At 56.6% G+C, this 56,561-nt stretch carries 56 protein-coding genes and 2 tRNA genes (2 of these 58 running past the window's edge); 27 read left to right on the top strand and 31 right to left on the bottom strand.

Going from position 1 to position 56,561, the window contains the following annotated elements:
• The 5 genes from rpsA to pyrF all read left to right on the top strand — a co-directional run.
• Positions 1-736 carry the 3' portion of a 30S ribosomal protein S1 gene (gene rpsA, locus ARC85_RS12745; RefSeq protein ID WP_011784537.1) on the top strand. It extends 956 nt beyond the left edge of the window, so only the last 736 of its 1,692 coding nucleotides appear in the window; its start codon lies off the left edge, out of view; it ends in the stop codon at positions 734-736.
• Positions 737-868: 132 nt separating this feature from the next.
• Positions 869-1,165 (top strand): integration host factor subunit beta, encoded by a 297-nt coding sequence (locus ARC85_RS12740; RefSeq protein WP_011784538.1) that lies wholly within the window; start codon positions 869-871, stop codon positions 1,163-1,165.
• A 71-nt stretch (positions 1,166-1,236) separates the two neighbouring features.
• Positions 1,237-1,539: a LapA family protein gene (locus tag ARC85_RS12735; RefSeq protein WP_011784539.1), complete on the top strand. Its 303-nt coding sequence runs from the start codon at positions 1,237-1,239 to the stop codon at positions 1,537-1,539.
• Positions 1,539-2,711 carry a lipopolysaccharide assembly protein LapB gene (lapB, locus tag ARC85_RS12730; protein ID WP_011784540.1) on the top strand — a complete coding sequence of 391 codons (1,173 nt, stop codon included), beginning with the start codon at positions 1,539-1,541 and terminating at the stop codon, positions 2,709-2,711. Before ARC85_RS12735 ends, lapB begins: the two co-directional genes overlap by 1 nt.
• A 47-nt stretch (positions 2,712-2,758) precedes the next feature.
• The gene (pyrF, locus tag ARC85_RS12725) at positions 2,759-3,469 is read left to right on the top strand and encodes an orotidine-5'-phosphate decarboxylase (RefSeq protein WP_011784541.1); all 711 of its coding nucleotides are present in this window, start codon (positions 2,759-2,761) and stop codon (positions 3,467-3,469) included.
• A 236-nt stretch (positions 3,470-3,705) separates the two neighbouring features.
• On the opposite strand, the gene ARC85_RS12720 is transcribed toward pyrF, so the two are convergent.
• Positions 3,706-3,781: transfer RNA gene (locus ARC85_RS12720), tRNA-Asn, on the bottom strand.
• 70 nt (positions 3,782-3,851) lie between these two features.
• A complete protein-coding gene (locus ARC85_RS12715; RefSeq protein ID WP_153741064.1) occupies positions 3,852-5,036 on the bottom strand; it encodes a pyridoxal phosphate-dependent aminotransferase in 1,185 nt (394 codons plus the stop codon).
• A gap of 193 nt (positions 5,037-5,229) precedes the next feature.
• On the opposite strand from ARC85_RS12715, the gene uvrB reads away from it, so the two are divergent.
• Complete coding sequence (gene uvrB / locus ARC85_RS12710) at positions 5,230-7,287, top strand: excinuclease ABC subunit UvrB (protein ID WP_286714961.1); 2,058 nt, start codon at positions 5,230-5,232, stop codon at positions 7,285-7,287.
• Here the strand turns inward: uvrB and rimI are convergent, their stop codons facing one another.
• Complete coding sequence (gene rimI, locus ARC85_RS12705; protein WP_222533618.1) at positions 7,288-8,403, bottom strand: ribosomal protein S18-alanine N-acetyltransferase; 1,116 nt, start codon at positions 8,401-8,403, stop codon at positions 7,288-7,290. It lies immediately after the preceding gene.
• A 202-nt stretch (positions 8,404-8,605) separates the two neighbouring features.
• Between rimI and ARC85_RS12700 the strand changes: the two genes are divergently transcribed.
• Positions 8,606-10,105 carry a RimK family ATP-grasp domain-containing protein gene (locus tag ARC85_RS12700; RefSeq protein WP_014421813.1) on the top strand — a complete coding sequence of 500 codons (1,500 nt, stop codon included), beginning with the start codon at positions 8,606-8,608 and terminating at the stop codon, positions 10,103-10,105.
• Between the two features lie 9 nt (positions 10,106-10,114).
• Here ARC85_RS12700 and ARC85_RS12695 read toward each other — a convergent pair whose 3' ends face one another.
• A complete protein-coding gene (locus ARC85_RS12695; protein ID WP_222562422.1) occupies positions 10,115-11,278 on the bottom strand; it encodes a cation diffusion facilitator family transporter in 1,164 nt (387 codons plus the stop codon).
• Positions 11,279-11,682: 404 nt separating this feature from the next.
• Here ARC85_RS12695 and ARC85_RS12690 point away from each other — a divergent pair, with 404 nt between their 5' ends.
• A complete protein-coding gene (locus tag ARC85_RS12690; RefSeq protein WP_286714960.1) occupies positions 11,683-12,705 on the top strand; it encodes a quinone-dependent dihydroorotate dehydrogenase in 1,023 nt (340 codons plus the stop codon).
• 174 nt (positions 12,706-12,879) lie between these two features.
• Here ARC85_RS12690 and rmf read toward each other — a convergent pair whose 3' ends face one another.
• A complete protein-coding gene (gene rmf / locus ARC85_RS12685; protein WP_011784548.1) occupies positions 12,880-13,092 on the bottom strand; it encodes a ribosome modulation factor in 213 nt (70 codons plus the stop codon).
• Positions 13,093-13,413: 321 nt separating this feature from the next.
• On the opposite strand from rmf, the gene rlmKL reads away from it, so the two are divergent.
• Positions 13,414-15,591 (top strand): bifunctional 23S rRNA (guanine(2069)-N(7))-methyltransferase RlmK/23S rRNA (guanine(2445)-N(2))-methyltransferase RlmL, encoded by a 2,178-nt coding sequence (rlmKL, locus tag ARC85_RS12680; protein ID WP_286714959.1) that lies wholly within the window; start codon positions 13,414-13,416, stop codon positions 15,589-15,591.
• On the opposite strand, the gene ARC85_RS12675 is transcribed toward rlmKL, so the two are convergent.
• Both ARC85_RS12675 and ARC85_RS12670 read right to left on the bottom strand, forming a co-directional pair.
• Positions 15,579-16,181: an outer membrane beta-barrel protein gene (locus ARC85_RS12675; protein ID WP_022992549.1), complete on the bottom strand. Its 603-nt coding sequence runs from the start codon at positions 16,179-16,181 to the stop codon at positions 15,579-15,581. The two genes, rlmKL and ARC85_RS12675, sit on opposite strands and share 13 nt — an antisense overlap.
• Positions 16,182-16,288: 107 nt before the next feature.
• Positions 16,289-16,771, bottom strand: a complete 483-nt coding sequence (locus tag ARC85_RS12670; protein WP_014421807.1) for a hypothetical protein — start codon at positions 16,769-16,771, stop codon at positions 16,289-16,291.
• 114 nt (positions 16,772-16,885) lie between these two features.
• Here ARC85_RS12670 and ARC85_RS12665 point away from each other — a divergent pair, with 114 nt between their 5' ends.
• Complete coding sequence (locus tag ARC85_RS12665; RefSeq protein WP_286714958.1) at positions 16,886-18,175, top strand: M18 family aminopeptidase; 1,290 nt, start codon at positions 16,886-16,888, stop codon at positions 18,173-18,175.
• A 51-nt stretch (positions 18,176-18,226) separates the two neighbouring features.
• Here the strand turns inward: ARC85_RS12665 and ARC85_RS12660 are convergent.
• Positions 18,227-18,302 (bottom strand) — tRNA-Asn (locus tag ARC85_RS12660).
• Positions 18,303-18,375: 73 nt separating this feature from the next.
• Here ARC85_RS12660 and ARC85_RS12655 point away from each other — a divergent pair.
• Positions 18,376-19,341, top strand: coding sequence for a YheT family hydrolase (locus ARC85_RS12655; RefSeq protein WP_286714957.1), 966 nt, complete (start codon positions 18,376-18,378; stop codon positions 19,339-19,341).
• 4 nt (positions 19,342-19,345) lie between these two features.
• On the opposite strand, the gene ARC85_RS12650 is transcribed toward ARC85_RS12655, so the two are convergent.
• Complete coding sequence (locus ARC85_RS12650; RefSeq protein ID WP_286714956.1) at positions 19,346-19,987, bottom strand: arylesterase; 642 nt, start codon at positions 19,985-19,987, stop codon at positions 19,346-19,348.
• Between the two features lie 61 nt (positions 19,988-20,048).
• Here ARC85_RS12650 and ARC85_RS12645 point away from each other — a divergent pair, with 61 nt between their 5' ends.
• Both ARC85_RS12645 and ARC85_RS12640 read left to right on the top strand, forming a co-directional pair.
• Positions 20,049-20,768, top strand: coding sequence for an ABC transporter ATP-binding protein (locus tag ARC85_RS12645; RefSeq protein WP_153741117.1), 720 nt, complete (start codon positions 20,049-20,051; stop codon positions 20,766-20,768).
• Entirely contained in the window at positions 20,768-23,254 is a 2,487-nt protein-coding gene (locus tag ARC85_RS12640; RefSeq protein WP_153741072.1) for an ABC transporter permease, read from the top strand. The genes ARC85_RS12645 and ARC85_RS12640 overlap by 1 nt, the downstream gene beginning before the upstream one ends.
• Positions 23,255-23,261: 7 nt before the next feature.
• Here ARC85_RS12640 and ARC85_RS12635 read toward each other — a convergent pair whose 3' ends face one another.
• The 4 genes from ARC85_RS12635 to ARC85_RS12620 form a co-directional block, all read right to left on the bottom strand.
• Positions 23,262-24,032, bottom strand: a complete 771-nt coding sequence (locus tag ARC85_RS12635) for a substrate-binding periplasmic protein (RefSeq protein ID WP_011784557.1) — start codon at positions 24,030-24,032, stop codon at positions 23,262-23,264.
• Positions 24,033-24,206: 174 nt separating this feature from the next.
• Positions 24,207-25,394: an iron-containing alcohol dehydrogenase gene (locus ARC85_RS12630; RefSeq protein WP_286714955.1), complete on the bottom strand. Its 1,188-nt coding sequence runs from the start codon at positions 25,392-25,394 to the stop codon at positions 24,207-24,209.
• Positions 25,394-25,939 (bottom strand): hypothetical protein, encoded by a 546-nt coding sequence (locus tag ARC85_RS12625; protein WP_031209808.1) that lies wholly within the window; start codon positions 25,937-25,939, stop codon positions 25,394-25,396. Before ARC85_RS12625 ends, ARC85_RS12630 begins: the two co-directional genes overlap by 1 nt.
• A gap of 159 nt (positions 25,940-26,098) precedes the next feature.
• Complete coding sequence (locus ARC85_RS12620) at positions 26,099-27,373, bottom strand: M48 family metalloprotease (protein ID WP_273031559.1); 1,275 nt, start codon at positions 27,371-27,373, stop codon at positions 26,099-26,101.
• A 168-nt stretch (positions 27,374-27,541) separates the two neighbouring features.
• Between ARC85_RS12620 and ARC85_RS12615 the strand changes: the two genes are divergently transcribed.
• From ARC85_RS12615 to ARC85_RS12580, 8 genes are all read left to right on the top strand, one after another.
• The gene (locus ARC85_RS12615) at positions 27,542-28,282 is read left to right on the top strand and encodes a DUF599 domain-containing protein (RefSeq protein WP_014421798.1); all 741 of its coding nucleotides are present in this window, start codon (positions 27,542-27,544) and stop codon (positions 28,280-28,282) included.
• 18 nt (positions 28,283-28,300) lie between these two features.
• Entirely contained in the window at positions 28,301-28,771 is a 471-nt protein-coding gene (locus ARC85_RS12610; RefSeq protein WP_011784562.1) for a PaaI family thioesterase, read from the top strand.
• Positions 28,768-29,202, top strand: coding sequence for a PaaI family thioesterase (locus tag ARC85_RS12605; RefSeq protein WP_286714954.1), 435 nt, complete (start codon positions 28,768-28,770; stop codon positions 29,200-29,202). The genes ARC85_RS12610 and ARC85_RS12605 overlap by 4 nt, the downstream gene beginning before the upstream one ends.
• Positions 29,203-29,303: 101 nt before the next feature.
• Positions 29,304-31,196 carry a molecular chaperone HtpG gene (gene htpG / locus ARC85_RS12600; protein ID WP_286714953.1) on the top strand — a complete coding sequence of 631 codons (1,893 nt, stop codon included), beginning with the start codon at positions 29,304-29,306 and terminating at the stop codon, positions 31,194-31,196.
• A 13-nt stretch (positions 31,197-31,209) separates the two neighbouring features.
• Positions 31,210-31,428 carry a DUF2835 domain-containing protein gene (locus ARC85_RS12595; RefSeq protein WP_011784565.1) on the top strand — a complete coding sequence of 73 codons (219 nt, stop codon included), beginning with the start codon at positions 31,210-31,212 and terminating at the stop codon, positions 31,426-31,428.
• 350 nt (positions 31,429-31,778) lie between these two features.
• A complete protein-coding gene (katG, locus tag ARC85_RS12590; RefSeq protein WP_273031551.1) occupies positions 31,779-33,950 on the top strand; it encodes a catalase/peroxidase HPI in 2,172 nt (723 codons plus the stop codon).
• Between the two features lie 150 nt (positions 33,951-34,100).
• Positions 34,101-35,078 (top strand): tRNA dihydrouridine synthase, encoded by a 978-nt coding sequence (locus ARC85_RS12585; RefSeq protein ID WP_273031549.1) that lies wholly within the window; start codon positions 34,101-34,103, stop codon positions 35,076-35,078.
• 93 nt (positions 35,079-35,171) lie between these two features.
• Positions 35,172-36,161: an MBL fold metallo-hydrolase gene (locus tag ARC85_RS12580; RefSeq protein WP_431607188.1), complete on the top strand. Its 990-nt coding sequence runs from the start codon at positions 35,172-35,174 to the stop codon at positions 36,159-36,161.
• A gap of 7 nt (positions 36,162-36,168) precedes the next feature.
• On the opposite strand, the gene ARC85_RS12575 is transcribed toward ARC85_RS12580, so the two are convergent.
• On the bottom strand, positions 36,169-37,188 hold the full coding sequence (locus ARC85_RS12575) for a class I fructose-bisphosphate aldolase (protein ID WP_286714952.1): 1,020 nt from the start codon (positions 37,186-37,188) through the stop codon (positions 36,169-36,171).
• 150 nt (positions 37,189-37,338) lie between these two features.
• On the opposite strand from ARC85_RS12575, the gene ARC85_RS12570 reads away from it, so the two are divergent.
• The gene (locus ARC85_RS12570) at positions 37,339-39,393 is read left to right on the top strand and encodes a DUF8754 domain-containing protein (RefSeq protein ID WP_286714950.1); all 2,055 of its coding nucleotides are present in this window, start codon (positions 37,339-37,341) and stop codon (positions 39,391-39,393) included.
• Positions 39,394-39,400: 7 nt separating this feature from the next.
• On the opposite strand, the gene ARC85_RS12565 is transcribed toward ARC85_RS12570, so the two are convergent.
• The 3 genes from ARC85_RS12565 to ARC85_RS12555 form a co-directional block, all read right to left on the bottom strand.
• Positions 39,401-39,886 (bottom strand): GNAT family N-acetyltransferase, encoded by a 486-nt coding sequence (locus ARC85_RS12565; RefSeq protein WP_014421789.1) that lies wholly within the window; start codon positions 39,884-39,886, stop codon positions 39,401-39,403.
• Between the two features lie 6 nt (positions 39,887-39,892).
• Positions 39,893-40,225 carry an SMR family transporter gene (locus ARC85_RS12560; protein WP_113879638.1) on the bottom strand — a complete coding sequence of 111 codons (333 nt, stop codon included), beginning with the start codon at positions 40,223-40,225 and terminating at the stop codon, positions 39,893-39,895.
• Positions 40,226-40,292: 67 nt separating this feature from the next.
• Positions 40,293-40,982, bottom strand: coding sequence for an aspartate/glutamate racemase family protein (locus tag ARC85_RS12555; protein ID WP_286714949.1), 690 nt, complete (start codon positions 40,980-40,982; stop codon positions 40,293-40,295).
• 251 nt (positions 40,983-41,233) lie between these two features.
• On the opposite strand from ARC85_RS12555, the gene ARC85_RS12550 reads away from it, so the two are divergent.
• The gene (locus ARC85_RS12550; RefSeq protein WP_222533636.1) at positions 41,234-41,395 is read left to right on the top strand and encodes a CCGSCS motif protein; all 162 of its coding nucleotides are present in this window, start codon (positions 41,234-41,236) and stop codon (positions 41,393-41,395) included.
• 38 nt (positions 41,396-41,433) lie between these two features.
• Here ARC85_RS12550 and ARC85_RS12545 read toward each other — a convergent pair whose 3' ends face one another.
• The 3 genes from ARC85_RS12545 to ARC85_RS12535 form a co-directional block, all read right to left on the bottom strand.
• Positions 41,434-41,841 carry a hypothetical protein gene (locus ARC85_RS12545; RefSeq protein WP_273031538.1) on the bottom strand — a complete coding sequence of 136 codons (408 nt, stop codon included), beginning with the start codon at positions 41,839-41,841 and terminating at the stop codon, positions 41,434-41,436.
• Between the two features lie 60 nt (positions 41,842-41,901).
• Entirely contained in the window at positions 41,902-42,396 is a 495-nt protein-coding gene (locus ARC85_RS12540; RefSeq protein WP_273031536.1) for a hypothetical protein, read from the bottom strand.
• Between the two features lie 113 nt (positions 42,397-42,509).
• A complete protein-coding gene (locus ARC85_RS12535; protein WP_011784575.1) occupies positions 42,510-43,424 on the bottom strand; it encodes an EamA family transporter in 915 nt (304 codons plus the stop codon).
• Between the two features lie 122 nt (positions 43,425-43,546).
• Here ARC85_RS12535 and ARC85_RS12530 point away from each other — a divergent pair, with 122 nt between their 5' ends.
• Together ARC85_RS12530 and ARC85_RS12525 are read left to right on the top strand one after the other, a co-directional pair.
• Complete coding sequence (locus tag ARC85_RS12530; RefSeq protein WP_011784576.1) at positions 43,547-44,443, top strand: LysR family transcriptional regulator; 897 nt, start codon at positions 43,547-43,549, stop codon at positions 44,441-44,443.
• A 140-nt stretch (positions 44,444-44,583) separates the two neighbouring features.
• Positions 44,584-45,210 carry an NAD(P)H-dependent oxidoreductase gene (locus ARC85_RS12525; RefSeq protein ID WP_011784577.1) on the top strand — a complete coding sequence of 209 codons (627 nt, stop codon included), beginning with the start codon at positions 44,584-44,586 and terminating at the stop codon, positions 45,208-45,210.
• 6 nt (positions 45,211-45,216) lie between these two features.
• Here the strand turns inward: ARC85_RS12525 and ARC85_RS12520 are convergent, their stop codons facing one another.
• From ARC85_RS12520 to ARC85_RS12475, 10 genes are all read right to left on the bottom strand, one after another.
• Positions 45,217-46,023 (bottom strand): tetratricopeptide repeat protein, encoded by an 807-nt coding sequence (locus ARC85_RS12520; protein WP_153741083.1) that lies wholly within the window; start codon positions 46,021-46,023, stop codon positions 45,217-45,219.
• A 116-nt stretch (positions 46,024-46,139) separates the two neighbouring features.
• Complete coding sequence (locus ARC85_RS12515) at positions 46,140-46,700, bottom strand: helix-turn-helix domain-containing protein (protein ID WP_273031578.1); 561 nt, start codon at positions 46,698-46,700, stop codon at positions 46,140-46,142.
• A gap of 202 nt (positions 46,701-46,902) precedes the next feature.
• Positions 46,903-47,364 (bottom strand): carboxymuconolactone decarboxylase family protein, encoded by a 462-nt coding sequence (locus ARC85_RS12510; RefSeq protein ID WP_011784580.1) that lies wholly within the window; start codon positions 47,362-47,364, stop codon positions 46,903-46,905.
• An 83-nt stretch (positions 47,365-47,447) separates the two neighbouring features.
• The gene (locus ARC85_RS12505) at positions 47,448-47,750 is read right to left on the bottom strand and encodes a hypothetical protein (protein WP_023008175.1); all 303 of its coding nucleotides are present in this window, start codon (positions 47,748-47,750) and stop codon (positions 47,448-47,450) included.
• Between the two features lie 192 nt (positions 47,751-47,942).
• Entirely contained in the window at positions 47,943-49,214 is a 1,272-nt protein-coding gene (locus ARC85_RS12500; RefSeq protein WP_153741085.1) for a hypothetical protein, read from the bottom strand.
• 349 nt (positions 49,215-49,563) lie between these two features.
• Positions 49,564-50,100, bottom strand: coding sequence for a TFIIB-type zinc ribbon-containing protein (locus ARC85_RS12495; RefSeq protein ID WP_153741086.1), 537 nt, complete (start codon positions 50,098-50,100; stop codon positions 49,564-49,566).
• Positions 50,101-50,145: 45 nt separating this feature from the next.
• A complete protein-coding gene (locus tag ARC85_RS12490; RefSeq protein WP_114434920.1) occupies positions 50,146-51,063 on the bottom strand; it encodes a glycosyltransferase in 918 nt (305 codons plus the stop codon).
• Positions 51,064-51,101: 38 nt separating this feature from the next.
• Positions 51,102-51,653 carry a hypothetical protein gene (locus tag ARC85_RS12485; RefSeq protein WP_153741087.1) on the bottom strand — a complete coding sequence of 184 codons (552 nt, stop codon included), beginning with the start codon at positions 51,651-51,653 and terminating at the stop codon, positions 51,102-51,104.
• A 389-nt stretch (positions 51,654-52,042) separates the two neighbouring features.
• Positions 52,043-52,741 (bottom strand): TSCPD domain-containing protein, encoded by a 699-nt coding sequence (locus ARC85_RS12480; RefSeq protein ID WP_023008181.1) that lies wholly within the window; start codon positions 52,739-52,741, stop codon positions 52,043-52,045.
• A gap of 30 nt (positions 52,742-52,771) precedes the next feature.
• Complete coding sequence (locus ARC85_RS12475) at positions 52,772-54,910, bottom strand: adenosylcobalamin-dependent ribonucleoside-diphosphate reductase (RefSeq protein WP_153741104.1); 2,139 nt, start codon at positions 54,908-54,910, stop codon at positions 52,772-52,774.
• 287 nt (positions 54,911-55,197) lie between these two features.
• Here ARC85_RS12475 and ARC85_RS12470 point away from each other — a divergent pair, with 287 nt between their 5' ends.
• Together ARC85_RS12470 and ARC85_RS12465 are read left to right on the top strand one after the other, a co-directional pair.
• Positions 55,198-55,404, top strand: coding sequence for a hypothetical protein (locus ARC85_RS12470; RefSeq protein ID WP_147232538.1), 207 nt, complete (start codon positions 55,198-55,200; stop codon positions 55,402-55,404).
• 64 nt (positions 55,405-55,468) lie between these two features.
• On the top strand, positions 55,469-56,287 hold the full coding sequence (locus tag ARC85_RS12465) for a DUF6160 family protein (RefSeq protein ID WP_121206340.1): 819 nt from the start codon (positions 55,469-55,471) through the stop codon (positions 56,285-56,287).
• 60 nt (positions 56,288-56,347) lie between these two features.
• On the opposite strand, the gene ARC85_RS12460 is transcribed toward ARC85_RS12465, so the two are convergent.
• Positions 56,348-56,561 carry the final stretch of an ABC transporter ATP-binding protein gene (locus tag ARC85_RS12460; protein ID WP_011784596.1) on the bottom strand. Its footprint extends 581 nt past the window's final position, so only the last 214 of its 795 coding nucleotides appear in the window; its start codon lies beyond the right edge, outside the window — the gene reads right to left on this strand; its stop codon occupies positions 56,348-56,350.

Genomic DNA, 56,561 nt, shown 5'->3' with positions numbered 1-56,561 from the left:
CAAGGTTGTTCAGGTAGGTGACGAAGTAGAAGTGATGATCCTGGATATCGACGAAGAGCGTCGTCGTATCTCTCTGGGCATCAAGCAGTGCGTTGCCAACCCGTGGGAAGATTTCTCCAGCAACTTCAACAAGGGCGACCGTATCTCCGGCAAGATCAAGTCCATCACGGACTTCGGTATCTTCATCGGCCTGGACGGTGGCATCGATGGTCTGGTTCACCTGTCTGACATCAGCTGGAACGAGACTGGCGAAGAAGCCGTTCGCGAATACAAGAAGGGCGACGAAGTTGAAACCGTTATCCTGTCTGTTGATCCAGAGCGTGAGCGCATCTCCCTGGGCATCAAACAGCTGGAAAGCGATCCGTTTGCCGAGTTCGTTCAGCTGAACGACAAGGGCTCCATCGTTAAGGGCACCGTATCTGCGGTTGACGCCAAAGGCGCCACCATTGCCCTGAACGAAGAAGTTGAAGCGGTACTGAAAGCCTCTGAAATCAGCCGTGACCGCGTAGAAGACGCGCGTAACGTTCTGAAGGAAGGCGAAGAAGTTGAAGCGAAGATCATCAGCATCGATCGCAAAAACCGCGTGATCAACCTGTCTGTCAAGTCCAAAGACGTTGAGGACGACAAGCAGGCCCTGGAAAACGTACGCAGTAAGGCTGCAGAATCCTCAGGTGCCACCACCATTGGTGACCTGATCAAGGAGCAGATGCAGCAACAGAACGCTAACAAGGACTAAGTTTCCGGTTGGTGTCAAAAAAACGGGCTCTAAGAGCCCGTTTTTTTTGTGTTTTTTTCTGGTTTGGCTAAACTAGAGGCATTGGAACCCGGTAATTTGCTGCGGAATAATAACGACAGAGGGAAAAGCCTCATGACGAAGTCCGAACTGGTTGAACTGATCGCTTCGAAGCAGACTCAGCTCTCCGTAAAGGATGTTGAGCTCGCGGTGAAAAGCATCATCGAGCATATGTCTCAGTCCCTTGCCGACGGCCAGCGAATTGAGATCCGTGGATTTGGCAGTTTTTCCCTGCATCATCGGGCTGCCCGCACCGGACGTAACCCGAAAACCGGAGACGCCGTGCAACTGCCAGCCAAGTTTGTGCCGCACTTCAAGCCCGGCAAAGAGCTGCGAGAGCAGGTCAACGACAGCATGAAAAAAGGTTTCTGAGGCCCCGAGAAGGCAATTAACACACGAAACCTCACATACCGGGCATCTGACCCGTTGGGAGCGCTTAAGACATGGCAGGACTGCGGAAGATCCTAATTACCTTGCTGGTTCTGGTTCTGATTCTTCTGGCGCTGGTGTTTTCCCTGAATAATCAGATGGCGGTCTCGCTCAACTTCCTGTTGTTCGAAACCCAGCCCCATGGCGTTGCTGTCTGGATCATCATGGCGTTTGTGATTGGTGCGCTGGTTGGGGTGCTTGTGACTACCATGGCTACCGTCCGGACGTCTGTATCGCGCCGTCATCTGCAGAAGCGTCTTGAGCGGACAGAGCACGCACTCGAAAAATCCAGGGCACAAAACGACCGGGCACTTTGATGGACATGCTGTTTCAGTGGCTGCTTCTGACGGCGGCCGTTGCCGCTGGCTGGGCTGTAGGTCGATACGGAAACCGCTCTGGCCGCGCCTCCCGAGCCATTATGGACGAGGATTCCGTTCGGGACCGTCTGCAGTTTCTCTTTACCAACTACTCTGATCAGGCCGTCGATAACTTCGTTCAATCCCTTGCCGTCAACAAAGACACCGTCAGCTTGCATCTCTCCATTGGCAGCCATTTCCGGAACAAGGGAGAGACAGACCGCGCCATTCTGATTCACCAGAATCTTCTTGCCAGGCCTGAGCTGCCGGCCCGTTATTCGCCCCAGGTTACCCAGGAACTGGCAATGGACTATCTGAATGCCGGATTGCTCGACCGGGCCGAAGCACTGTTTCACCAGCTGATGGGCGATCGTGAGTACGGGCGCCGCTCAGCCATTGCGTTGATCGAGCTCTATCAGCAGGAGAGAGAGTGGGAGAAAGCGGCCCAGGTCGCAAAAACCCTCACTCGTAGTGATGCGGATCCTGCTACCTTCAAGGCGCTGGCCTACATTACCTGCGAATTGTCTGATGGCGCCCTGAGCCGTAACGACGACCGCTGGACAGCGCAGAAGCTGGCGAAAGAAGCGCTGGATTACGACCGCTCCTGTGTGCGGGCAACCCTGCTGCTGATGAAGCTCCAGATTCGGCAGGGCAATTTTCGGGAGGCGGCAAACCAGTCCCTGAAAATTTTCGATCAGAATCCGGAGTTCGGTCCGGAAGCGATAGACCGATTGATGAAGCTGGAGCGTGAGCATGGTGATGTTTCACGCCTTTATAAAAAGCTTCGCAAGCTCTATGAGCAGTATCCCAGTACCAGCCTGCTGCTGGCCCTGGTGGAGTCAGTTGAGCGTTCCTCCGGCCGGCCGGCGGCCATTGATCTACTGCGCATGGAGCTGGAGACCAGGCCCTCCGTGCGAGGGCTTTTGCGGTTGGTGGAGATGGCGGGCTATGAAAAAGGCATGACCACTGATGAAGGGCGCCTTGTCAGCAGAATAGGGCACCTGATTCTCGCCAACCGCCCGGTCTATCGTTGCGTAAGCTGCGGATTCTCCGGCCAACAGTTACACTGGCTGTGCCCAAGCTGCAAACAGTGGGAAACCGTGCGTCCCATTCAGGGCGTAGAGGCGGAATAACCTCGCTTTGACCCATCCCGATTACCTTTCTACCCAGGAACCTGAACGTGCAAAACCTGAACGACCCGAAAATCATCGTCGCGCTCGACTTTCCTTCCCAGAATCCCGCCTTGGCCCTGGCAGATCAGCTTGATCCGGCAAAATGCCGCCTGAAAGTGGGCAAGGAACTGTTTACGCGCTCAGGCCCGGATCTGGTAAAAGCGCTCCAGAGTCGCGGGTTTGATATCTTCCTGGATCTGAAGTTTCACGATATTCCCAATACCACCTCGGCTGCTGTGGCTGCCGCTGCAGAGCTGGGCGTGTGGATGGTGAATGTGCATGCCTCAGGGGGCGAGAAGATGATGGTAGCCTGCCGAGAGCGCCTGGAATCGTTCGGCAATGATCGCCCGCTCCTGATCGCGGTTACCGTGTTGACCAGCATGTCTGACGAGGACCTTGCTGGTATCGGTATAGCAAGTTCGGCAGAAGCCCATGTTTCCCGTCTGGCAACCCTGACCAAAAACAGCGGCCTGGACGGCGTGGTTTGCTCGGCTCAGGAAGCCCCGCGTCTGAAAGCGGAGCAGGGCAGTGACTTCCAACTGATCACGCCGGGAATCCGGCCACTAACCGCCGACAAAGGCGACCAGCAACGCATTATGACCCCGACCGATGCCCTTAAGGCTGGATCTGACTACCTGGTGATTGGTCGCCCGATTACCCAGGCGCCGGATCCCTTGGCTGCATTGGAATCCATTCACGCTGAGGTCGTAGCGGTCTAAGTTTCTCCCCCGTTTCGGGTCCTGTCCCTAGCTTTCCGGTTTGGCGGGTAGGGCACGGACGGGTGTCGCTCCCGAAAACCGCTACAAGCACATCCATGTGCGCTTCTCTCCGGCCATCCATGGCCTCCGACATTTTCGGGAGCGACACCCGTCCGTGCCCGGCAGGCGATTATACGAATACGAGGTCTAACGAAAAAAGCCCGCTAATTCAGAGAACTAGCGGGCTTTCGAAATAGTGGCTCCCCGAGCTGGGCTCGAACCAGCGACAAACGGATTAACAGTCCGTTGCTCTACCAACTGAGCTATCGGGGAACGTCGTCGTGTGACGAGGCGCGTATATTATGTTGGCCATACCGCCCCGTCAACCCCTCAGCTTAAAATTTTAGCCAAGAGCCTTCTGCAAACGCTCGACCGCCTTCTGCAGGTTATCCATGCTGGTGGCAAAGCTCAGCCGCATGTGCCCCGGGCAGCCAAACGCAGAGCCCGGAACCAGAGCAACGCCGGCTTCGGTCAGCAGCTTCTCGGCGAATTCCACATCGGTGCTCACGCCGTCAGTGGCATCGATGGCACCCTGGAAGCTCGGGAAGACATAAAACGTGCCGTCACCGTTCAGGCAGTCCACACCAGGCAGTTTGTTCAGGGCCGCTACCAGCCAGTCGTGGCGTTCCCTGAAAGCCTTGACCATCTCGCCCACGCACGTCTGATCGCCGTCCAGAGCGGCTGTTGCGGCGGCCTGGGAGATAGAGCAGGGGTTGGAGGTGCTCTGAGACTGGATCTTCTTCATGGCACCGATGATTTTTGCCGGGCCAGCGGCATAGCCGATACGCCAGCCAGTCATGGAGTAGGCCTTGGAGACACCGTTCAGTACGAAGGTGCGGTCATACAGCTCCGGGCAAGCGTTCAGGATGTTGCAGAACGGCTTGCCAGTCCACAGGATCGGCTCGTACATATCGTCGGTGGCAATCATGATGTTCGGGTGCTTTTTAAGCACCTCACCGATGGCCTGCAGCTCTTCCATGGTGTAAGCCATGCCACTGGGGTTGGACGGGCTGTTGATCACGAACAGGCGGGTGCGCTCAGTAATGGCGTTTTCCAGCTGTTCCGGCGTGATCTTGAAGCGAGTCTCTGCGGTGGTTTCGATGATCACCGGTTTGCCTTCGGCCACCAGCACCATATCCGGGTAGGAAACCCAGTAGGGTGCGGGAATGATGGCCTCGTCGCCTTCATTCAGTGTCGCCAGGGCGAGGTTGAAAAAGCTCTGTTTGCCACCACTGCTTACCAGTATCTGGTTGGCTTCGTATTCCAGGCCGTTGTCCCGTTTGAACTTCGCAATAATCGCTTTCTTCAGCGCGGGCGTACCATCCACGGCGGTGTACTTGGTCTGGCCGTTGTTGATGGCGTCGATAGCCGCCTGTTTGATGTGATCGGGGGTGTCGAAGTCAGGCTCGCCAGCACCGAGGCCGATAATATCCTGGCCGGCCGCACGGAGTTCAGCGGCTTTATTGGTAACTGCGAGGGTGGGGGAAGGCTTGATCGCCTGTACTCGGCTGGAAAGTTGAAGGTCCAAACTTGAGCTCCTTAAAGCTGCGTCTTATTGGGCTGCGATCGGCCGGGCAACTGGAGCCAAAGTTACTGGCTGATTTTTCACCCAGCCGTCGATCGCACAGATGGTATCATGAAGCTGCCAGAACGCTAAATTTCTTGAGGATGCGACGCAAATATTCCGTCGTTTCCGGTGTCCGGAGGTTAAAACGCCAGATATGGCCAACAAAGCATCCAGTGCGAGGGAAGGGGCTTTTCGCGTCGATTCGCCCTACCAACCTGCAGGTGACCAGCCCAAAGCGATTGCGGGACTGGTTGACGGCATTGAATCCGGGCTTGCCCATCAAACCCTGCTCGGGGTAACCGGTTCTGGCAAGACTTTCACCATTGCCAATGTGGTTCAGCAGGTCCAGCGGCCAACCATCATCATGGCCCATAACAAGACCCTGGCGGCGCAGCTCTATGGCGAGTTCAAGGAGTTCTTCCCCGATAACGCGGTGGAGTACTTCGTCTCCTACTACGATTACTACCAGCCGGAGGCCTACGTACCGTCTTCCGATACCTTTATCGAAAAAGACGCCTCCATCAATGAGCACATTGAGCAGATGCGGCTGTCGGCCACCAAGGCTTTGCTGGAGCGGCCGGATGCCATCATTGTCGCGACGGTTTCTTCCATCTACGGTCTGGGTGATCCGCAATCCTATCTGAAAATGATGCTGCACCTGGACCGGGGTGACCAGATGGATCAACGGTATATCCTGCGGCGGCTGGCCGAACTGCAGTACACCCGCAATGACATCGAGTTCCATCGCGCCAATTATCGGGTGCGGGGCGATGTCATTGATGTCTTCCCGGCAGAATCCCAGAAGGAAGCCATTCGCATCGAACTGTTCGATGATGAAGTGGAGAACCTGAGCTATTTTGACCCGCTTACCGGAGAGGTGCTCAGGCGGGTGCCGCGCGTGACCATTTACCCGAAGTCCCACTATGTCACCCCCCGGCAGACCGTGCTGGATGCGGTCGAGGACATCAAGCAGGAGCTTGATGTTCGGCTGCAGCAGTTGAGGGATAACAACCGGCTGGTGGAAGCTCAGCGGCTGGAGGAGCGTACCCGCTACGACATCGAGATGATGCTGGAGCTCGGTTACTGCAATGGTATCGAGAACTACTCCCGCTATCTCTCCGGGCGTAACCCCGGTGAAGCGCCACCCACGCTGTATGACTACCTGCCACCCAACGCTTTGCTGGTAGTGGACGAGTCCCACGTGACCATTCCGCAGATTGGCGCCATGTACAAAGGGGACCGGTCCCGTAAGGAAACCCTGGTGGAGTACGGTTTCCGTCTGCCATCAGCACTGGATAACCGCCCCATGCGGTTTGAGGAGTGGGAGCGAATTGCGCCCCAGATGATCTTTGTCTCGGCCACCCCGGGGAATTATGAGGCCGAGCATGCTGGCCAGGTGGTGGAGCAGGTGGTACGACCGACCGGACTGCTGGACCCGGAGATTGAGGTTCGGCCCGCGTCTACCCAGGTGGATGATCTGCTGTCTGAGATTCACCAGCGCGTGGGGGTGAGTGAGCGGGTGCTGGTCACAACACTTACCAAGCGCATGGCCGAGGATCTGACCGACTTCCTGATGGAGCACGACATTCGCGTGCGTTATCTGCATTCAGATATCGATACCGTGGAGCGCGTTGAGATTATTCGGGATCTGCGGCGGGGCGAGTTTGACGTGCTGGTGGGCATCAACCTGCTCCGGGAGGGGCTGGATATGCCGGAAGTGTCACTGGTGGCAATACTGGATGCGGATAAAGAAGGCTTCCTGCGCTCAGAGCGTTCGCTCATACAGACCATTGGTCGGGCCGCCCGTAACGTGAACGGCAAGGCCATTCTGTATGGCGACAGGACCACCGGTTCCATGCAGCGGGCCATTGATGAGACCGAGCGTCGTCGTGCCAAGCAGATGGCACACAACGAGGAGCATGGTATTACCCCCACCGGTCTGAACAAGAAGATCGCGGATATTATGGAGGGTGCCGCGGGCGGCGGTGGTCGTGGCCGGCGCAAAGCGGAGCGTCCCGGGCAGAAGGCTGCTGAAGAAGCCGAGGATTATCGCGTAAAGGTAGGCAATCGCTCGCCGGAAGATGTCCTCAAGGAAGTGGCGAAACTGGAAGACGAGATGTACAAAGCCGCCGCGGGTCTGGACTTCGAGACCGCGGCACGACTGCGGGATCAGATTTCGGAACTGAAGGAAGCGGCCCTGCGGACCGGCTGATCACTGTCGTTTGGGGCCGACAATCACTGCCGCCTGCAGGGGCTGGTTGCGGCCATAGCGCGACATCTTGTCGAATACCCGTCGGTCGATGGGCAGGTATTGCTTGTCGGCCACGGTTTCCCCTTCCTCGGTATCGATTTCCGGGTCATGCAGGTACACGAAATCCTCGTCGATGGCACACACGGTTACCCAGTGCGGCACCCGGCTCCGGTTCAGTTGCCAGGTGCTGATCAGGATGACAGGGATGCGCCCGTCATGCAGGGCCTTCTCCATTGCCTCCAGGGTTAGCGGGTCGTGATGCAGCTGGATTTCTGTCTGCCCGATATCGTGCAGGAACCCCTCGTGCACCAGTTCCAGTACCCGCTTTTTATCTTCGTTGCGGACCGTATCTTTGAACAGCGCGCCTTCCTGGCTGATCCAGGCACTGGCCTCGAAGCCCCGGTGCCAGGCAGATAGCGCAAGCCCATGGGGGCCACAACCGCCATGCCCGGCCAGCATGAAGATGGTGGTGGCTTCACGCCAGATTTTCAGCTCCTCCAACGTGCTTACTGGTTGCTGTTCGTCAAGGGCCGCCATCGCCATGATTAATGCAGACGGACCGCAGGTGAACTCGGTGGTCTGGGGGTAATAGGGCACCGGAAGAAATTCGCGAGAGGGCTCGTAGTAGAGGATCCGCCGCTCGAACCGTAAGGCATCGCCGTGATCTTCGTAGTAGTCCCGGTAGGTGCCAAACTGCCGATATCCCAGCCGACGATACAGGGCAATGGCCCCGGTGTTGTCTTCACGCACTTCCAGCCGCATGATGATGCGATCAGCCTCAACCGCTTCCTTCTCCGCCTCACGGACCAGTCTTTCACCCACACCGCGGCCGCGGGCAACTGGTGAGACTGCAATCGAGTAAATCCGAGCCAGCCGGGTGGCTGCATTCATCAGCACCAGGCAGTAGCCCACCAGTTCGCCGTTCAATTCGGCGATAACCAGTCGGTCCCTGGGCATCTCCAGAAAGCGGCGGAAGCTGCGCCGGGATATTCTGTCCTCGGTAAAACAGCGGTTCTCCAGCTGAACGAGGGCATCCAGATCACTGGCATGGGCTTGGCGGAGCATTACATCGGTCATGGTCTGGTAAACCCGGTCAACGAGAAAAAGGTAGCGCCTGGCGGGCACGCTCATTGCCGCTATTATGGTAGACAGATGCCATCCCGTCATAGCAGCGGATGATGCGTAAAAGCACGCATCTTCAGGCGATTGTCTGGCAAGGTGATGGGGCGTATTGTTGCCGGAATTATCAGGCTTTACCTTCAGGGAGGAATGCCGCTTTATGTCCCGATTGCTCATCGTTGTAGACCGCGCCAAAGACTGGGCACCGTACTACCCCAGCGAAGACGTGCTTACCTTCGATCAATACCTTCAGTTTACCGCCCCGGTTAACAGCCGCGTGCGGGTGATAAACCTGTGTCAGAGTGCCAGGTATCTGAGCCGGGGCTACTACTGTTCGTTGCTTGCGGAAGCGCGCGGGCACCACGTGGTGCCATCGGTTATGACGCTCAACGACCTGAGCCGGAAGGGACTGTTTTCGCTTGAACTCGAAGAGCTGGACAGCAGTGTCATCCAGTGGCTGGAAAAATCAGCCTCCGAAATCGATCCCGCCACCGATGACCGGGACGCCACCCATGAAGTACGAATCCGAACCTATTTTGGCCAGGCCGAACATCCAGACCTGAAGCCCGTGGCCCGTGCCCTGTTCGAGCGGTTTCCGTGCCCGATTCTGGAAGTGGTGTTCCGTCACCGCAAACAATGGCAGATCGAAACCATGAAGCCGGCGGCGCCGGCGGATCTTGACGAGCGTGAGCAGGATTTGTTTGCGGCCGCCCTGGATCGCTTCAGCAGCATGATCTGGCGCAAACCGCGCACCCGTCGCCGCTACCGTTTTGATCTGGCTATGCTGGTGAACCCCGAGGAAGAGTTGCCTCCGAGCGATGAGATGGCCCTGAAGCGTTTTGAGCGTGCCGGCAGAAAGCTGGGAATTAACGTGGAGCGCATTACCCGCCGGGATTACATGCGCCTGCCGGAATATGATGGTCTGTTTATTCGTGAAACCACCGCTATTGATCACCACACCTATCGGTTTGCTCGCAAGGCAGAGGCCGAGGGGATGGTGGTAATTGACGACCCGGTGTCGATTCTGCGTTGCACCAACAAGGTGTTTCTGGCGGACCTGCTGAAAAACAACAAGGTGCCAACACCGAAAACGCTGATCCTTTCAAAGGATCAGAAGGATGCGGTACAGCAGGTGAGTAATGAACTGGGCTTTCCTGTGGTCATCAAAATTCCGGATGGCGCCTTTTCCCGTGGTGTGATCAAAGCCAAGGACGAAAAGGAACTTCGGGCAGGGCTGAAAGACCTGTTCAAACAGTCTGCGTTGGTATTGGCTCAGGAGTACTTCTACACGGATTACGATTGGCGCATTGGTGTGCTTGGCGGCCGGGCCATCTATGCCTGTAAATATCTGATGGTGAAAGGTCACTGGCAGATTTACCAGCACGGTGGTGCCACGGTGGAAAGTGGCGGTTTTGAAACCATGCCCACCTACGAGGTGCCTCGCAATGTCATCCAGGCGGCATTGAATTCGACCCGGTTGATCGGTAATGGGCTTTACGGTGTCGACATCAAACAAGCCGGGAATCGGGTGGCGGTGATTGAAGTGAATGACAACCCGAGTATCGACTCGGGTGTGGAAGACAAGTTCCTGGGCGGAGAGCTGTATACCCTGGTGATGCAGGAATTCCTCTCGCGCATGGAGGAGAACCGGCGCCGTTAAACCGGCGCGTCAGGTGGCAGCGACCCAGACCCGGACGCTGCCAAACCAGGGGTAGTCTGCCAGAACCGCTCGAACCTGTTCCGTGGTCAGGTGCGGCCCGGAATGGTTTTCATCCAGGAAGATTTCCAGGTGGATGCGATTCTTGAGGTAATGAAGCCGGAGCCGGCTTTGTGGTGGAAGCTCTCCCAGCTTCTCTGTCAGCAGGCGACGAAGTGCTTCGCGATCGGGTAGCCCCGGGTCGGTGGCGTGGGGCACTTTTTCATCGTTCTCGGCGTCGATATGGAAGTTGATGTCCCGAATGTTCTCCAGGGCATCCCGCATGCCCGTGACCACCTTCATACCAATCTGATGCCCCTCGGAAACGCTGATTTCCGGGCGAACCACCAGGTGAACGTCCAGCAGGATATCGTGCCCCATCCGCCGGCTGCGCAGTTCATGAACATTTCGCACGCCATCCGTTTCCAGGGCAATGGTTTTCAACATCCGGGTATCATCTTCGGACAGACCTGTATCGACCAGTTCTTTCACGCTGTCCCAGGTGAATTTCCAGCCGATGTGCACAATGATGGCTGCAATGAGGACGGCGGCTACCACGTCGAGCCAGACGAAACCCAGCATGGCACCGATGGTAGATACCAGAACGACCACTGACGAAAATGCATCGGTACGGCTGTGCCAGGCGTTGGCAATGATCAGGTCTGAGCGGATTTTCATGCCAACATGGCGAGTATAACGGTAGATCCATTCCTTGCCTGCTACCGAGGCCGCGGCCGCTACCAGCACTGGCCAGCCCGGAACCAGCTGCGCTTCACCGGACAGGAGCCTGAGAATATTCTCCCAGGCCAGGGCCGCGCCCACGGCAATAAGAATGCTGCCCAGTACCAGAGTGCCGAGGGTTTCGATTCGCTGGTGTCCGTAAGGATGGTCCGCATCTGGCTCCTTACGGGACAGGCGCATGACCGCCAGAACCACCCAATCCGATGCCACATCGGTAAAGGAATGGATACCATCCACCAGTAGCGCCTGGGAATTAAAAAGAGTGCCGCCAATGACTTTTATGATGCCCAGAACGGCATCGAGAATCATGCCAATGATCGTAACCCGGGTCGCCGCATGCTTCTCGGATTCGAGATTATTCTGGCGCTGCTGGCTGGGTTGATCAGGCTGTTCCATTGGATTCACTCCGGGCTTTTCGCGATGAGGGCAGTATAACGGGAATAAACGCAGAAATGGGTGGAATTAATGGCCTGGCTGTGGTCGATTTATGCACATCATGACGAATTGGTTACCTGTTAGCATTTTGTTACCAAAGCCGTCAAATGTTAATTTTATCTATTTAAGGTATTGATAAATAAAGGGAAAATAACTGATCAAAAAATGATCAATTTGTAGGCTGGCGCAGTTATCAAGGGGTCGGGGCGCTTGCTCGGCAATTTTCAACAGGGTTATCCACAGATTCCGTGGAAAAGCGTCGGGAGGCTATACAGGGCGGGGTTTTCGGGACTAATTGGGGTTTACACAAGATGGTGTGGAAAACTTTCGGTATACTCCTGCCACCCGGAGAAAGGAGTTTGACGATGTACGGCCTTCTGAGAAATCTGCTGTTCCGATTGCCCCCGGAGCAGGCCCATAATGTTGCCCTTGGCAGCCTGGATGTTGCTCAAAAACTGGGCATCCTGAATACATTTACCCGACAGCCGGAGCCTTGCCCGGTAAACGTGATGGGCCTGGAATTCCCGAATCCGGTTGGATTGGCTGCTGGGCTGGACAAAAACGCCGACCACATTGATGCTCTTGGTGCTCTCGGTTTCGGGTTTATCGAAGTAGGCACTGTTACGCCTCTGGCACAGCCAGGTAATCCAAAACCCCGAATGTTCCGGTTGCCGGAGCACCAGGCCATCATTAACCGCATGGGGTTCAATAATGAAGGCCTGGAACACCTCATTACCAATGTCCGCCACCGTCGTTACCGGGGCGTACTGGGCATTAATGTCGGCAAGAATAAAGACACCCCGAATGAGCAGTCGGAACAGGACTACCGTAGAGGAATAGCGGCTGTTTACCCCTATGCCGACTACATCACTGTCAATGTTTCTTCTCCCAATACGCCGGGCCTCCGGGATCTGCAGTTTGGCGATTCGCTCAAGCAGCTTTTGCACGCCATAAAGGAAGAGCAGGCAGCGTGTGAGCAAAAGCATGGCCGCTATGTGCCGGTGGCTGTAAAGATCGCCCCGGATATGGACGAGCAGGGCATTCGCTTTGTGGCTGCAGCATTGCTCGAAGCTGGCCTGGATGGTGTGATTGCCACCAACACCACGATCAGCCGGGAGGCGGTGAAGGGGCACGCTCACGAGCAGGAGGCGGGCGGTCTCAGCGGTGCACCGGTACGGGAAGCGTCTGTGAAAGTGATTCAGGGGCTGTATGCTGAGCTGGGCGATCGGCTGCCGATTATTGGCGTGGGCGGCATCACGGATGGCGACAGTGCGGCAGAGAAGATTCGGGCAGGCGCAAAGCTGGTGCAGATCTATACCGGGTTTATTTATCGAGGCCCGTCGTTGATCAACGAAGCTGTGGAAGCAATCCGGAAAGAAATCAGCTGAGGCCAGAAAGAAGGTGGGCCCGCTGAGCGGGCCCTTGCGGGGAATAAACCCCGTAGCGCTTCTTCGCATGGTACGGGGCGGGAGGCCCCGTTTGGGTTGCTCTGGTTACTGCTCTGATTGTGATTTGTGCGTAAAAATTGAAAAAAACAGATCAGGGTTAAACGGGGTTGGCCATTATGTTGCGGTTACGTTGGCCAGTTTATGGATGCCGGAGACGCCGGTCATGCCCTCCCAGTTATCTGTGCGGCCTTCTCGCCACCCGTTCAGCCATTCCTGGCGGACTTCCGGTTGTTCTAACGGGCAGCTGTCTTTGGATTTGCCGGACACGCCAGCGAGATAACCCCGCTTGAATGCACGAGCGTACATGTCTCTCTTCTGTCTTTTCATGCCGTTCCTCACTGATGGATTAACAGAACAAGCGTGTACACATCTGCAGTGACCTTGGCAGTCGGGAGCCTCTCCGGGACAACCCACTATTGCCAGCTCCGGTCAGAGCAGTCAGGATCCTGTTAACGGAGACTTTTATTCGGCCTCCGGAACGACGCGTCAACTACAAGGTAAGACGAACCTCGCGCCGGTGTACACTATTTATTTCATCTATATGGCGCTTCTTTTATATTTTTGTGAAATAACGATGACAGTCGCTAAAAGGCTTTTACTGCCATTCCGGAAACTTACCGGCCCTATTCAGAAAACCAGGAGTTGATCTTGTCCAAGCATGTCTTTTTCGTAACCTGCCCCAAAGGCGTCGAGTACCTCCTGGCCGATGAATTGAAAGAATTCGGCCTGAACCTTGTGCGGAATGCACCCGCTGGTGTCTGGGTTGAGGGCGAGCTGGAGAGTGGCTATCGGGCCTGCCTGTGGTCCCGTCTGGCGAACAGGGTGATTCTGAATGTGGCGGATGTGGATGCCCGGAGCGCCGACGAACTTTATGCCGGTGTCGTGGATCTTGACTGGCAGGCCCATATACCCGCGGGGGGGAGCTTCCGGGTAACGTTTCTTGGCCAGAACGAAGCCATCCGGAACACTCAGTTTGGCGCCCAGAAAGTGAAAGATGGCATTGTTGACAGCATTCGGGGTGCCGGTGCACCCAGGCCCTCGGTTGCGCCGAAAGACCCGGATGTCACGGTATCGGCGCGGTTGAACCGGGGCCGCTTGTCGTTGGGGATTGATCTGAGTGGCCACAGCCTTCATATGCGGGGCTACCGAACCGAAAAGGGTATCGCGCCCTTGAAAGAAAACCTTGCAGCGGCTTTGCTGCTGCGGGCAGGGTGGCCAGAGATTGCCGCTAACGGTGGTGACTTTGTGGACCTGATGTGCGGTTCCGGTACGCTGGTGGTTGAAGCTGCGTTGATGGCGCTGGACATTGCGCCGGGGCGGAAGCAGGAGCGGTTCGGGTTCGAAAAGTGGCCAGGACACCAGCCCGAGCTTTGGCTGTCGCTGCGCCAGGAAGCGGAGCGTCGGGCCCATGAGGGCAAGCAGGGGCGCATTCCCACTTTTTATGGTTTTGATCGGGATGGTCGCGTGATTGCGACTGCGGAGAAGAACATCCTGCGAGCTGGCCTGGAAGGTATCGTTCGTGTAGAAGCCAGGCCGATCTCCGAATTCACTCGCAAGAATGACTGGAGCGATACTGGCCTGGTGCTGACCAACCCGCCCTACGGTGAGCGGTTGAGTGAGCGCAAGGAACTGGCGGCCCTGTACCAGGCCCTTGGAGAGGTTGTGGCCCGGGAGCTCACCGGATGGCGCCTGGGGGTGTTCACCGGTGCGCCGGAGTTCGGAAAATCCCTCGGTTTGCGAAGCTTCAAGCAGTACAAGTTGTTCAATGGCAAGCTGCCGGCGCAGCTGTTGCTGTTCGATGTACAGCCGGAGAATGCCCGCACGCCCCGTGATCCGGCCGCGCCGGGGCAGATTATGCCTCGCATCGCCAACGCCGAACGGGCAGACATGCTGCGTAACCGTCTCAAGAAGAATCTGAAAACGATTGGCCAGTGGGCCAGGAAGCAGAACATTGGCTGTTACCGCCTATACGATGCCGATATGCCGGAATATGCCTTGGCGATCGATATCTACGAGGGGCGGGTGCATGTTCAGGAATACCTGGCCCCGAAATCCGTCGACGAAAAGGCAGCCAGAGAGCGCCTTGCCGAAGCCATGGCGGTGATCCCGGAAGTGCTTGAGGTCGCGCCGGAGGATCTGGTGTGCAAGCAACGTCAGCGCCAGACCGGTACCCGGCAATATGAAAAACAGGCGGCGACCGGCGAGTACTTTAACGTGCACGAGCACGGCTGCGCCCTGAAGGTGAACCTGAAAGACTATCTGGATACCGGCCTGTTCCTGGATCATCGCCCGGTACGTTACTGGATCCAGCAACATGCCAGGGGCAAGCGTTTTCTGAACCTGTTCTGTTATACCGGCGCAGCGACCGTGCACGCAGCGGTTGGCGGAGCCAGCCGCACCCTGAGCCTGGACATGTCCAAAACCTACGTCAGCTGGGCTCAGGATAACCTGGCTCTCAACTCGGCAGATCCGCGCAAGCATGTCGTCGAACAGGCAGACTGTCTGGCCTGGCTGGCAGACCGAAAAACCGCGAATCAGACCTTTGATCTGATTTTCATGGACCCGCCCACCTTCTCAAACTCAGCCCGGATGGCTGGCGTTCTCGATATTCAGCGCGATCATGCCGATCTGGTGCGGCAGTGCATGGCACGACTGTCCAGTGATGGCCTGCTGATTTTCTCCAATAACTTCCGTAAGTTCAGGCTGGATGAGGCGCTGGAGTCAGAGTTTGAAGTGAAAGAGGTGAGTGCCAGCACTCTGGACAAGGATTTTCAGCGCAACCCGAAAATCCATCGGTGCTGGCATATCCGGCATCAGAACTCGTAACGGATACCTGAGGAGAACTGGAAGGCATTGGCGCTGGTGTCCGTGTCTTCAAACAGCTTGCCGCCCTCGAAAACCAGGTAGGTGTTATCCATCAGTTCCAGGTCCAGGCCGGCCAGCCAGCTGAAGCTGAAGCTGCTGCTCGGGTAATCGCCCTCGATATCCCGAAACTGGGCATTGGCGTCGGCATCCCGGTTGTCGAGGGTTGCCTCCCCGCTGACATGGGTAAAGCCAGCCTGGGCATAGACATTGCCAAGCTCACCGATGGGGTAGTGCAGGCCCATGTACCAGCTGCCGAAGTAGTCGACGGCCAGGCTCAGGTCGCCACGGGAAATCTCGGCGTCTGCCAAGCCGCCCCCCAGCCTCACCTCTGCATGAATCAGGTCGCTCAGGTGGCCGCCAATCACCAGTGTCGCTGCCTGGCCCCAGCCATCCTCGTCGGATTGCCCGATGGAGCGGTGTTCAATGGCTGTCGCCAACAGTCCGACATAGTGTTTATCGGAGCGAGGGGTCTCCTGGCCAAAGGCGGCGCAAGAAAACAGGCCAAGCGCTATCAGGCTGGATGTGAGGAAACGGGGTGTGACCTTGTTCATTATTATCAGGCTTCCTGTCAGTAACGGTACTGACGCCCGATTCTGCCTTGTGTAACGCAATGTTACGCGGACTCATGTCACAGTTCCCCGTGATCAGGGGCCGGACCTCAATCCTCCAGGTAGCCTTCCTCACGGGCCAGCAACAGCAGGGAATATACGCCGTTTTCCGGCAGCTGCGGTTCAAGCCCTTCATCAAAGAGCAACTGCCGGCGGCGGTCTTCCAGTGCTTCGCTGTCCAGGCCGGTAATCAGCTCGGAAATGGGGGCGATTTCAAACGGGGCCTCCTGGCGAACGGCACTGAAGATCAGGTCTATCAGGATTTCGTCCGGATCCAGTCCATCCACGTATACGGTCTGGTCCGGCAGATCCTCGTGCAGCTCCCTGGCCAGTTCCAGCAGGGGTACCCCCTGTTCTTCCAGATACAGCAGGTCTACATCGCCCAGGTCGCCATCTTCGGGCAACCAGGCATCCTCCGGTGCAATTACCACGGTTTTCATCTGGCCGTCTGCAAGGGACCAGGCGATGGCCGTGGGAAACAGGGCGTCGTCGGTCTGGCAGTATTCGATATCCAGAAAGCGGGGTAGTGACACAGTGAACTCCGGAATCTTCGGTGAGTGCTTATGGCGGTGCGCAGCGTACCCGGTAGGAGCCGGCGCGGCTTCATGCCATACTGTAGCCGCCATTATCATGCAATCAGGAAGATCATGGAACACACTGAATTCAATAAAGACTTGATTGAGTTTTTGAATGCCTCGCCGACTCCGTGGCATGCGGTCAATACCATGAAAACGCGTCTTGAAGCAGCGGGATTTCAACCGCTGGACGAGCGCGAAGAATGGTCGTTGCAGCCAGGGCAGGGCTACTACGTAACCCGTAATGGCTCGTCTATTGTTGCCTTTCGTACCGGCACCAAGGATGTGGTCAGTTCCGGCATCCGGATGGTGGGAGCCCATACCGACAGCCCCTGCCTGAAGGCCAAACCGAACCCTGAGATTCGCCGCAAGGGCTTTTTCCAGTTGGGTGTGGAAGTGTATGGGGGCGTATTGCTGAACCCCTGGTTTGACCGGGATCTTTCTTTGGCCGGCCGTGTGACGGTATTGGACGACAACGGCAAAGTACGGGACACCCTGGTGAATTTCCGCAAGCCGGTGGCGATCATTCCGAGCCTGGCCATCCATCTGGACCGGGAGGCGAACAGCAGTCGCACCGTTAATGCCCAGACTGATCTTCCGCCGGTGGTTATGCAGGTGCCGGAAACCGATACCACCACCTTTGCCGAGTTGCTGAAACAGCAGATTGCCAAAGAATCCGGACTACAGACCAGCAAGATTCTGGGCTATGAACTGAGTTTCTACGATGCCCAGGGTGCGGCTCTGGTGGGGTTGCGTGAAGAGTTCCTGGCCTCCGCACGGCTCGATAACCTGCTCAGCTGTTACATCGGCTTGCAGGCCTTGCTGGAAACCTCCGGTGATGAGCCGGCACTGCTGGTGTGTAACGACCACGAGGAAGTGGGCAGCATGTCCGCCGAGGGCGCCCAGGGGCCGTTCCTGACAGCGGTGCTGGATCGCTGGTGTGGTGCCGGGAAAACCCGTGCCATTGCCCGTTCCATGATGATTTCTGCGGATAACGCCCACGGTATCCATCCAAACTACATGGACCGTCATGATGAGAATCATGGGCCATTGTTGAATCAGGGGCCGGTCATCAAGGTAAACCACAATCAGCGTTACGCCACCAACAGCCGTTCCGCCGCCCTTTATCGTCACATCAGCGATGAATTGGGTTTGCCGCACCAGACGTTTGTGGTGCGCAGTGACATGGGGTGTGGCAGCACGATCGGGCCGTTGACTGCGGGAAATCTGGGCGTGACCACGCTGGATATCGGCGTGCCTCAGTTTGCCATGCACTCGATTCGTGAAATGATCGGTACACGGGATGGCTATACACTGTTCCAGGTGTTGCGGGAGTTCATGCAGCGGGCCGAGGTTTTCTGAGGCCCAAAAGAAAAGACCGCTGATGTTTGATCAGCGGCCTTTCGGAATAAGTGGCTCCCCGAGCTGGGCTCGAACCAGCGACAAACGGATTAACAGTCCGTTGCTCTACCAACTGAGCTATCGGGGAACAGCATCAATGTGGCGCGCATATTAAGTACTTTGATCAGGTTCGTCAACCCCCTGAAATGAAAGGTCAAAATTTGCACAAAGCTAAGCTCGAACCCTATCGTCCGCCGGTGTGGTTGCGTAATGGCCACATCCAGTCGGTGTGGCCGACCCTGTTCCGGAAAGTGACTCTGCCGGAACCGGAAACCGACATACTCGCCACCGACGATGACGACGAACTGCATCTGGACTGGTATCGCCAGGGCAGTGACCGTCTGGCGGTGATATCCCACGGGCTGGAAGGCCACAGCCGTAGGCCCTACGTGCTGGGTCTGGCCAGGGCATTGATGGCCGACGGCTGGGATGTGCTGGCATGGAACTTTCGGTCCTGCGGCGGGGTGATGAACCAACAGCCGCGCTTCTATCACAGTGGCGCCACTTCGGATCTGCATGCCGTCGTCAGTCACGCGCTGGGGCGGCGGTATCAGAACCTCTTCCTGTCAGGTTTCAGTATGGGAGGGAATCTCACGCTGCTGTACCTGGGCGAGCAGGGCGAGCGTGTGGACAGCCGTATCAGTGGTGCGGTGACCTACTCAGTGCCTCTGGATCTGGCGGGCAGCGCGGACGTGCTCGCACTGCCCAGCCGGCGTATCTACATGCAGCGATTTTTAACCGATCTACAGGTCAAAATGCGGGAAAAAGCTGAAAAATTCCCTGACCTGATAGACGTTAGCGGTTTTGAAAATATCCGGAGTTTTCACGAATTCGATAATCGTTACACGGCACCACTGCATGGATTCCAGGACGCGGCCGACTATTGGGCCCGGTGTTCTGCTCTGTTTCGGTTGAGTGATATCCGGGTGCCAGCTCTGGTAGTGAATGCAGCAGATGACCCGTTCCTTTCGGCCCGCTGTTTTCCGGACAGTCGCCGGGTATTGGGACATTACGTCCAGATGGAAATCCCGAAGTGGGGCGGGCATGTGGGGTTTGTCCAGCATGCCCGGGATGGTTACTACTGGTCTGAGCGCCGGGCCCTGGGATTCGTACGCCAGGTGATCTGAATGGCTAGCTGCTGGCCTGGTTGTTCAGCAGCGGTTCCAGCTTCGGCCAGATGTTTTCCAGCAGCCGAGGTTGCGCCTCTTCCGTCGGATGAATGCCATCGCCCTGCATCAACCCGTCCTGATCGTAGATACCGTCCAGGAAGAAGGGAACCAGAACCGTATTGTAGCGGTCTGACAGGGTCGGAAAGATATCGGCGAACATGGTGGTGTAGCGCTGGCCGTAGTTAGGCGGGATCTGCATGCCCACCAGCAAAGGCGTGGCGCCGGTATCGCGTACCTGCTCGATCATATTGGCCAGATTGGATTCAATCACATTGGGTGGGAACCCCCGCAGGCCGTCATTGCCGCCGAGCTCAATGATTACAATCGTGGGATCGTGGGTTTCCAGCAGACCTGGCAGGCGCCGCAGGCCACCGTCGGTGGTTTCGCCGCCGATACTGGCATTCACCACGGTCCAGTCCAGATCCTGGCTCTCGATGCGATCCCGCAGCAGCTCTACCCACGCGGTTTCCGAGGGTACGCCATAGGCGGAACTCAGGCTGTCGCCCAGTACCAGCACCGTGTTCTGGTTGGCCAGAACAGGCAGGGCGATAAGAAGCAGGGCCGAGAGTGCGATTGATCTGACGTACAGCGATATCGTATGCATAGTAAATTCATATACCCTTTACAGATTCAACAATACAGACAACGGAGCAACCGTGAACCAGATGACGGATCTCAGTAAAACCGATAGCAGCCCGATGTTGCGGGTGTCTGATCTGACCCATCGGGTCAGCCTGGAAACCGATACGCTCACGATCTTGCAGGGGGTCAGTCTGGAAATCAATCGGGGAGAGTCCGTAGCCATTGTCGGTCGGTCTGGTTCCGGTAAAACCACGCTGCTTGGGTTGCTTGCTGGCCTGGACACGCCCACCGAAGGTACCGTAGAGCTGGATGGCTCGGTAATCAGCAAGCTGAGTGAAGACGAGCGTGCCAAGCTCCGGGCCCGTCGGGTCGGGTTTGTGTTCCAGTCGTTCCAGTTGCTGCCGGCGTTAACCGCGCTGGAAAATGTGATGTTGCCGCTGGAATTGGCCGGCATGGAAGCGCCGGAGCAGCGTGCCAGAGAGCTGCTTGAACGGGTCGGCTTGGGTGAACGGCTGAGCCATACCCCTCGTCAGTTGTCCGGTGGCGAGCAGCAGCGGGTCGCGATTGCGCGTGCCTTTGCATCCGACCCCGCCATTCTGTTTGCCGATGAGCCCACGGGCAATCTGGATAACCGGACCGGGCAGGCGGTGTCTGACCTGCTGATGGATCTGAACCGGGAGCAGGGCACTACACTGGTGATGGTTACCCATGATGAACACCTTGCCGAACGTTGTGGCCGGCAGCTGCACATCGAGGCGGGCATGCTGACTGAGCCGGATCTGGCCGGGGAGCCGGCACACTGATGGGAGCCTCAAAAAAACTCATGTCCGTGAGCCGTGACTGGCGCGAACGCGACGTTCGTGTGGTGCTGGTTGCGCTGATTATTGCTGTTGCCACCGTGGCCACGATTGCGCTGTTCGCCAGTCAGCTGCAGCGAACCCTGGTATCGTCTGCCAGTTCTTTTCTGGCGGCAGATCGGCAACTGGAAGCCGAGAACGGCCGTCCGATCCCACAGGAATGGTTAGAGAATGCCCAGTCCCGAGGCCTGGAAACCGGGCGCATGGTGGAGTTCTCCACCATGGTCTTCGGAGAAAGCAGGTTTCAGCTGGTCTCGGTCAAAGCCGTGAGCGACGAATATCCGTTGCGCGGCGAAATCGAGATCCAGCCCGGTGCTGAAGAGCCGAGACAGATTGTCAGTCAGGGCCCCGGCCCCGGCCAGGTGTGGGTGAATCCACGGTTGCTGCGTCTGCTCGAACTGGACATCGGCGATACTCTGGAAGTCGGCAATCTGAAGCTGGAAATTACTCGCTTGCTGATCCGCGAGCCGGATGGCGGCTTCCGGCTGTCATCATTGGCGCCACGGGTGATGATGCATGTGGACGATGTTGCCGGCACCGGTGTGGTCCAGGAAGGTAGCCGGGTGGAATACGTCTACCTGTTTGCCGGCGACGAAGGTGTGCTTGACGACTACTACCAGTGGCTGGAACCACAGCTGGGGCCCAGTCACGAGTGGGAAGGGGTCAGAGACGGTGAAACCTTCTCGCGCTCCCTGGAGCGGGCTGAACGCTTCCTGCTGCTGGGTGGCAGTCTTGCGGTGTTGCTGGCGGCGGTAGCCGTGGCGGTGGCCAGCCGGCAATACGCTCTATCCCAGAGGGACACGGTGGCATTGCTGAAAACCCTTGGATTATCCAGTCGTGGCATTGGTGAACTGTACCTGCGCCGCCTCACTCTGTGGGGTGTTGTTGGCGTGTTGGGTGGTCTGGCAGTGGCGTTACCATTGTTCTGGCTGTTGGTGCGTTTGCTGAGCGACCTGCTGGAACGGCCCGTTGATTTCTACCTGGATCCTTCCGCGTTAACGCCCTCCCTGTTAACGGCACTGGTTTCTCTATTCGCATTTGCCTATCCGCCCATTCGCCGCCTGCGTAATGTTCCCGCCATGCGGGTATTACGCTCCCAGCCCGGCGAAACCGGCCGGGAAGCCATTCCGGATATCCTGCTGGCGGTGGTCGCCGTGTTTGGGTTGGTATGGATGTACGCCGGCGAGCTGATGCTGGTGGCCGCACTTTTGGGCGGGCTGGTACTGCTGCTGGGTGTGCTCGGTCTGCTGGGGTGGGGCATGGTCGCCCTCTTGCGCAGAGTGAAGGGTGGCGGCAACTCCTGGCGCCTGGCCCTGGTGGGCTTATATCGGCACCGACGTGCCAGCATGGCGCAGATGGCGGTTTTTGCCATGACGCTTATGCTGGCTGCTACGCTGGTGTTGGTGCGTTCCTCCCTGCTGGACGACTGGCAGGCCCAGCTGCCGGACGACGCGCCAAACCATTTCCTGATCAACATTGCCCCGGATGCGGTGGATGATGTTGAGGAATTCTGGGCCACTCGCGGCGCGCCCCTGGAGACGCTTTATCCGATGGTTCGCGGTCGCCTGACCGAACTGAACGGCGAGCCGGTGAAAGAAGCGGTCAGCAAGGATGAGCGGGTTGGTGCGCTGAACCGGGAGCTGAATCTGACCTGGATGCCGGAGCTGCCGGAAGACAACCGGATTGTGGATGGCCAGTGGTTCGGGCCGGGCGAAACCGAGGGGGTTTCGGTAGAAGCTGAGCTGGCGGAGAAACTCGGTTTGCAGCTGGGTGATCGGCTGACCTTCACCATCGGCTCCAGCAAGGTGACCGAGCCGGTAACGAGTATTCGTACCGTGCAGTGGGACAGCATGAAACCCAATTTCTACATGGCCTTCCCGCCCGATGGCGGTCTGACTGACATGCCCGCCACCTGGATTACCGCGTTCTATCTGAACCCGGACAATAAACTGGCTCTTAACGACTTCTCGCGCCAGTTCCCGACGGTCTCGGTGCTGGAGATAGACCATATCATTGATCGCATCCAGCAGATTGTGCAGCAGGTAACTCAGGCCATTGAGGCAATCCTGGCGCTGATTCTCGCGGCCGCCCTGGTGGTGATGGCAGCGGTTGTCAGTGCCACCCTGCGGGATCGTCAGAGGGAGGGGGCGTTGCTGCGAACCCTGGGCGGCCAGCAGTCGTTGTTGGCACGCAGTACCATGCTGGAATTCGCACTGTTGGGGTTCTTTGCCGGCACGCTCGGTGTGATTGCGGCGGAAGGGGCGGTATATGCGCTTCAGGCCGGAATGTTCGAGGGCACTTTCCGCTGGCACTGGCAGGTGATGCTGCCAGTACCGCTGATTGCAGCCATTCTGTTGGCGTTGTTCGGCCGCTGGCAATTACGACCAGTGCTTAGCGTATCGCCGATGCTACTGCTTCGTCGCCTCGAGTGATCGGGTTTTAGCGATAGTTTGAGAGAATGGCGTCGAGTTCGCCATTCTCCTGGATATTTGCCAGCTCCTGGTTGAAGGCCTCGGCAAACGCTTTCCAGTCTTTACGCAGCATGATCCGGAAGCCGAACTGGCTGATTCCTTCCACAGAAGAGCGAAAGTGCTCGGTCAGTCCTTCGTTCCTGAGAATCCATTGCCCGACCAACCGATCCGCAAGCGCTGCGTGAAACTGCTCGCCATGCAGCACAAAGGTGAAAATCTCCCGATCTCTGGAGACGTCAAATCGCTTAATGCGATGATCTTTGAAATAGGGCTCGAGAAAGGGATAGTAGTATCCCAGTGGCGTGACAATCGTCTTGCCGTAGAGGTCTGCGGGGTGTTTGTATTCAAGCTCAGAGCTCTTCGGGAAGAAGAATACTTCCTCCACGTGAACGACCGGGTCGGTAAACAGGAACTTCTCCGGCTCTTCCGTCCACTCTATGGCCCTTGGCGTGCCGTCAATGTAGCCGTCGGCAAGCATAGGGTCTACCCGTTTTCTGGGGATTTTTACCGGTTCCACGTCGTAGCCCAGGCGGGGGACAATCAGGTTTACCACGTCCCACATAATACCGGAGGGCTTGCTGCCATCAACGATCAGATAAGGTGGGTACCCGTTAGGAGAGATGTTGAAGCGGAACACCCGCTCCTGATTGTCCACTTCGGCAGCGGCATTGCCACTGAAAGTGGTTAGCAGGCTCAACAGGATCGCGGTAAAGGAGAGCTTGAAAAGGAGTTTCTTCATGGCGGAACTCTGGATAGGACAGGCCCATACGCTGGTTAGATCGATACCCGGCCAACTCCCTGCCAGAATGCCCGCTAAATATTACCTTCTTACTATTTTATTTCAATCATTGTGAATCTGACTTTAGGCTAACCCCGGCCAGAGAGGGCCGGGGCGAGATATGCCTCCGAGGTATCAGGCCCAGGCGCGACGAAGCACCGCCATGGCATCTTCGTGGCTCACTTCCCGGGGGTTGAACATGATCGAGCCGTCGTCCAGGGCCAGCTTGGCAATGCTTTCCAGCTGATTTTCCAGTACTTTGCCGGTTTCTTTCAACGTCCGGGGCAGTTCGCAGCGCTTGTAGAGGGCATCCCGCAGTTTTCGAATGGCTGAAATACTGGCCTCGGCACGTCGGCTCGCAGGGGTGGCGGAGTAGACGTCCGGACCTTCCAGGTACAGCAGCAACTCGCCCAAAGGCTCCCGAATGCTCTCAAGGTTGAACTCAAGCACATAGGGCAGGTACAGGCTCATGCACAGTCCGTGGGGCAGGTGGCAGATGGCTCCGGTAGCATGTCCCAGAGAGTGGACCAGGCCCACCATGGAGTTGGAAAAGGCAATGCCCGCCATGGTTGACCCCTGAGCCAGTTCCAGTCGGCCATCACTGTCTTTCGGATTATCCATGACTGAAAGCAGGGATTGGCTCACCTTCTTGACTGCTGCCGTGGCGTACGCGTCGCTCAGGGGGTTTTTGGCCATGCAGGTGAACGCTTCCGTAGCATGGGTGAGCGCGTCCATAGCGGTGGCCGCCGTAATGTGGGGCGGCAGGGTCAGGGTCATACGCGGGTCGATGATGGCGGCGTTAGGCAGCAGGAATGATGAGGTAAACGGAAGTTTTACGCCTTTTTTCTCATCGGTGATGACCGCCACCGAGGTTACCTCGGAACCGGTACCCGCCGTGGTGGGCACAACAAAGAACGGCTTGAGCGGGTGCTTGAGAACACCGGCGCCACTGTATTTGGCGATATTATCGCCGCCTTCGGATACCAGAATATTGACCGCCTTGCCGGTATCAATGGCGGAGCCGCCGCCCACCGCAATGATCGAGTCGCATTTTTCCTTGCGGTAAACGCTGGCAATGTCTTTCACCACCGACGTGGAGGAATCCGGTGGCACATCATCGTAAATGGATACAATCTCCAGCCCGCTTTCTTCGCAGGCGGCAATCACCGGCTCGAGCAAGCCGGCCGCGCGCACCCCTTTATCCGTGACAATCATAGGCCGTTTGGCTGCCAGGCCAGTCAGTTCATAGGGAATGTGTTCCAGCGCGGCTTTACCGGCAATCACTTTTACCGGGCAGAAGAACTCGTAGTATTTGTTGGTCATTATGCTCTCACTGTCTCGACGAATTGGGTGGCGACTTTCAGATAAATGCGGGCGGCACTGATGAGTTTTTCAGGCAGTTTGATGCTTGCCGGATATTCTTTGACCGCCCTTTCGGCAATTAGTCGGGGCAGGATGAATGATTCCAGTCGGTTGAGAACCCGGGTCATCCGCACCGCGTAACTCACATCCCCATCCACCAGCATGCGGTCGTTGGCAAAGGCAACGGAGGTCTTCTCCTGAAACGACAGTACCAGGAAGGCATGGGCGATATGCTTGAACTGGATCGAGAGGTCAACGGGGCGTGGAGCTTCATCCCCGTGGAAGAGCAATTTACCGTTGCCGGTGTGCTCAACGATGAGTTTTGGCCCGTTGGGCATAACCTGCATCTCGAACAGGAAGCCCTCCGGCAGTTCGCAGGTTTCGTTTCGGGTGGCTTCATCCACCTCGCTGATTGCCTGCAGTGCGCGCCCCATCACCTGGAACATCAGCTCAACATAGCTGCGTCGTGCGTGGGACATCATTGGCTGAAGTCGTTTTACGATCATGGTCGCCATCCGATTGTTGTTGGTTAATCTGATTTTTAGAGTTATTGCTCTAGAAGTCAATGCAATCGTTGACGCGGTTTTTGTGTCAAGTCAGCAAATGCGACAACCATAAAAAAACCGGGCGTATTGGCGCCCGGCTTTTTTTGAAACTGCAAAGAGCTATTCGTTGAGTTCGGCCAGCTTGCGCTGAGCTTCAGCCCCCACATCACCACCGGCCTCAGCGGCCGTGGAGTAATAGGCTACTGCCTCCCTGCGTTGGCCCTGTTGCCGCGCGATATCACCTAGTCGGAGATAGGCAATGGAAGTGGGTACCACCTGATTGGCTTTCTCCAGATGGCTTTTTGCCTTGCCAAGGTTGTTCAGCTCCAGTTCGTTCAAACCGCTGTACAGCTGATACTGGAACATCTCCGGATAGAGTGACACGGCCTTGTCGAAATCGGCTTTGGCCTTCTCCGGTTGTTCCATGCCCCGATAGATTCGGCCGCGCAGCGCAAAGAACATGGCTTCTCGCGGTTCCAGCTTGATGGCCTTGTTTACCTGATCGAGAGCCGCTTCATACTTGCCTTCTGAGGCCAGCTTCATGGCTTCATCGTGAGCATCGTAGGCTGGCTGAAGTTCCTTGAGCTTGGCGATACGGCGCTGGTAAACGTCCCGGCCGCGATAACCGCCGGCACCGATCTTCTGAACCAGCTCCTGGTTTTCCTGAACCCGCTTGGCAGAGGGAGGGTGAGTGGCGAACAGGCCATCCAGCCATCCGCTCTGGCGGCCTTCCGATAGCTTCAGAAACAGCTGTTGGAGCTCTACGGCGGCTTGTGGATCATAGCCGGCTTCTTTCATGTATCGGATACCGTAGGCATCGGATTCCAGTTCGTCTCCCTGGCTGTACTGGGCCAGCGCCAGCTGTGCACCCAGAGCTGCACCACCCATGATCAACCCGGCCCATTCATTATCGGAAAGGGCGAAGCCCAGTCCGGCCACCCCGGCGCTGATCAACATGCCCTGCTGCATCCGCTGCACGCTGTGGCGGGCTGCTGCATGAACAATCTCGTGGCCCAGCACCGATGCCAACTGGGCTTCATCCTCCAGCTCCACCAGCAGGCCGCGGTTGATGGCGATCTTGCCGCCGGGCAGGGCCCAGGCATTGGGCACGCTGTTATTGAGCACGACAAATTCATAAGGAAGGTCTGGCCGGTCACTCACGCGCGCCAGCCTCTGGCCCACATCACGCACATAAATGGAAAGCTCCGGGTCGATGTAGAAGCGGCCGCCCTGGGTCTGTTGTGTGGGTGTGTACTGTTCCGCCCCCAGCGCCAGCTCCTGGTTCTCTGAAATCAGAGACAGCTGCTTCTCTCCGGTTACCGGGTTCACAGAGCATCCACCCAGCCCAGTCAGTGTGAGGGCGATTGCCGCTATTGCTATATATCTGGTCAACATTCCGGGTCTCACTTATGTCTCCTTAACGTTGGGGTAAGTTTATAGCACAGACCGGTTTCCGACGTCGGCACCGCCCGACAGACAGTGGTCGGCGCGCTCCCCTTGGCGTATCATAACGAAAGTTTTCGCCCTATTTACCTCCCCAATCCAGGCTTTTTTAACCACCCAATGAGCTACTATCTGGAATTTCTGGCACTGATCTGGTTTTTTGTCTGCTGGGGAGGGTACACCTGGTATTCGCGCAATCGCGCCAATTCTCGCTCGTGTCTGTCGAACACCCTGGATTTATACCGCGAAGACTGGATGCGGGTCATGCTCAAGCGTGAAAACCGTATTTCAGACGCCTCGGTTGTCGGTAACCTGGAACGCAACGGAGCGTTTTTTGCGTCCAGCTGTCTGCTGATTCTCGCCGGTATTATCACCGCCCTTGGCTACACCAGCGAGGCTATGGAAATTTTTGCCACCATGCCATTTTCCGCCGTGCCCAGTCGTGAAATCTGGGAATTGCGATTGGTGGTGTTGCTGGTGGTCTTTATTTACGCGTTTTTCAAGTTCACCTGGTCCATGAGAATGTACAATTTCGTGGCCGTCATGATTGGCAGTGCGCCGCTGCCAGACGACAGCAAGACCAGTCCAGCAGCGCGAGAGGCCTTTGCCCGCAGCGCCGGCAACATCTGTAACCTGGCCGGCGACGCCTTTAACCTTGGCTTGCGTTCTTACTACTATGCCCTGGCTGTGGTGGCCTGGTTCATTCATCCGGTGGCCTTTATGGCTGCCTCAACCCTGGTGGTGTACGTACTCTACCGCCGGGAATTCCACTCAGATGCATTATCCGCCCTGCGCGACGGCAAGGTCTTCGAAGAAGCCATACCCGCCCGTGCCGATGCGGACGTAAAATCCAAGAACTGATCTGCAGGACAGTCCTGAATGAATGATGAAACCCGAATAAACCGGGTTAACCGGTTTATCAGTACGCTCAACCAGGCAAGGGAACTGGGGCTGAACGCAACGGAGGCGGGTGAAGGCTATCTGGTTATGGAGCTGCCTTACAGCGACAGGATTATTGGCAACCCGGACACCGGCGTTATCCATGGTGGCGCTATCACCACCCTGATGGACACAGCCTCCGGCTCGGTGATGATCTGTGGTCTGGATGAATTCGAGCTTTGTCCGACCCTGGATCTCAGAGTGGATTACATGCGCCCGGCGGAGCCCCGGAAGCCGGTGTACGCCAGGGCAGAGACCTACAAGATCACCCGTAACATCATCTTTACGCGCTGCGAGGCCTATCAGGAGGGGGGTGAAACCATCGCCAATTGCGTGGGCACCTTCATGCGCATTGGCAAAGAAGCCACGCCGAAATCCTATCGCGACCTGATCACCGGAGGTGAAGAATGACCGACCCGGAAATTCTGCGCTACACCCAGGAAACCGGCGACTTCTCACGCATGATGGAGAGTATCCCTTACGCCAGCTGGATTGGCCTGCAGTGTGACCGTTTCGGGGATGACCTGATCTTCCGCCTGCCCGCAAAGCAAGAGAACATGGGCAATCCGATCCTGCCGGCTATTCATGGCGGTGTGATTGGTGGTTTTATGGAAATGTCTGCGGCTATTTACCTGATTATGTCCCAGGACGCCTTCCGCATGCCCCGAATTGTCGATTTCTCCCTCGACTATCTTCGGGCTGGCCTGAACCGGGAAACCTACGCCGAGTGCCGGCTTACCCGCCAGGGTAACCGGGTGGCGAACGTGATGATTTCCGCATGGCAGAAGTCTCGTTCCCAGCCCATCGCCACCGCCCGTGCCCACTTCCTGCTTGAAGACTGATTTTGCGTGCTCGCCGGGGTTGAAATACCCCGGCCAACCCCCACTCTCTTGCTCATAAAACTGTTTCTTTATTTGTGACACAGCAGGAGACCAAACCAGCCATGACGGTAGAAGCCAACAAAGAGACCCTGGGATTCCAGACTGAAGTGAAGCAACTGCTTCACCTGATGATCCACTCTCTGTACTCGAACAAAGAGATCTTCCTTCGTGAGCTTATCTCTAACGCCTCGGACGCCGAAGACAAACTGCGCTTCGCTGCCCTGAAAGACGACAAGCTGTTTGAAGGCGATTCGGATCTCAAGATTCGCCTGGATTACGATAAAGATGCCGGCACCATCACCATCGCCGACAACGGCATCGGTATGACCCGTGACGATGTGATCGCCAACCTGGGCACCATCGCCAAGTCCGGCACCGCCGAGTTCCTCAAGCAACTGTCTGGCGACGAGAAAAAAGACAGCAAGCTGATCGGTCAGTTCGGTGTTGGTTTCTACTCCGCGTTCATCGTGGCGGACAAAGTGGAAGTATTCACCCGCAAGGCGGGCGAGCCTGCCGACAACGGCGTGCACTGGGAATCCAAGGGTGATGGCGAGTTCACCATCGAGCCGGCGACACGTGAGCAGCGTGGTACCGAAATCGTGCTGCATCTGAAAGCCGAGGATAAAGAGTTTGCCGATGGCTGGAAACTGCGCAGCCTGGTGAAAAAGTATTCTGATCACATTTCGTTCCCGGTGGTGATGAAGTCCGAATCCGAGGAAGAGGACAAAAAGGGCGAAGAAGAGACGGTGAACGATGCCACCGCCCTGTGGACGCTGCCTCGTACCGAGATCAAAGACGAAGAGTACAAGGAATTCTACAAACACATCGCCCACGATTTTGAAGACCCGCTGACCTGGTCTCACAACAAGGTCGAAGGCAAGCTGGACTACACCAGCCTGCTGTACATCCCCAAGCGCGCGCCGTTCGACCTGTACAACCGGGAAGCGCCCCGTGGCTTGAAACTGTACGTGCAGCGCGTGTTCATCATGGACGACGCAGAACAGTTCCTGCCGCTGTACCTGCGGTTCGCCAAGGGCGTGATCGATTCCAACGATCTGTCCCTGAACGTTTCGCGGGAAATCCTGCAGAACGACAGCACGGTGGAGAGCATCCGCACCGCTATGACCAAGCGGGTGCTGGACATGCTGTCCAAGCTGGCCAAGAAGGATGGCGAAGAATATCAGGGCTTCTGGGATGAGTTCGGCACTGTGCTGAAAGAAGGCCCGGCAGAAGACTTCAGTAACCGTGAAAAAATTGCCGGCCTGCTGCGTTTTGCCACGACTCATACCGGTGAAGCCACCCAGAACGTGGCTCTGGATGATTACATCAGCCGGATGAAGGAAGGCCAGAACAAGATCTACTACATCACCGGTGACAACTTTGCCGCCGCCAAGAGTAGCCCGCACCTGGAAGTATTCCGCAAGAAGGGGATCGAGGTACTCATCCTCTCTGACCGCATCGACGAGTGGATGATGGGCTATCTGAACGAATACGATGGCAAGCAGTTCCAGGACGTGGCCCGTGGAGATCTGGATCTCGGTGAAGTGGAAACCGAGGAAGACAAGAAGCACCAGGAAGAAGCCGCCAAGGAACACAAGGATCTCGTGGAGCGCATCAAGACCGCTCTGGAGGATCAGGTGCAGGAAGTACGGGTAACCAATCGCCTGACCGATTCACCGGCATGCCTGGTGGTGGGCCAGTTCGATATGGGAGCCCAGATGAAGAAGATCATGGAAGCCGCCGGCCAGAAAGTGCCGGAGAGCAAGCCGATCTTTGAAATCAACGTGGATCATCCGCTGGTGCAGCGACTGGAAACAGAGCAGGGCGAAGAGCGCTTCAAGGAGCTGTCTGCGGTTCTGTTCGACCAGGCCACCCTGGCCAGTGGTGAACAGCTGAAAGACCCTGGCACCTATGTAAGCCGCCTGAACCGACTGTTGCTTGAACTGGCCAACTGAGAAAGACGCGCCAATGCAGCAGATCATTGTGGACATCAGTATCAGCCCTGATGAGTGGATCAAGCTCTATCAGGGCGTGGCCACCGATGTTCACACCACGGCCCGGGACGGACGTTCTGTCCGCTTCCCGGCCCGTATCCTCTCCCGTTTTTTCCTCAACGACGGCGTACGTGGCAGCTTCCGCATCCTGTTTGACGATGCCGGAAAGTTCACCTCTATCGAGCGCCTTTAGTCGATAAATAAAAACTCTCGTAAATTTATTTTTAATTAATTGTTCCTCTTGATGGCGTCGACGGTAAGGTAACGGTGTTCTCGTTAACACAGGAGTTGCCCTATGTCAGCGTTGTCCTATCTCACATCGGTAGCATGGAGTGACTCTCTGGGAATTCTGGCGGATTACTGCGGGAATTATGCGATTGCCCAGTGAGTTACAGATTCGCCAGTGAAGCGGGAGAGTCGATAGTCCTTCACTATTCTGGCGGTAGGAAACATTCAAGCAGCCAACTGTGAATGATCTATATTGATAGTTGCTCTTGAATAATAAACGCCTTTTTGCCAATGACGCAGAAGCAGGAGAGTACGATGAGTGAGACGAATTCTGGTGGTAAGTGCCCGGTTATGCACGGTGCTAATTCAACTGAAAATCGCGATGTCATGAACTGGTGGCCGGAGGCGCTGAACCTCGACATCCTGCACCAGCACGATCGCAAGACCAATCCCCTGGGCGAAGACTTTGACTATCGCGAAGAAGTCAAAAAGCTCGACTTCGAAGCCGTCAAAAAAGACCTGCACGCCCTGATGACAGACAGCCAGGACTGGTGGCCGGCAGACTGGGGCCACTACGGCGGCTTGATGATCCGTATGTCCTGGCACGCAGCGGGCACCTACCGTATCCAGGATGGCCGTGGCGGCGGTGGCACCGGTAACCAGCGCTTTGCGCCGCTGAACTCCTGGCCCGATAACGTCAGCCTTGATAAGGCCCGCCGCCTGCTGTGGCCGATCAAGAAAAAGTACGGCAACAAGCTGAGCTGGGCCGACCTGATCATCCTGGCCGGTACCGTGGCCTATGAGTCCATGGGACTGCCGTCATACGGTTTCTCCTTTGGCCGCGAGGACATCTGGCACCCGGAAAAAGATATTTACTGGGGTAACGAGAAAGAGTGGCTGGCTCCCTCTGACGAGCGCTACGGCGACGTAGAAAAGCCTGACACCATGGAAAATCCGCTGGCAGCGGTTCAGATGGGCCTGATCTATGTGAACCCGGAAGGCGTGAACGGCCAGCCGGACCCGATCAAGACCGGTGAGCAGGTGCGCGTCACCTTCGCCCGTATGGCGATGGATGATGAAGAAACCGCAGCCCTGACGGCTGGTGGCCACACTGTTGGTAAGTGTCACGGTAACGGTGACGCAGGTGCCCTCGGGCCCGAGCCGGAAGCGGCTGATGTGGAAGAGCAGGGCTTTGGCTGGAGTAACCCGAACATGAAGGGTAAAGCTGCCAATGCCGTGACTTCTGGTATTGAGGGGGCCTGGACGACTCATCCGACCAAGTTTGATATGGGATACTTTGACCTTCTGTTCGGCTACGAGTGGGAGCTCAAGAAGAGCCCGGCCGGTGCCTGGCAATGGGAACCCATCAACATGAAGGAAGAGGACAAGCCGCTGGATGCCAGCGATCCGTCCAAGCGCCACAACCCGATCATGACTGATGCCGACATGGCCATGAAGATGGATCCGAAGTACCGTGCAATCTGTGAGAAGTTCATGGCAGATCCGGAATACTTCAAGGACTGCTTCGCCCGTGCCTGGTTCAAGCTGACTCACCGGGATCTCGGCCCCAAGGCCCGTTACATTGGCCCGGAAGCCCCGGCAGAAGACCTGATCTGGCAGGATCCGGTACCGGCTGGCAGCACCGACTACTGCGAAGAAGTGGTCAAAGAGAAGATTGCGGACAGTGGCCTGAGCATCAGTGAGATGGTCAGCACCGCCTGGGACAGCGCCCGTACCTTCCGCGGCTCTGATATGCGTGGTGGCGCCAACGGTGCGCGGATCCGCCTGGCACCTCAGAAAGACTGGGAAGGCAACGAGCCTGCTCGTCTGAGCAAAGTGCTGAAGGTTTACGAGCAGATCTCTGCTGAAACCGGTGCCAGCGTGGCCGATGTGATCGTCCTGGCCGGTAGCGTGGGTATCGAGAAAGCAGCGAAATCGGCCGGTTACGAGGTTCGCGTGCCCTTCCTGAAGGGGCGTGGCGATGCAACCGATGAGATGACCGATGCCCCGTCTTTCGAGTACCTGGAGCCGGTAGCCGATGGCTTCCGGAACTGGCAGAAGAAAGACTACATCGTGAAGCCGGAAGAGCTGCTGCTCGACCGCGCCCAGCTGATGGGTCTGACTGCACCGGAAATGACGGTACTGATCGGCGGTATGCGGGTGCTGGGCACCAACCATGGCGGTACCAAGCATGGTGTGTTCACAGACCGCGAAGGCCAGCTTACGAACGACTTCTTCGTGAACCTGACCGACATGGCTTACAGCTGGAAGCCAGTGGGTAACGGTACGTACGAGATCCGCGATCGCAAGACTGACCAGACCAAGTGGACCGCTAGCCGGGTAGACCTGGTGTTCGGCTCCAACTCCATCCTGCGTTCCTACGCAGAGGTGTACGCCCAGGACGACAACGGCGAGAAGTTCGTGAAGGACTTTATCGCTGCCTGGACCAAGGTCATGAACAACGACCGTTTTGACGTACAGGCATAATCTGCCGGTAACGTTGTGAGAAGCCCCCAGCCGGGCATCCTGTTTCGGGATGCCCGGCTACCTATTTTCTCCCGAATTCCTTACAATCGGCTCCGCCTGATTTTTGATCAGCCGCACTCTGATTCACTCCTCTCAGTTTCTGGAGCCTTCATGCGAATCATCCTTGCCCCGATGGAAGGGCTGGTCGACGCACCTATCCGTGAAACCTTGACCAAGGTCGGCGGGATTGACCGGTGCGTGACGGAATTTATTCGCGTGACCCACGGCATGTTGCCGCCCCGGATTTTCTACAAGTACGCTCCGGAGCTTTACAACGGTGCGCTCACAGAAGTAGGTACACCCGTAGCCGTTCAACTGCTGGGTTCCAATGCCGACATGATGGGCCGCCATGGTGCCAAGGCTGCCGAACTGGGCGCAGGGCAGGTGGACATCAACTTTGGCTGCCCGGCCAAGACCGTCAACAAGCACAAAGGCGGTTGTGTGCTGATGCGCGAGCCCGAGCTGATGTATGAAATTACCGCGGCGGTGCGTAAAGCGGTGCCTGCCCACATTCCGGTGACCGCCAAGATGCGCCTGGGCTATGACGACCGCTCCATGGGCGTGGCCTGTGGCCAGGCTCTGGATGCGGCCGGTGCTTCTGAGATTGTCATTCACGCCCGCAGCAAGGTAGATGGCTACAAGCCGCCCGCTTACTGGGAAGAAATCGCCAAGGTACGCGAAGCGGTCAAAAGCCACGTAATCGCCAACGGCGAAATCTGGACCGTGGAAGACTACTGGCGCTGCCGGAAGGTCTCTGGCTGCGACGATGTGATGATCGGTCGGGGCCTGATTGCCCGGCCGGACCTGGCGGCGCAGATTAAAGCCTCCCAGAACGGCGAGGTGCTGGAACCCATGAGCTGGGCAGAGGCCGTGGTTCTGGTGCGGGAATACGCTGCCGCCCTGCAAACCCGCCTGGAAGACAAATATGTGACCGGCCGCATCAAGCAATGGCTCAACTACCTGCGCCAGGGTTTCGCTGAAGCCGAGGCGCTTTGGCCTCAGGCCCGAAAAATCCGTGAGGTTGCGCCCATGCTCGCCTGCCTGGATCAACCAGTCGACCTGCCGCAACGCAGCACCAACGCCGCCTGACTCCTCACTTTTCGTTCCTCTGGGCTAGACTGGTACAAACCGGGACTGTTGTCGTAAATCCTTCCGGTTCATGTAAACGAGAGGGACAACACCATGAGAACAAGAATAGTGGGCATGGCGGCCCACATGTTTTTCGGCGCCGCCCTGGCGGTGACGGCGGTTACCGCCGCGCAGGCAGACGATCACGCGGTCAAAGTCACGCCATTGGGCAGTCACGACGGCGAGTTCTGTAGTCGTGACCGTGCCCTGATCTTTGAAGACCCCAACGGCACCCGCATTCTCTACGATGCCGGCCGAACCGTGGCCGGCTCCGATGACCCACGGCTTGGCAACATTGATGTCGTTCTGGTTTCGCACATGCATGGTGACCACGTGGGAGACCAGCGCATCGCCAAAACCAACCAGGGCAGTTGCGCCAGCCCGGATACCTCCGTTTCCAGCCTGCCTCAGTCCAACACCGTGGACATTGCCCTGAAGAAAAACGCCACCATCGTGACCGGCAGCGAAATGCCCGCGTTCTTTGCGGCGAAACTGAAAGAAGGTAGCGGTGATCCATCGAAATCCGTACTGGTGCGCTTTGGCGGAAGCAGGGACATCGGTGGTGTATCCATCACCACCGTGCCGGCTGTGCACAGTAACGGGGTGTCACCGTCGTTTCTTTCCGGGCCGCTGGCGGACTATCTGGCGGCAGCCGGCGTGGGGGCCAGTGTGGGACCGCCTACCGGTTACGTGTTGACCTTCAGCAATGGCCTGGTGGTGTATCTGTCCGGGGATACCGGGATTACTGCCGAGCAGAAGCTGGTGGTTAATGACCACTACGAGGCCCAACTAGTGGTGATGAATATCGGCGATACCTTTACCACCGGCCCGAAAGAAGCAGCCTACGTGGTGAATGATCTGATTGAACCGGCTGCGGTGATCGCGTCGCACGCCAACGAGCCGGCCACTGAGGGTGGAAAGGTGAAAGAGGGCACCCGCACGGCGCAGTTCCAGGCTCTGGCGTCCATGCCAGTTCATGTGCCGCTGAGCGGCCAGACCATGGCCTTCAACGGTTCCGCCGGGTGCGTGAGCGGTTGTAACTGAGGGCCGGTCAGCCCTCGTTCTCCATTGCTGGGGTATAGTCACCGGAACGGGCCAGGCCATTGAGTCTGGCCCGTTTTTTCATGGCCGCCTGCGCTGCATCGGCGTTTTCAAGTTTGCCTACCCAGGCTTTCTGGGCAGGTTCCTGCAGGGCCCGGCCGTAGGAGAAACTCAGCTCCCAGGGATGGTAGCCCATGCTGTTCAGAGCATTGAGGTTCTCGGTGGATTCTTCAGGTGTCTGGCCTCCGGAGAGAAAAAATATCCCGGGGACGGCCGCTGGCACCACTCGCCGGAAGACGCTCAGTGTCGCTTCGGCAACCTGTTCAGGCGTGGCTTTGCCGGATTCCTTGCCCGGTGTCACCATGCTGGGCTTCAGCACCATGCATTCCAGGTTCACCCGGTGCCGATGCAGGGCCTTGAAGACTTCCAGCAATACGTCTTCGCTCACCTCTGCAGCCCGCTCGATGGTGTGATTTCCGTCAATCAGTACCTCCGGCTCCACGATCGGCACAATACCCATCGACTGGCACACGGCGGCATAGCGGGCCAGCACCTCGGCATTGGATTTGGTGGCCTGGAACGAGGGCAGGGTATCCGAGATATGGAACACATCTCGCCACTTGGCGAAGCGGGCACCCATGGCTTTGTAGTGCTCAAGCCGGGCTGCCAGGCCATCCAGCCCGTAGGTAATCTCGTCCCCCGGGGCATTCACCAGCGGGCCTTTGCCCTGATCGACCTTGATGCCCGGCACCATGCCCTGGCTGGTAAGGAGCTTGGGAATAGCAACGTCGTCCAGACTCAGTTGCTCCAGGGTCTCTTCGTAAAGAATCACGCCACTGATGTGGTCGCCAAGACCGGGCGTGGAGAAAATAATGCTTCGGTATTCGCGCCGCGTGGCTTCCGTGGATTCAACGCCTACGGCTTTGAAGCGTTTTGCAATGGTCGGGGAGCTTTCGTCTGCGGCCAGAATGCCTTTGCCCGGTTGGACCAGATCGGCAATGGTGGCGTTAAGTTCTTCCTGAATGGTCATGGAGCCTCCCTGAATCGGACTGGGGTTTGAGGGTTAGATACAGCATGAGTTTAGCCGGTTATTTTGTGCCTGCTATTTGATCTGAGCTAAAGCGGCGGAGCGTTCCATCTTCTAAACTGATTGCAGAACAAAACAACAAGGATGCCCGCCATGAAAACGGTCGTTAGTGTCAGCCAGGGATCTTCGGAATACGATTACGAACTGGAAACCACGTTTCTGGAACAGCCATTCCGGATTATTCGGGTGGGCACGGATGGCAACCTGGAACGTGCCGAAGCCGTGCTGGATTCGGTTCGCGGGGAGGCTGATGCCATTGGCCTGAGCATGATTCACGATCACTACCAGGTGGGCCGTGAACAGCTGGAACATCCGGACACTGCCCGGCTGGAAGCCTGCGTTCCCGACAAGCCGGTGACGACCGGTGCCGGCCTCCGAGGTATCTTGCAGGAGTGGGCGGTGCGCCATACCCAAACAGAGCTGGGGCACTTTTTTGACAACGCCCGGGTGCTGTTTCTGAATGGCCAGGCCGGTTACCGAATTGCCAAGGCGTTGTCTGAACACACCGATAACCTGTTTTTTGCCGATCCCTATCTGGATTTCGGCGTACCGAGATTGCTTACCTCCCTTCGCCAACTGGAAACCTATACCTCGCTGACGGCTCCGGTGACCTTCCGCCCCGCGGCAGTCAAGCTTATTGAAGCACTGCACAAAACACCGATTTACCGCATGGGCGAGAAGCTCATTCGTGGCTCGTTGCATGAGTCGGTAAAGGACTCCCATGTGATTGTGGGAGCCATGGGCGATCTGGAGGCCTTCTCGGAGAAAGAGCTGGACGGTAAAACCGTGATCACCTCCCGGGTCACCGAATCCGCCCTGGACTGGTTTCGCTCCCGCAAGGTGGCCATGGTGGTGGACTACAGCCCCTGGTTGGAAGGTCGACCCGTGGGCGTGAATGTGATGGAGGCGATGATCAGCGCGGCGATGTCCCGCACGCCGGAGCAGCTGGGCGCAGACGACTTCCTGGATGTTATTCAGACCCTGGGAATTGAGCCGCGGATTCTTTACCCCAACGGTTATCGGCGGGTAAACCGCTTCGCCTTCGTGATTCATCCGTTGTCTCAGCAGTACCTGACCAAAACCCCACCACTGGACTGGATTGCCAATGTCTCTCCACCCACCGTGATGAACCTGGTGGAGAAGGCTGTGGCTTACACACCGCCTTTCATTTATTCCAAGGTGAGCGGCATCAAATCCCCCACCGGAGATGAAGCCGAGGGATGGCTCATCACCGTAGGCGGCACACCCAAGGAAATCATGGCCCACGGCCCGGAGTTTACCTACAGCCGGTTGTTGGCGGCGGCAAAACTGGCCAAGAAACTTGGGGCCCAGATTATGGGGCTGGGTGCCTTCACCAAAGTGGTGGGGGACGCCGGCATTACTGTGGCCAAACGCGCACCTTTACCGATCACCACGGGTAACAGCTACAGTGCCTCCGGCGCGCTCTGGGCCGCCCACGATGCCGCCAAAAAAGTCGGCCGCGTGAGTATTGGTAAGAGCGGCAAAATGGCGGGTAAGGCGATGGTAGTCGGGGCCACAGGCGCCATCGGTTCCGTGTGCGCGCGCCTGCTGGCCAAAGCCGTGGATGAAATCCACATGGTGGCCCCAGAGGCAGCCAAGTTGCTGGCGCTGAAGGAAAGTATCGAACTGGAAACTCCTGGGGCCATCGTTCACGTCTCTGCCACCACGGACCGCGATCTTTCCGAAATGGACATGGTGGTTACCGCTACGTCCGGGGCCGGTAAACGCATCCTGGACATCATGCAGGTGAAACCAGGCTGTGTGATTACCGACGTGGCCCGGCCGCTGGATATCCCGGCGGAGGATGTGGCCAAGCGGCCGGATGTGCTGGTGATCGAATCCGGGGAAATCCAGCTACCGGGAGACGTGCGCATGAAGGACATTGGCTTGCCCCGGGGCATCGCCTACGCCTGTCTGGCGGAGACGATTGTGCTGGCACTGGAGGCCCGGTTCGAGAATTTCACGCTCGGCCGTAACATTGAATGGGAGAAGGTGCGGGAGATCTACAAGCTCGGGCTCAAGCACGGCATGGAGCTGGCCGCCATATCCGGGGTGAATGGTGTGTTTACTGAGGAAGACTTTGAGCGGGTGCGGACTCTGGCCGAAGAGGCCGAAGAGCCCGCTTGAGTCCAGGTCAGGCGTCGAGCTTCTTGCGCATCAGATAACGCAGGAACTGGGCGCCACGCACCGTGACTCGCTGCTCATCCACCACCTCAAAACCGTGGCGCTCGAAGAAGGGCCGGGCGACCACGCTGGCCTCGGTCTTGAGTTCTGTTACGCCCAGCTCTTTGAGCTGCTGTTCTGCCTCGTGATAAAGGGCAGAAGCAATGCCGCGACGGGCGTAGTTGGGAGCGGTGAATACCAGATCGATATGGCCATCTTTTTCATAGGAAATGAAACCGGCGAGATCTGAGCCTTCTTCTGCCACCAGGGTCTCCAGAGACTCCAGGCGCTCGCGCCAGGTATCCAGATGGGGTGTGCGTGAAGCCCATGCATAGCGCTGGGTTTCGTCGTAGGCGCCTGCCGTGAGCTCGTGCACGGAATCGGTGAACAGGCGAACCACCGGGCTCAGATCCTGAATCCGGTATTTACGAATGGTGATCGAAGTTACGGTACTCATGTCGGTTCAGTGTGCACCTGTGTTGGAAAGCAGGTTGATAACCAATACGCCAGCTACAATCAGCAGCATACCGACAACCGCAGGAAAATCCAGCTTTTGACCGAGCAGTAACCAACCAATGAGCGAAATTAATACAATGCCCAGCCCGGCCCAGACGGCATAGGCAATCCCCACTGGAATCACCTTGATGGCCAGCGCCAGAAAATAGAAGGCCACACTGTACCCGATCACCACCACAACACTTGGCAGCAGGCGGGTGAATCCGTCACTGGATTTCAGTGCCGAGGTCGCAATCACTTCAGCCACAATGGCCAGGCCGAGAAGTAGCCAGCTTTTCATAGAACGTGTTAATACCATCACCAAGTGAATGAGGAGCTAAACTGTGGCGGCTGAAACGGCTCGCTGGTCACGCTAAAGCGTGCGCCACGGCTTGTTCAGCGTGGATGCGGGTGGTGTCGTAAAGCGGAATGGCAGTATCAGCCTGCTGCACCAACAAGCCGATTTCGGTACAACCCAGTATTACGCCTTGCGCTCCCCGTGCGGCCAGTGAGTCCAGCACCTTCAGATAGCCCTGTTTCGAAGGCCTGCGGATAATACCACGGCAAAGCTCGTCATAAATGACCGTATGCACCAATGCCCTCTGGGCATCATCCGGCACCAGTACGCGAATGCCCCGGTTCTCCAGACGCTCCTTGTAGAACGCCTGTTCCATGGTGAATTTTGTGCCGAGAAGGCCGACACAATCGATCCCGTCGCGATGAAGCGCATCAGCTGTCGCATCGGCAATGTGAAGCATGGTCAGGCCAGAAGCCTTCTCAATACTATCTGCCACTTTGTGCATGGTGTTCGTGCATAACACAATGAAATCCGCACCTGCCGCGGCCAACGCCTTGCCGGCCGCACCAAGAATTTCTCCGGTCGCCGCCCAGTCCCCCTGATGTTGCAGGGCTTCGATCTCGGCAAAATCCAAACTGTAGAGAACCAGTCGCGCTGAGTGCAGCCCGCCCAGCTCGTCCCGGACTTTCTGGTTGATCAACTGATAGTAGGTTTGGGTGGACTCCCAGCTCATTCCACCGATGAGGCCTATGGTTTTCATAGTAGCGGCTTCGTCCTTTGAACAAATTGAACCAGGTAAGACTGCCTGGAATCCGCGCGGCTTCCGTCGAGTTCCCTGAGCTTTGGGGAAACCCTGATGGTATTGTCTTCAGCATGACTCTGTATAGAGGCTCCGGCACGGGAATCAAATTTGAGGTTACCTGAGGTGTAAATTGCTTGACCGAACGGATGTCTCCCAATAACATTCATAAAAAATGAATGTTAAATCCAGTAGTAAACCGAGGAGTCCAAATGGCCCTGTCATTCGTGAATATTTTCAAGAAAGAAGACGCAGAAACTGAAAGCAATGGCGTTGAACACGTCGAGGCAAGTGGTACTGCGGAGACGCAGAACGACGAGCCAAAAAAGGGTGGGCACGGTGAGGGCGGTACCTGCTGCGGCTCTTGCTCGTAAGCCTGAGCTTTAAGTTAACCCCGGGCTAGAGCCCGGGGTTAGTTTCGACCCTTTAACACTGAATAAATCTGATACGCCGCGTGTTCTGAATCTTCAGAAGGCGCCTTTCGGTTTTTTTCCCAAGACGTCAGCAAATTCAGAACCCGTTTTTCGTCATTACTGCGGAACCCTGGCCAGTACACATAGGGCACCAGGTTCGGGCGGCTGATGAAAAACAGCGCGGTTTCCTCCGGTTTGTCTTCAATATCGCCCCGCAGCCCCAGGGTGAAACGTTGTCCATCGCTTCCGGTGAGCGACACCAGCAAGGAGTTGTTGTCATCGACGCGCCGGGCATCACTCACGGTGATGGGTGGCTCAAGGCTGGGCACAGAGGTTATGGCGTACTGAAAAACAATCAGAGCCAGAAGCAGGACAAGAAGCACCGCCAAAGCGATCGATTTAACCATGAGCGTCTCGTGGAACCAGTTCAAAGTGGGCTTTAATGGCGGGCTGCAAGTGTATCACTACTACCTGGCTTGCAAGTCTCCGGAAATAAGTCTTACCGCAACATCGCCGTATTGCGTGCTGTTTTCTCTTACATGCTCGGAGCCGAACAGATTCAGCCACTGATCGTCCTTTAGCAATACCTCTCCGGTGCTGGTGCTATTTTGCTGGCCGGCCACATAATTGCCGGCAAAGCTAAGCATGAAATCCCCGGGGGATTCCGGCAGGGCTCTTAGTTCAAAGTCCAGTGTCATTTCAGGTGACGACACAAAGCCCTTGCCGTCAGGGTCTACGTCAACTTCCAGTAGACGCGATTGTTCCAGAAACGCCGGGCGTAATTCGGTGGGAGCCTGGCCTGGCTCTGTGGCCTGGCATTCGCAATAGCGAATCTCCAATACCATCGGGCTGTTTTTGAGGTAGTGTTCGGGAGACGGGCCACCGGCCTGGGTAATGCCGGGAAGCAGGCACAGCGTTGAAAGGCCGAGCAAACCAAATTTGGGTGATGCGATCCTTTGCATGATTGAGCTCCGTTCAAGGTTTAACCAGAAGTGTTCAAGCTATTCTGTTTTAAGTTCCGCCGCAAGTTACGCCAGCCGATCGAGTAACCCTGAATGCCTGAAAAATGCTCCGTTCAGGATGGAGCAGGTGCCGCCGCACGGTTGCTGATTCGTAAGCCGAGAATCACCAGAAATACCCCAAGCCAGATGGCCGCAGAATACTGCTCCCTGAACCAGACGACGCCGATCAACAGCCCGAACACGGCGGCGACAGCGCCTAACTGACTGTAAAATACCGGGCCTGCGCGCCGTTGCAGTTCAAAGGCGACCAGATAGGTAAGGGCCGTGAGTAGCCCCTGCAGCATCAGAATGCCAATCAACTGAGGCGATGTGCCTGATGGAAGCAGTTCGGTGTTTGTCATAGCGGCGAACAGAGCCAGCGCCAGGGCAGACGCCAGCAGGGTACCGGCCGCAAGAATCATCGGTTTGGCTTTTGCTGGCCAGGCCACAGAGCGATATACGTTCCCCACAGACAACATCACAGGGATGGCCAGCCCAAGAACAAACAAGAGTGGACTGGCGTTGCTCATTTCAGCATGGCGTTGAACCACAATCCAGCCGCAGGCCATCACCGCGATGGACAACCCGGCGAGCTTGAGCCAGTTGCGGTTTTCCAGCCCCAGGCCCCACGCTAACAGGAAGGTAAAGATAGGCGGAAGGGCATACATAATTCCCGTGTAGCCGGCCCCCAGCTTTGTCACCAGAAAGAAACCGATGGCGTTGGGCACGGCAATGCCGGTCAGGCCGCTGACCAGAAAATAGCGGGCGAATCTTGCTTGATGAATCGCCCGGCGCTCCCCCGTGCATAACAGCAGCACGACGCCCGCAATGAGTGTTTGCCAGAAGGCGTAGGCAACGGCCGGCAGGCCGAGAGACGTTGCGGCCTTGGCCAGCGCCAGCATTAGTGCAATCAGAAAGCCATTGATTAGCAGTAAACCCCAGAGTACGGCCTGGAGGGGAAGGCTGAATCTTGATGTGGTGGCAAGCATGGCTGGCACTCCGATGTGTGAAAAATGTCTGGTGACCACCAGTGTGCGCTTTCGGATTGATTTGATAATCAGTCTAATTCGAATAATACTCCTTCCAAATTGGAAATAATGAGGGGCGAGCCATGGCTACGGACAAACTGGTCGCAATGAACATCTTCAGGCGCGTGGCAGAACTGGGCAGTTTCACCCGGGCCGCCGACGACCTGGATATCACCGCAGCCACCGTTAGCAAACACATCGCGTTTCTGGAGAGAGATCTTGATACTCGCCTGATCAACCGTACCACCCGCCGCATGAGCCTGACGGATGCTGGTCTGGCTTTTCTGAAGCGTACCCAGGCATTGCTGGATGAACTTGAAGATGCCGAGCTGGAGGCTCGCGGATTTCAGGCGGAACCCCGTGGCCTTATCCGCCTGAACGTTCCCATGTCTTTTGGGCTTACCCACATTACCGGGGCCATCGACAGCTTTCTGGCCCGGTATCCGGAGATCGAGATCGATCTTCAGCTCAGTGACCGCATGGTGGACCTGGTGGAGCAGGGTGTGGACATGGCCATTCGCATTCGCAGCACTCTGGCAGATTCAAGCCTGCTGGCCAAACCGCTAAGACAGTCCCGGAATATTGTCTGTGCTGCGCCGGGCTATCTGGAGCATTCGCCCGCCATTCACACACCCGCCGACCTGGCCGCACAGAATTGCCTGATGTTCAATCTTCATGACCGGCCCCGGGTATGGGCATTGGGCGATAAAGAAGTCGTCGTGAGCGGCAATTACCGTACCGACAGCAGTCTGGCCATTCGGCAGAGCTTGCTCAACGGTGCAGGGGTGGGCTTGGTGCCGCGCTTCCTGGTACAACAGGACCTGGCCAATGGGGCGCTGGTGGCCTTACTTTCGGAATACCCACCCCAGACCTATACCGTGTTCGCGTTGTTTCCCCCGGGGCGAAAACAGCCCACCAAAGTGCGGTTGTTGCTGGAGCACATTGACCAACACCTCGGTGACAAGCCGTATTGGGAATGAGCGGTAACGATTACCCGATGACTGTGTTGGTACAACTATTTCTATATTGGAAAAAGTATTCTTCAGGATTCTCTGTTTTTTGATAGATAACCGCGCCCTAGAGTGGTCAGCAACACGTCACTGCTAAGGGAGTCATCACCATGAATATCCACCAAGCCCTGGACTGGCGCTACGCCGTTCGCGAATTTTCACCGGAAAAGCTTGATACCCGTACTGTCGAAACTCTATTGGATGCGGCACGGAAAAGCGCCTCGTCATACGGTCTGCAGCCGTACAAGCTCCTAGTAGTGGAGAGCAGGCGGGTGAGGCAGGCATTGCTGGCGCACTCATTCGGCCAGCAAAAGGTGCTGGAGTGCTCCCACCTGATCGTTTTCGCGGCCCAGACAGAGATTGGCGACCACACCGTTGATCGCTACGTAGACCAGTTCGTGAAGACCCGCGGTGTCCCGGCCAGCGACATTGCCGGATATGTGGAACATATGAAACAGGCGCTTTCGGGCAAAACAGCGGCCGAGAAACAAGCCTGGGCTCATCAGCAAGCCTACATTGCCCTGGGCACCCTTCTGACCGCCGCCGCCACCATGCAGATCGACAGCTGCCCCATGACCGGCTTCGATCATAAAGCCTACGACGAAGTGCTGGGACTGCCGGAACTTGGCCTGGAGAGCACCGCCATCGTGGCGCTGGGGTACCGCAGTGTCTGGGACACCACGGCGCAGTTACCGAAGGTACGGTTTGATTATGAGGATATTGTTTTGAGTGTTTGAAGCGAATCAAAACGCCTGATTCAGCTTCCTGCGTGCCTCCGCTAACTGGCTCACCGCGAGCCCGTAGGGTTTCAACTCTACGGCTCGCTCCAGGTTATGCACGGCTTCCCGGTAACGTTTCTGGCCAAGTAAAAATGAACCGTAATTGCCCCAGGCGTAGGCATAGTCAGGGTCCAGCTCGATCATTTTGCGATGCAGCCGATCCCGCTCCTCGAGGTTCTTAGTGGCCTTGGCCAACCGCATGCGCTCATGAAGCAACAGGCGTTTCTGATACTTCTGGGATGCTCTGCTCTCGATTTCTTTGAAACCCTCTGCGGCGAATTTTTCGTCTTTGTGGTGTATCGCGATAACCGTCCGCAGGTACCAGGGGTAGAAGCTCTGTTCATCCAGTGAGTCTGCGGTATTCAAATGATCCCAGGCCGTACGCAGTTCGCCTTGAATAATGAGCACCATGGCCAACTGAACGTGTGCCATGGCCAGGTTCGGCCCATTACGAACTGCGCGTTCTGCCTGTTGCCTTGCGGTGCTGACGGCGCTTTCTTCGTAGGCCCGGCGATCGTGTCGTTGCCCAACCTTGTAGCCGCTCACCAGAGTCAGGCGGGATTGGGCAACCGCCACCCATGGCTCGTCGCCGTCCAACACATTGGCGCGCTGAATCAGGTAACTGGCTTCATCTCGTTGATCGAGATCGAGAGGGTCGCGCTCGATCAGGAAATACGCTTGCCTGGCCATTTCGACGGCGGTGGCGGCTTGAGTCAGTGCCGAGAGACACGTGAGGATAATAAGCGCGCAGGCGCTTCTGATTCCCTTCATGAGATACAACTCCTGATTTGCTGATCTGACCTGGTCGGGAGGCTGCCAATGAACCTGATAACAGGCTACGAAAAATAAGCGGGGAGATTCCAGTCCTCATGCCTCATTTTCAGTGATTACACCTGGCCCGGCGTGATGCGCGCAATCGTACGAAACTCCCGGGTCATATGGGCCTGGTCACTGAAGCCGAACTGGTGAGCGACTTCGGCCAGGTTAACCTGGCCATGCTCACGAATGTAATTGATGGCCCGTTTCACCCGAAGAATGCGCTGGTACTGTTTGGGCGTCATTTCCATCCAGTGTTTGAAAAGGCGTTCCACATGGCGCTGACTGATTTCCAGGTGTTGCGTGAGCGAGCCCGGTTCCGCATCGTCTCTTATACAGTCCAGAGCCTGCTGCAGAGCGCCGGGAATGAGCCGGGTTAGCCGGAAGTTGTTCTCAGCCCAGCTCTGCATCGTGCTCACGCGGCTTACGTTGTTGCAACAGGTTTTAAGGCGGGAAAAGAGCGGAATGAGACCGGGCAATTGCCTCGGGTCACGGTTCAGTACCGTGGGCCGGCCAAAGTGCTGGCAGATCAGGCCATAGCCGATGGCAGGCTGAAAGCGAATCCCCGCGAGCTCTGATCCCGGCGCCAGTGATACCTGGGCGGCCACCTTCTCTACCGGCAAAACAACCACCCCTTCAGGAATTGCTATATCCCCGATTCGTACGTCCCCCGCAAGACTGAACCAGATGCTGCTGCACGCCTCAGAATGCAACAGCTTTACCACAGGTTCCGCTACCGATTCTGAGACAGCCGCAGACCAAAGCCCCTGAACAAAGGCCGAAAGCGGGCCCGATGGACAGGACAACTGAAAGTCGAATGCAGGTTTGCGAAGGCTACTGGGGTTTATAGCTGCCTACCTCTGGCTTGAAGGCTTTGACGATCCGGTTCCAGCTGTTGATCGCGTTCACCGCGATGGTTACATCAACCAGCCCTTTTTCGCCAAGGGCCGTTGCCAGTTTGTCATAGTAGTGGTCGTCCACCGGCTTGCTTTGGGTAAGATGCTCCGCCCACTCAAGAGCCGCGCGCTCTGTGGCTGAGTACATCGGCATATCCCGCCAAGCGCTCAAGCCAATCAAACGCTCCACTGTCTCGCCCTGGGCCAGGGCATCTTTACTGTGCATGTCCACGCAAAAGGCGCACTGGTTAATCTGTGAAACCCGTAGCTTCAGCAGCTCCCACAACGCCGTGCTCAGGATGCTGGAGTCGCTGAACTGCTCTTTCAGATAGGCTTCCTGATTCAATAGGATCTGCATGGCTTTGGGTGCCAGGCCGATATAGTTCGCGCGTGCAGTCATCGTTCATGTTCTCCAATAGTGTTGGAGTTTCACAATAATGACTACGGGCGAGCGGGTATTGAAGATTTTCGACACAACGCCACTCACTGGCGTTTGATACACAGCTTGACGTACAGGCAGTAGCTTGCAAACAACAGAATCGGCGCTGCGTACCAGAGATAGGACATTTCACTCGCGCCAGAGCGGTAGAGACCAATAACAACCACCGCACTGATCAGACAGCTTGCAGGCGCTGCATACAGGGCCGAGTTGAGTACCGAGAAATCGAACGGAGTGGGGCGGTGGGTGTTACCCACGGCGCTGAAACCGAATACACCCAGAATAAACAGCATGTAGGCCAGAAGCACCTGGCCGATTGTGCCGGCAATTACCCATCCGAGAGTCATGGAAAGTCCTTTTTCTTTGTGGAGTAGTCCGCTGATAGATGAGTGGATTTGAGATCCGTAATTATAGCGAATCGCCGATCTATAGCGAGGGCGCCCGCTTGGCCCTGAGTAGCTGCAGTGATAGCGGCCTAATCGCACCTTATGGTGATAAAGCTGCCGGCCACGCTGTGGCCGGCCAATGAGTATAGGCCGTTACTGCAGGCTTTTGACCTCTGGCGCCTTGGGCGGCGAGGTTTCTGCCAGGTTGTAGCTTTCCATTTCCTTGATGATTGCACTCAGCGCGCTGATCGTCTTGATGATCAACCAACGGTCTCCGGCCAGGTATTTGACGGTAATTCCCCGACCAAAACACGAGCCTTCCGGGCCGCTCATATCGACCACATCGATAATCCCTGAGCCCGGTGCAGGGTTAGTATAATCTTCCCAACTCGAATCGATCAGTGGGTATTTTCGGATCAGGTCGGCGCGAAGCTTTTTGAAGTCCGACTCACATTCGTGGAGCGTCGTAACGTATCCTTGTGCCAGGCTGATGATTTTCGCAATGTCGTGTTCATCAAGAGGAGATTGCTCTTTCTTGACGTGGAGATGGAGCCGCTCCATGTGCAGTCGCAAGGTCAACCCCATGATGTATTCCGGGATCGCGTATTTTCTTATCTCGCGGTTGTGTTCCAACACTGCCAGTGCGCCGATAAATTCGGTTCTGCCATCCAGATGCGCGTTCAACTCGTCCCGGAATTCCTGTTTGTCGTATTCCGACAGATCCTGGCCAGCGGCATTGCCCTGAGTACTCAAAGCGATGGATTTGGATATGTAGTGATCCAGCCACCGGGATACCAACATGATTTTGGCTGACTGGACCTTAGCCTCGTTCTGGCTCAGTGCTTCGATCAGGCTGCTGGTGATATCTTCGAGTTTCAGAGGCTCTGGTTTTGTGTTTGAACCGAACAAGCTGAGTATCTGTCCTGCGAGACCAACACCCGTTTTGGACGTGCCAAGTACTACGCTGGTTTTGGCATAACCACCGATTAAACCATCCACTACAGCCATCGCTATGTCGGCCGCTTTTTTGGCATCAAGCATGAAAGTCTGCTCGGATTCTTCCCTGCCACGGTTCCTCAGGATGGTTTGGTCGCTTTTGCCGCTGAGCTTTATCAGATCCATGGGTTCGGTGGTGATTTCCACCGGTGTCATCACCGGCGTGATGACCACGTTACTGTGCTCGGAGTATTGTTTTTTGGCACTGACAATGGCGCTACCGGTAATGCCTCCCCATTTCAGCTCCATCGTTACTTTTGAGTGCCCGGGAGAGAGGTCTTTGTAGGCGTCCCGGGAATTACGGCCGTACCTTGAAAGGTCGATTTTGCCATCAGCGAGGCCTATCCAGTGTAGCGTGTCATCGGCATCAAAGATTCGGTAATAGACGGTGGATACCGGGCCTCCGCTTGATCGGAAGATCAGTCTCATTGTAATCCCCTCATTTTTGTCCTGCGGTAGTTACCGGAGCAGGAAGGCATCCTGACCCCGTTAGGTAGGAGCACTGCGGACCATCAAAGCATCAGGACATTAAGGCAGCGAGGACACAGATAGTTAACCTGTGTGGAGGCAGAAAGTCTGAAGATGGAGAACCTTGGATTAGTTTAGGCAAAGCGCGCGATAACACCAGTATTGGCAAGTAGGAGGGCTGAATGGCCGATACCGCCGCTGGTTTCGCTTTCCATTGACGATATGGTGGAACCGATACCTTATGACGCGACACGGGTAGTTACCAGTGCCGCGAGAGCGGGGAAGTTCAGCGTTTCCAGCTAAACACCGATTACTCCGAGGCAATAAACTGAACGATAGCAGCCTTTCGGTTGTGATTCTTCAACCAATCCCGGATTTCAACGGCCCTCGTGGTATCGGTTTCTCCCACCAGTTTTTTCAGGCGCTCGACTTTCTTGCTCTCCATTTTTTCATCCCGCACCTTCCGCTGCCATTGGTCGGTGAACACCGAGGGAAGTTTGTGGGCGAGCTCCAGGGACTTGAGTAACGTCCATTCGCTGCCATCGAGCCAGGCCTCATCACAGAATGCGCAGAGATCGATACGGTTCTTGTGCTCGCTGGATACCGAGTACTTGGTCATCAGTTTGCTGCACTTGGGGCAGGAGAGGGCGGTTTTGGCATCGTTTTCGACGGTTACATCCGCGTCTACGGCTTCGCTCTGCTCGACCGGTGCATTTCGTTCCGCCCAGTCGCGATAGTAGAGCAATGACAGCGAGGCACCCTCACAGTCCGGGCAACCCATAACCGGGAGGCCATCCTCAATTTTGGTGGGTTTGAGGTCCGTATTTCTGCATTTAGGGCATTTCATGGTCATTCCTTTTTTGATGAAAGCCAGTTTGGCAGGCTACCAATGTCAATCTTGTCTCGCACCACGGCGGGGAAAGATCACCCGATAAACGGCGCGCCATACCACCGAATCCAGGGGAGCATACCGCAACCCCTGGGCAACCGCGCCCCAGGCCGTCGCCGAGTCTCCTGCTGATGCAAAATGACGGGCTTTCCGGCAGTAGAAGCGGGCCAGACCCCAGCGGATGTCACCGGGTTGGAGTGTACTTCCGTATTCCCCGATAAAATCACGAATGATCGCTTCGTTGGCGGCAAATCGGCGTTTCTTGTCGCTGGAAATCTGGTCTGCCATCACCCGGTAATAACCCCAGTACTCGGGCACATACAGGAAGGTGAAACGGGCTGAAAAACGCAGCCAGATGTCGTAATCGTCGGCAACGCCGTAGCGGCCCGAAAACCCGCCCAGGGCATCGAAGCATTTCCGCCGCGCCATTACCGTGTTGATGCTTACGCTGTTGTCCACCAGCATCTGGCGGGCAATCCGGCCCGAGTACCGGCGCATATTCTTGCGGGACAACTCCCGGCCCTGCTCGTCGATCATGATTTCATCACTGTGAAGGACATCCACCTCCGGGTGAGCCTCCATAAGCGCCACTTGCTTCTCCAGCTTTTCAGGCACCCACAGGTCATCGGAATCCAGAAAACACAGTAATTCGCCCCGGGCATATTGAAGCGCCAGGTTCCGGGCAATGCTCTGGCCCTGGTTTTCCTGAAAATGGTAGTGGATGCGGTCATCATTCAGGTAACTGGCCAGCTTCTCGCGGGTGCTGTCCCGGGAGCCATCATCGACGATGATCAGCTCCCAGTGGGGATAGGATTGGGCCAGCACAGACTCGACCGCTTGCGTGATGGTGCGCTCACGGTTGAAGGTGGGGGTGATGATGCTGACCAGAGGGGCTGACGCAGGCACGGTTATCCTTTCCAAAGATTGTTCCCTTTCCGGTGAAAAATGGTCGATTCAGATCACTGGACCCTTTCAAAAACCTGATTGAAATCGACCACCAGTTCCGAGGGTTCACTGCTCATCGCGTCCGTATAGTAAGCCCTGTAGAGCACATCACCCACCGGATAAACGTTCATGCCCGGCTCAGATGCCAAATCACAACTTTCGGGAACCTGGGGATTGTACCGGTCATCTATGTAGGGAAAGCTCAGCACCTCGTATACGCCTTGTACCAGCACTCTTTCACGAGTTTCCCCGAAACACTGAAGTACAATTCCGGGTCCGTCCTCGAAGGACAGAGGCGTCTCACACATCTCATCAATATAAACGGATCGAGAGACCACTATAGTGTTTTCTGTGATGTCGAGTCGCTCTACCCACCGAGCGGATAACTCGCCGTCATAAAATATTTCTGCTGTGATCACATCATCAATTGGGGAGCAGGCCCTGATCCAGCTTCCTACCTCAGGAGCGATTGTTTTGGCGGCAACATCTGGCTGGTCATTATCGGAATTGCTTGATTTACAAGCCGCCAAAAACAAGACACAACCAACAACAAGAATTTCCTTCATAACGTCCCTATTAAAACAGATCAAAGCGTGCGCTGACTGCATCAAACATGTAACCCCGCCAAATGGACCCGAGAATGGATGGAAACAATTGCGGGAGCAGTATGGCCAACACAGCGAAGACAATAATACAGGCGACAAGGTAACCACTACTGAGAAAGGAATCTCAGTAAATGGCTAACTCCAAATTGACCCAGAGCCAAATGAGGGCTGCTGTTGGGATAGAGAAAAACAACGATGCCAATAAGCTGATTAGCCGTGATTCAATCGGCCCACCTTGGCCTTGATTCCTTGCCATGATCTATGAACATTCCTTGTGTGTGCTGCCTTTAAACAGCAAGGCCCGGAAGCTTCCGCAACCGGGCCTTTTCATCACTCAGCAGTCAATCACCTTAACCGCACTTGCTGTCGCCGCAAGACAGGCAGGTAGCGCATCCGTCCATCACAATCACCGCTTTAGTGCTGCATTTGCCGCACATGGTGGCGTTGGCGGGGTAGTCGCTGCCGCTGTCGTCGTTGGTGGCCTTGTTCTGGCTGGCCTCAAACTCTGCGCGCTTTTCAGCGAGGATGCGCTTGGTGGTCTCGCTCAGCTCGTCGCTTTCCAGCAGGCCGATGGCCTTCAGGTGCTTCTCGATCACGGCGCCGATCTCGGCTACCAGTGAGGGCATGAACACGCCGCCCTTCTTGAAATACCCGCCGTTGGGGTCGTAAACGCTGCGCAGCTCTTCCACCAGGAAGGTGACGTCACCACCTTTGCGGAACACCGCTGAGATAACGCGGGTGAGGGCGATAACCCATTGGAAGTGTTCCATCGATTTGGAGTTGATGAACACTTCATACGGCTGCCGGCTCTCGTGATCGGTGTCTTCGTTCAGCAGGATGTCATTGATGGTAATGTACATCGCGTGCTCGGCCACCGGCGGCTTGATCTTGTAGGTGGTGCCCAGCAGGAAATCCGGGCGTTCGATGTTCTCGTTCATCTCCACCGGCTTGGTGTCGGCTTTCACCGGCGCCTGGTGCTCACCCGTGGTCTCGGCGTCGGCTTTCTTTACCCGGTAGCCGACGATCTTGTTGCTGATTTTCACTGTCATGTTCGTAATTCCTGTCTGTCGGTTCCCGGATTAATACTTGCCGTAAGTGCCTTCTTTCAGCGCGTCGAAGAGGTTGGCGGCGGTGTGAATTTCGCCGTCGTACTCAACCTGTTCGTTGCCGCGCAGGGTCACTTTGCTGCCGTCGTCCAGGGTGAACTCATACATTGTGTTCTCAAGGTCTTTCTCTTTAACCAGTACGCCCTGGAACGCTTCCGGGTTGAAGCGGAAGGTGGTGCAGCCTTTCAGACCCTTGTCGTAGGCGTACAGGTAGATGTCCTTGAAATCCTGGTACGGGAATTCTGTCGGAACGTTAGCGGTTTTGGAAATGGAGGAATCTACCCATTTCTGTGCCGCAGCCTGGATGTCGACGTGTTGCGTGGGCGTTACGTCGTCGGAGGTAGTGAAGTAGCTGGGCAGCTTCTTGTCGTCTTCATCGGAGAACGGCATGGCGCCCGGGTTCACCAGGTGGCGGTAGGCCAGCAGTTCGAAGCTGAATACGTCTACCTTCTCTTTGGTTTTACGGCCTTCACGAATGATGTTCCGGGCGTAGTGGTGAGAGAAGCTCGGTTCAATGCCGTTACTGGCGTTGTTGGCCAGGGACAGGCTGATGGTGCCGGTCGGGGCAATGGAGGTGTGGTGGGTGAAGCGGCCACCTTTCTCGGCCAGTTTGGCTACCAGCTCCGGCTCTACTTCGGCAATACGGCCCATGTAGGCACTGTACTTGGCGTGCAGTACCTTGCCTTTGACCTTGTCGCCCACCTTGATGCCGTCTTCGGCCAGTTTCGGGCACTTGGTCATCATCTTCGGCGTTACTTCAAACTCGTCGTCCATGATTGGCGCCGGGCCTTTCTCTTCGGCCAGGGCAAGGGACTGGCGCCAGCCTTCTACCGCCATTTCACGAACCACTTCTTCGGTAAACTTCACGGACTCGTCAGAGCCGTAAGGCATGCGCAGCATGGCGAGGGTGGAGCCCAGGCCCAGAATGCCCATACCGTGGCGACGCTTGTAGGTGATCTCGTGGCGCTGTTCGCCCAGGGGCAGGCCGTTGATTTCGACTACGTTGTCCAGCATGCGGGTGAAGGTGCCAACCACTTTGCGGTACTTCTCGTAGTTGAAGCTGGCTTTCTCGGTGAACGGGTACTCAACGAACTTGGTGAGGTTCACGGAACCCAGCAGGCAGCTGCCGTACGGGGGCAGGGGCTGCTCGCCACAGGGGTTGGTGGCTCGGATGTCTTCGCAGAACCAGTTGTTGTTCATCTGGTTGACCTTGTCGATCAGGATGAAGCCTGGCTCGGCGTAGTCGTAGGTGCTGGTCATGATGGTGTCCCAGATGAACTGGGCTTTCACCGTTTTGTAGATGCGGCAGGCGACCTTGCCTTCGTTGTTCACCACGTAGCCTTCCTGTACCGGGAAGTCACGGTAGACGAACTGGCTGGCGTCGGTCAGGTCCAGGCCTTCGTCGTCGGCTTCTTTCTGGGTAACCGGGAAGGACAGGTGCCAGTCGTCTCCGTTGCGCACGGCTTCGATGAAGTCTTCGGTGATCAGCAGGGACAGGTTGAACTGGCGCAGGCGGCCGTCTTCCCGCTTGGCCTGGATGAATTCGATCACGTCCGGGTGGTGTACGTCGAAGGTGGCCATCTGGGCACCGCGGCGGCCACCAGCGGAAGACACGGTGAAGCACATGCGGTCGAAGATATCCATGAACGACAGCGGGCCGGAGGTGGTGGCACCCGCGCCGGCGACATAGGCACCGCGTGGGCGCAGGGTCGAGAATTCGTAACCGATACCACAGCCGGCCTTGAGGGTGAGGCCCGCTTCGTGGTTTTTCTCCAGGATATCGTTCATGGAATCCTGGATGGTGCCGGATACGGTACAGTTAATGGTGGAGGTGGCCGGCTTGTGGGCTTCGGCACCGGCGTTGGAAGTAATGCGGCCGGCGGGGATGGCGCCGTTCTGCAGGGCCCACAGGAATTCCTTCATATATTTGTCGCGTAGATTCTTTTTCTCAACCTCGGCCAGGGCCTTGGCCACGCGCTCGTAGGTTGCGTTGATGTCTTTGTCGACAGGCTCGCCGGTCTTGGTCTTGAGCTGGTACTTGCTGCTCCAGATATCTAGCGAAGCTTCCTGCATGGGAATCGTTGTGATCACTGCCTGTGCCTTAGCGTTCATTGCCACCCTCGGTTTTCAGTATGTCTCTTTTTTGAAGACGCCGTCCTCAGCGCCTTACCCCTGTGTGTTTCTGGTACTTCATGGGTTATCGGGCCAGCAGAATCACTATATATGGTGTCCGTGCCTGGCCGGGAAGACTGCCTTCCATAACCGGAATTCTGTGTTGATCACTGCAGCCAGCCTTGTGTCTGCTGGCATTTCTACTGCTTGACAATCAGTAGGTGTTGGCGTAGCTGACCCTATATATGGGCTTATTTTTTGGGAAGTATAACAGGATATAGTGTTCTGTGAATAAGAGAGCAACTATTGATTGGCGCCTGTGGGCAAAGAAAATCAATGGAAAAGTTCTTGAATCTGCGGGAAGCCGCGCCATTAACGGATTCTCTGCATGTCACTACATCTTGTGGTTAAAAAGTGTGCGCCTGAAAAGTTCTGGAATGCAGGTTTTTGTGACTTCTGCACGTATCCAAAAACGACGTGTCGGTAGAGTATGACAGTGGCGTCGTAATACTGCAGTGGCCCACAGGAAGTGATAACGACTATAAAAGGAAAAGAATAATGAAAGGCCTGAAACCTACCGTTCTTGCGCTGTGTATTGCCGGGGCACCCCCTGCGGCCCTGGCGTTTCAACCGTTGGACGAAACCACAATGGGAAACATCACCGGCCAGGCGGGTGTGACCATTGAGCTGGAGACCAAGCTGAACATTGATCGGTTTATCTACACCGATGAGGGGTCGCTTGAGATCAACAACATCTTCGTGGGCGGTACCAACCGGACCGACCTGTTTCCGGAACTGGGCGTTAACCTGATGGGCGGCGCTGCCCAGCAAACCGACCTGCTGGACAACATCCGCATTGAAATCGATGTGCTCAGTGACGGCGATGCCATCATCAACGTGCTGCCGCAGATGTTCGGTGCGGTGGATGTGCGGGTCTCCACCGACCAGTGGAATCTGGTTGGCACCACAGACTCCACCACCATCCTTGATAATTTCACCGCTGACATTCTGATGGGCGGCGCCAATATCGAGATTGATGCGGATACCGACGTGATGAACCTGCGCGCCGATATAGCGATTGATAACCTGGAGTTCGATGCACCGTTCCTGGCGGTGGGCATCCGGGATCTGCGCCTGACCGGTGATACCTATGATCCGGTTCGCAACAAGAACATTCCGGACCTGTTCGCCAAGGTGGACCTCGATATCTACAAGGGCTCTAACAGCCTGGGTGTCGACAGCCTTGCGGTCGATATGGATTCGTTCCGCGCTGACATGACCATTGGCGGTGTGCTGGTGGGTGGTACGTCCATTGGCAGCATCTTTATGGACGACCTGGCCATTACCAATACCCAGATGGTGATCTACGGCCACTAAAATGGCTAAGTAGAAACAAAAACGGGGCCGCGTGGGCCCCGTTTTTGTCTGTCGGGTGTTTCAACCCAACAACAGACTGTCGTCGTCCACCTCCAGGCCGCGCTGTTTCTCGAACAGGCCCAGCAGGTCTTTCACTTCCAGTCCGTCCCGGTCCTTACCGGCAATATCGAATACCACCTGGCCCTGGTGCAGCATCACCGTACGGCTGCCGACTTCCAGTGCCTGTTTCATGCTGTGAGTGACCATCAGGGCGGTGAGCTTCTGCTCCTCGATG

It is taken from the genome of Marinobacter sp. tcs-11 (genome assembly GCF_002049515.1).
Lineage (GTDB): Bacteria > Pseudomonadota > Gammaproteobacteria > Pseudomonadales > Oleiphilaceae > Marinobacter > Marinobacter nauticus.
This window is presented reverse-complemented; position numbering and strand designations above follow the sequence as displayed.

Coding starts and splice junctions, on each gene's coding strand:
- ARC85_RS12500 (WP_153741085.1), bottom strand. CDS start 49,214: ATGAGACTGATCTTCCGATCAAGCGGAGGCCCGGTATCCACCGTCTAT.
- ARC85_RS12505 (WP_023008175.1), bottom strand. CDS start 47,750: ATGACTCTCGGATGGGTAATTGCCGGCACAATCGGCCAGGTGCTTCTG.
- ARC85_RS12630 (WP_286714955.1), bottom strand. CDS start 25,394: ATGACCAACAAATACTACGAGTTCTTCTGCCCGGTAAAAGTGATTGCC.
- htpG (WP_286714953.1), top strand. CDS start 29,304: ATGACGGTAGAAGCCAACAAAGAGACCCTGGGATTCCAGACTGAAGTG.
- ARC85_RS12695 (WP_222562422.1), bottom strand. CDS start 11,278: ATGGAACAGCCTGATCAACCCAGCCAGCAGCGCCAGAATAATCTCGAA.
- ARC85_RS12560 (WP_113879638.1), bottom strand. CDS start 40,225: ATGAAAAGCTGGCTACTTCTCGGCCTGGCCATTGTGGCTGAAGTGATT.
- ARC85_RS12620 (WP_273031559.1), bottom strand. CDS start 27,373: ATGTTGACCAGATATATAGCAATAGCGGCAATCGCCCTCACACTGACT.
- ARC85_RS12585 (WP_273031549.1), top strand. CDS start 34,101: ATGCGAATCATCCTTGCCCCGATGGAAGGGCTGGTCGACGCACCTATC.
- katG (WP_273031551.1), top strand. CDS start 31,779: ATGAGTGAGACGAATTCTGGTGGTAAGTGCCCGGTTATGCACGGTGCT.
- ARC85_RS12665 (WP_286714958.1), top strand. CDS start 16,886: ATGGAACACACTGAATTCAATAAAGACTTGATTGAGTTTTTGAATGCC.
- lapB (WP_011784540.1), top strand. CDS start 1,539: ATGGACATGCTGTTTCAGTGGCTGCTTCTGACGGCGGCCGTTGCCGCT.
- ARC85_RS12690 (WP_286714960.1), top strand. CDS start 11,683: ATGTACGGCCTTCTGAGAAATCTGCTGTTCCGATTGCCCCCGGAGCAG.
- ARC85_RS12540 (WP_273031536.1), bottom strand. CDS start 42,396: ATGCAAAGGATCGCATCACCCAAATTTGGTTTGCTCGGCCTTTCAACG.
- ARC85_RS12525 (WP_011784577.1), top strand. CDS start 44,584: ATGAATATCCACCAAGCCCTGGACTGGCGCTACGCCGTTCGCGAATTT.
- ARC85_RS12610 (WP_011784562.1), top strand. CDS start 28,301: ATGAATGATGAAACCCGAATAAACCGGGTTAACCGGTTTATCAGTACG.
- ARC85_RS12580 (WP_431607188.1), top strand. CDS start 35,172: ATGAGAACAAGAATAGTGGGCATGGCGGCCCACATGTTTTTCGGCGCC.
- ARC85_RS12570 (WP_286714950.1), top strand. CDS start 37,339: ATGAAAACGGTCGTTAGTGTCAGCCAGGGATCTTCGGAATACGATTAC.
- ARC85_RS12480 (WP_023008181.1), bottom strand. CDS start 52,741: ATGACAGTGAAAATCAGCAACAAGATCGTCGGCTACCGGGTAAAGAAA.
- ARC85_RS12510 (WP_011784580.1), bottom strand. CDS start 47,364: ATGACTGCACGCGCGAACTATATCGGCCTGGCACCCAAAGCCATGCAG.
- ARC85_RS12740 (WP_011784538.1), top strand. CDS start 869: ATGACGAAGTCCGAACTGGTTGAACTGATCGCTTCGAAGCAGACTCAG.
- ARC85_RS12565 (WP_014421789.1), bottom strand. CDS start 39,886: ATGAGTACCGTAACTTCGATCACCATTCGTAAATACCGGATTCAGGAT.
- ARC85_RS12475 (WP_153741104.1), bottom strand. CDS start 54,910: ATGAACGCTAAGGCACAGGCAGTGATCACAACGATTCCCATGCAGGAA.
- uvrB (WP_286714961.1), top strand. CDS start 5,230: ATGGCCAACAAAGCATCCAGTGCGAGGGAAGGGGCTTTTCGCGTCGAT.
- ARC85_RS12605 (WP_286714954.1), top strand. CDS start 28,768: ATGACCGACCCGGAAATTCTGCGCTACACCCAGGAAACCGGCGACTTC.
- ARC85_RS12465 (WP_121206340.1), top strand. CDS start 55,469: ATGAAAGGCCTGAAACCTACCGTTCTTGCGCTGTGTATTGCCGGGGCA.
- ARC85_RS12700 (WP_014421813.1), top strand. CDS start 8,606: ATGTCCCGATTGCTCATCGTTGTAGACCGCGCCAAAGACTGGGCACCG.
- ARC85_RS12555 (WP_286714949.1), bottom strand. CDS start 40,982: ATGAAAACCATAGGCCTCATCGGTGGAATGAGCTGGGAGTCCACCCAA.
- ARC85_RS12485 (WP_153741087.1), bottom strand. CDS start 51,653: ATGAAGGAAATTCTTGTTGTTGGTTGTGTCTTGTTTTTGGCGGCTTGT.
- ARC85_RS12535 (WP_011784575.1), bottom strand. CDS start 43,424: ATGCTTGCCACCACATCAAGATTCAGCCTTCCCCTCCAGGCCGTACTC.
- ARC85_RS12520 (WP_153741083.1), bottom strand. CDS start 46,023: ATGAAGGGAATCAGAAGCGCCTGCGCGCTTATTATCCTCACGTGTCTC.
- ARC85_RS12640 (WP_153741072.1), top strand. CDS start 20,768: ATGGGAGCCTCAAAAAAACTCATGTCCGTGAGCCGTGACTGGCGCGAA.
- ARC85_RS12575 (WP_286714952.1), bottom strand. CDS start 37,188: ATGACCATTCAGGAAGAACTTAACGCCACCATTGCCGATCTGGTCCAA.
- rimI (WP_222533618.1), bottom strand. CDS start 8,403: ATGACCGATGTAATGCTCCGCCAAGCCCATGCCAGTGATCTGGATGCC.
- ARC85_RS12545 (WP_273031538.1), bottom strand. CDS start 41,841: ATGGTTAAATCGATCGCTTTGGCGGTGCTTCTTGTCCTGCTTCTGGCT.
- ARC85_RS12625 (WP_031209808.1), bottom strand. CDS start 25,939: ATGATCGTAAAACGACTTCAGCCAATGATGTCCCACGCACGACGCAGC.
- ARC85_RS12735 (WP_011784539.1), top strand. CDS start 1,237: ATGGCAGGACTGCGGAAGATCCTAATTACCTTGCTGGTTCTGGTTCTG.
- ARC85_RS12675 (WP_022992549.1), bottom strand. CDS start 16,181: ATGAACAAGGTCACACCCCGTTTCCTCACATCCAGCCTGATAGCGCTT.
- ARC85_RS12595 (WP_011784565.1), top strand. CDS start 31,210: ATGCAGCAGATCATTGTGGACATCAGTATCAGCCCTGATGAGTGGATC.
- ARC85_RS12550 (WP_222533636.1), top strand. CDS start 41,234: ATGGCCCTGTCATTCGTGAATATTTTCAAGAAAGAAGACGCAGAAACT.
- ARC85_RS12645 (WP_153741117.1), top strand. CDS start 20,049: ATGACGGATCTCAGTAAAACCGATAGCAGCCCGATGTTGCGGGTGTCT.
- ARC85_RS12530 (WP_011784576.1), top strand. CDS start 43,547: ATGGCTACGGACAAACTGGTCGCAATGAACATCTTCAGGCGCGTGGCA.
- ARC85_RS12635 (WP_011784557.1), bottom strand. CDS start 24,032: ATGAAGAAACTCCTTTTCAAGCTCTCCTTTACCGCGATCCTGTTGAGC.
- rmf (WP_011784548.1), bottom strand. CDS start 13,092: ATGAAAAGACAGAAGAGAGACATGTACGCTCGTGCATTCAAGCGGGGT.
- ARC85_RS12615 (WP_014421798.1), top strand. CDS start 27,542: ATGAGCTACTATCTGGAATTTCTGGCACTGATCTGGTTTTTTGTCTGC.
- ARC85_RS12650 (WP_286714956.1), bottom strand. CDS start 19,987: ATGCATACGATATCGCTGTACGTCAGATCAATCGCACTCTCGGCCCTG.
- ARC85_RS12495 (WP_153741086.1), bottom strand. CDS start 50,100: ATGAAATGCCCTAAATGCAGAAATACGGACCTCAAACCCACCAAAATT.